The organism is Janibacter corallicola NBRC 107790, from assembly GCF_001570965.1.
In the GTDB taxonomy this organism is placed as follows: domain Bacteria; phylum Actinomycetota; class Actinomycetes; order Actinomycetales; family Dermatophilaceae; genus Janibacter; species Janibacter corallicola.
Window position 1 is genome coordinate 1 of the sequence record NZ_BCSR01000024.1, and the last position, 44,831, is coordinate 44,831.

43 protein-coding genes are annotated in these 44,831 nt (G+C 71.8%); 27 read left to right on the plus strand and 16 right to left on the minus strand.

Going from position 1 to position 44,831, the window contains the following annotated elements; all coding sequences use genetic code 11:
• Window positions 1-125: 125 nt before the first annotated feature.
• A complete protein-coding gene (locus tag JCO01S_RS09730) occupies window positions 126-497 on the minus strand; it encodes a HesB/IscA family protein (protein WP_068254558.1) in 372 nt (123 codons plus the stop codon).
• A 113-nt stretch (window positions 498-610) separates the two neighbouring features.
• The gene (locus tag JCO01S_RS09735) at window positions 611-1,768 is read right to left on the minus strand and encodes a glycerate kinase family protein (protein WP_369407290.1); all 1,158 of its coding nucleotides are present in this window, start codon (window positions 1,766-1,768) and stop codon (window positions 611-613) included.
• Between the two features lie 55 nt (window positions 1,769-1,823).
• On the opposite strand from JCO01S_RS09735, the gene nadA reads away from it, so the two are divergent.
• Window positions 1,824-3,011 (plus strand): quinolinate synthase NadA, encoded by a 1,188-nt coding sequence (gene nadA, locus JCO01S_RS09740; protein ID WP_068254566.1) that lies wholly within the window; start codon window positions 1,824-1,826, stop codon window positions 3,009-3,011.
• Window positions 3,012-3,119: 108 nt separating this feature from the next.
• Window positions 3,120-3,761: a maleylpyruvate isomerase family mycothiol-dependent enzyme gene (locus tag JCO01S_RS09745; RefSeq protein WP_068254569.1), complete on the plus strand. Its 642-nt coding sequence runs from the start codon at window positions 3,120-3,122 to the stop codon at window positions 3,759-3,761.
• A 76-nt stretch (window positions 3,762-3,837) separates the two neighbouring features.
• Here the strand turns inward: JCO01S_RS09745 and JCO01S_RS09750 are convergent, their stop codons facing one another.
• The 4 genes from JCO01S_RS09750 to JCO01S_RS09765 form a co-directional block, all read right to left on the minus strand.
• Window positions 3,838-4,875, minus strand: a complete 1,038-nt coding sequence (locus JCO01S_RS09750) for a glutathione S-transferase family protein (protein ID WP_068254572.1) — start codon at window positions 4,873-4,875, stop codon at window positions 3,838-3,840.
• Window positions 4,876-4,903: 28 nt separating this feature from the next.
• Entirely contained in the window at window positions 4,904-5,278 is a 375-nt protein-coding gene (locus tag JCO01S_RS09755) for a pyridoxamine 5'-phosphate oxidase family protein (RefSeq protein ID WP_068254575.1), read from the minus strand.
• A 23-nt stretch (window positions 5,279-5,301) separates the two neighbouring features.
• On the minus strand, window positions 5,302-5,799 hold the full coding sequence (locus JCO01S_RS09760; protein ID WP_068254577.1) for an O-acetyl-ADP-ribose deacetylase: 498 nt from the start codon (window positions 5,797-5,799) through the stop codon (window positions 5,302-5,304).
• Window positions 5,800-6,218: 419 nt separating this feature from the next.
• Window positions 6,219-7,583: a dipeptidase gene (locus tag JCO01S_RS09765; protein WP_068254580.1), complete on the minus strand. Its 1,365-nt coding sequence runs from the start codon at window positions 7,581-7,583 to the stop codon at window positions 6,219-6,221.
• A 65-nt stretch (window positions 7,584-7,648) separates the two neighbouring features.
• On the opposite strand from JCO01S_RS09765, the gene JCO01S_RS09770 reads away from it, so the two are divergent.
• Window positions 7,649-8,236: a DUF3043 domain-containing protein gene (locus JCO01S_RS09770; RefSeq protein ID WP_068254682.1), complete on the plus strand. Its 588-nt coding sequence runs from the start codon at window positions 7,649-7,651 to the stop codon at window positions 8,234-8,236.
• 61 nt (window positions 8,237-8,297) lie between these two features.
• Complete coding sequence (locus tag JCO01S_RS16250) at window positions 8,298-9,254, plus strand: peptidoglycan-binding protein (RefSeq protein ID WP_157074557.1); 957 nt, start codon at window positions 8,298-8,300, stop codon at window positions 9,252-9,254.
• Window positions 9,255-9,271: 17 nt separating this feature from the next.
• Here JCO01S_RS16250 and JCO01S_RS09780 read toward each other — a convergent pair whose 3' ends face one another.
• A complete protein-coding gene (locus tag JCO01S_RS09780; protein WP_068254586.1) occupies window positions 9,272-9,484 on the minus strand; it encodes a hypothetical protein in 213 nt (70 codons plus the stop codon).
• Window positions 9,484-10,587, minus strand: coding sequence for a glycine cleavage system aminomethyltransferase GcvT (gene gcvT, locus JCO01S_RS09785; RefSeq protein WP_068254589.1), 1,104 nt, complete (start codon window positions 10,585-10,587; stop codon window positions 9,484-9,486). Before gcvT ends, JCO01S_RS09780 begins: the two co-directional genes overlap by 1 nt.
• Window positions 10,588-10,667: 80 nt before the next feature.
• On the opposite strand from gcvT, the gene JCO01S_RS09790 reads away from it, so the two are divergent.
• The 4 genes from JCO01S_RS09790 to JCO01S_RS09805 all read left to right on the plus strand — a co-directional run bounded on the left by JCO01S_RS09790 (window position 10,668) and on the right by JCO01S_RS09805 (window position 16,557).
• Complete coding sequence (locus JCO01S_RS09790; protein ID WP_068254592.1) at window positions 10,668-12,155, plus strand: leucyl aminopeptidase; 1,488 nt, start codon at window positions 10,668-10,670, stop codon at window positions 12,153-12,155.
• 137 nt (window positions 12,156-12,292) lie between these two features.
• Window positions 12,293-13,693, plus strand: a complete 1,401-nt coding sequence (gene lpdA, locus JCO01S_RS09795; protein ID WP_068254593.1) for a dihydrolipoyl dehydrogenase — start codon at window positions 12,293-12,295, stop codon at window positions 13,691-13,693.
• 112 nt (window positions 13,694-13,805) lie between these two features.
• Entirely contained in the window at window positions 13,806-15,656 is a 1,851-nt protein-coding gene (gene sucB / locus JCO01S_RS09800) for a 2-oxoglutarate dehydrogenase, E2 component, dihydrolipoamide succinyltransferase (protein WP_068254595.1), read from the plus strand.
• 1 nt (window position 15,657) lies between these two features.
• On the plus strand, window positions 15,658-16,557 hold the full coding sequence (locus JCO01S_RS09805; RefSeq protein ID WP_068254598.1) for a TIGR01777 family oxidoreductase: 900 nt from the start codon (window positions 15,658-15,660) through the stop codon (window positions 16,555-16,557).
• Window positions 16,558-16,567: 10 nt separating this feature from the next.
• Here JCO01S_RS09805 and JCO01S_RS09810 read toward each other — a convergent pair whose 3' ends face one another.
• The gene (locus tag JCO01S_RS09810; RefSeq protein ID WP_169796931.1) at window positions 16,568-18,187 is read right to left on the minus strand and encodes a serine/threonine-protein kinase; all 1,620 of its coding nucleotides are present in this window, start codon (window positions 18,185-18,187) and stop codon (window positions 16,568-16,570) included.
• Window positions 18,188-18,250: 63 nt separating this feature from the next.
• Between JCO01S_RS09810 and lipB the strand changes: the two genes are divergently transcribed.
• Both lipB and JCO01S_RS09820 read left to right on the plus strand, forming a co-directional pair.
• On the plus strand, window positions 18,251-18,922 hold the full coding sequence (gene lipB / locus JCO01S_RS09815; protein ID WP_281189201.1) for a lipoyl(octanoyl) transferase LipB: 672 nt from the start codon (window positions 18,251-18,253) through the stop codon (window positions 18,920-18,922).
• Window positions 18,923-19,045: 123 nt separating this feature from the next.
• A complete protein-coding gene (locus JCO01S_RS09820; RefSeq protein ID WP_068254607.1) occupies window positions 19,046-21,163 on the plus strand; it encodes an acyltransferase family protein in 2,118 nt (705 codons plus the stop codon).
• A gap of 33 nt (window positions 21,164-21,196) precedes the next feature.
• Here the strand turns inward: JCO01S_RS09820 and JCO01S_RS09825 are convergent, their stop codons facing one another.
• On the minus strand, window positions 21,197-21,766 hold the full coding sequence (locus tag JCO01S_RS09825) for a DapH/DapD/GlmU-related protein (protein ID WP_068254609.1): 570 nt from the start codon (window positions 21,764-21,766) through the stop codon (window positions 21,197-21,199).
• Window positions 21,767-21,918: 152 nt separating this feature from the next.
• Between JCO01S_RS09825 and lipA the strand changes: the two genes are divergently transcribed.
• The 3 genes from lipA to JCO01S_RS09840 are packed head-to-tail and all read left to right on the plus strand — an operon-like array spanning window position 21,919 to window position 24,983.
• Window positions 21,919-22,953, plus strand: coding sequence for a lipoyl synthase (lipA, locus tag JCO01S_RS09830; protein ID WP_068254611.1), 1,035 nt, complete (start codon window positions 21,919-21,921; stop codon window positions 22,951-22,953).
• A gap of 36 nt (window positions 22,954-22,989) precedes the next feature.
• Window positions 22,990-23,721, plus strand: coding sequence for a DUF4191 domain-containing protein (locus JCO01S_RS09835; protein ID WP_068254613.1), 732 nt, complete (start codon window positions 22,990-22,992; stop codon window positions 23,719-23,721).
• On the plus strand, window positions 23,718-24,983 hold the full coding sequence (locus JCO01S_RS09840; protein WP_068254616.1) for a M18 family aminopeptidase: 1,266 nt from the start codon (window positions 23,718-23,720) through the stop codon (window positions 24,981-24,983). The genes JCO01S_RS09835 and JCO01S_RS09840 overlap by 4 nt, the downstream gene beginning before the upstream one ends.
• Before the next feature lie 15 nt (window positions 24,984-24,998).
• Here JCO01S_RS09840 and JCO01S_RS09845 read toward each other — a convergent pair whose 3' ends face one another.
• Window positions 24,999-25,403 (minus strand): RDD family protein, encoded by a 405-nt coding sequence (locus tag JCO01S_RS09845; protein WP_068254621.1) that lies wholly within the window; start codon window positions 25,401-25,403, stop codon window positions 24,999-25,001.
• A 153-nt stretch (window positions 25,404-25,556) separates the two neighbouring features.
• Here JCO01S_RS09845 and glnA point away from each other — a divergent pair, with 153 nt between their 5' ends.
• Window positions 25,557-26,981, plus strand: coding sequence for a type I glutamate--ammonia ligase (gene glnA / locus JCO01S_RS09850; protein ID WP_068254623.1), 1,425 nt, complete (start codon window positions 25,557-25,559; stop codon window positions 26,979-26,981).
• 31 nt (window positions 26,982-27,012) lie between these two features.
• Window positions 27,013-27,729, plus strand: coding sequence for a hypothetical protein (locus JCO01S_RS09855; protein WP_068254626.1), 717 nt, complete (start codon window positions 27,013-27,015; stop codon window positions 27,727-27,729).
• A 46-nt stretch (window positions 27,730-27,775) separates the two neighbouring features.
• On the opposite strand, the gene JCO01S_RS09860 is transcribed toward JCO01S_RS09855, so the two are convergent.
• Genes JCO01S_RS09860 through JCO01S_RS09870 form a run of 3 tightly spaced genes read right to left on the minus strand, consistent with a single transcriptional unit; the run spans window position 27,776 to window position 30,715 of the window.
• Window positions 27,776-29,179: an MFS transporter gene (locus JCO01S_RS09860; protein ID WP_068254629.1), complete on the minus strand. Its 1,404-nt coding sequence runs from the start codon at window positions 29,177-29,179 to the stop codon at window positions 27,776-27,778.
• A gap of 36 nt (window positions 29,180-29,215) precedes the next feature.
• Complete coding sequence (locus tag JCO01S_RS09865; RefSeq protein WP_068254631.1) at window positions 29,216-29,914, minus strand: hypothetical protein; 699 nt, start codon at window positions 29,912-29,914, stop codon at window positions 29,216-29,218.
• Window positions 29,915-30,715: an SGNH/GDSL hydrolase family protein gene (locus JCO01S_RS09870; protein WP_068254636.1), complete on the minus strand. Its 801-nt coding sequence runs from the start codon at window positions 30,713-30,715 to the stop codon at window positions 29,915-29,917. It abuts the gene before it with no gap.
• Between the two features lie 71 nt (window positions 30,716-30,786).
• On the opposite strand from JCO01S_RS09870, the gene JCO01S_RS09875 reads away from it, so the two are divergent.
• From JCO01S_RS09875 to JCO01S_RS09905, 7 genes are all read left to right on the plus strand, one after another.
• The gene (locus tag JCO01S_RS09875; protein WP_068254641.1) at window positions 30,787-31,356 is read left to right on the plus strand and encodes a TetR/AcrR family transcriptional regulator; all 570 of its coding nucleotides are present in this window, start codon (window positions 30,787-30,789) and stop codon (window positions 31,354-31,356) included.
• Window positions 31,353-31,691: a DMT family transporter gene (locus tag JCO01S_RS09880; protein ID WP_068254645.1), complete on the plus strand. Its 339-nt coding sequence runs from the start codon at window positions 31,353-31,355 to the stop codon at window positions 31,689-31,691. Before JCO01S_RS09875 ends, JCO01S_RS09880 begins: the two co-directional genes overlap by 4 nt.
• The gene (locus JCO01S_RS09885; RefSeq protein WP_068254648.1) at window positions 31,688-32,008 is read left to right on the plus strand and encodes a DMT family transporter; all 321 of its coding nucleotides are present in this window, start codon (window positions 31,688-31,690) and stop codon (window positions 32,006-32,008) included. Before JCO01S_RS09880 ends, JCO01S_RS09885 begins: the two co-directional genes overlap by 4 nt.
• An 8-nt stretch (window positions 32,009-32,016) precedes the next feature.
• Window positions 32,017-33,204, plus strand: coding sequence for an MFS transporter (locus JCO01S_RS09890; RefSeq protein ID WP_245634395.1), 1,188 nt, complete (start codon window positions 32,017-32,019; stop codon window positions 33,202-33,204).
• Between the two features lie 137 nt (window positions 33,205-33,341).
• Window positions 33,342-35,138 carry an SPFH domain-containing protein gene (locus JCO01S_RS09895; RefSeq protein WP_068254658.1) on the plus strand — a complete coding sequence of 599 codons (1,797 nt, stop codon included), beginning with the start codon at window positions 33,342-33,344 and terminating at the stop codon, window positions 35,136-35,138.
• Window positions 35,135-36,517 (plus strand): SPFH domain-containing protein, encoded by a 1,383-nt coding sequence (locus JCO01S_RS09900; RefSeq protein ID WP_218002255.1) that lies wholly within the window; start codon window positions 35,135-35,137, stop codon window positions 36,515-36,517. The genes JCO01S_RS09895 and JCO01S_RS09900 overlap by 4 nt, the downstream gene beginning before the upstream one ends.
• Window positions 36,518-36,675: 158 nt before the next feature.
• Window positions 36,676-37,053 (plus strand): nuclear transport factor 2 family protein, encoded by a 378-nt coding sequence (locus tag JCO01S_RS09905; protein WP_068254662.1) that lies wholly within the window; start codon window positions 36,676-36,678, stop codon window positions 37,051-37,053.
• Window positions 37,054-37,110: 57 nt separating this feature from the next.
• On the opposite strand, the gene JCO01S_RS09910 is transcribed toward JCO01S_RS09905, so the two are convergent.
• Window positions 37,111-37,965 carry a CoA transferase gene (locus JCO01S_RS09910; RefSeq protein WP_068254665.1) on the minus strand — a complete coding sequence of 285 codons (855 nt, stop codon included), beginning with the start codon at window positions 37,963-37,965 and terminating at the stop codon, window positions 37,111-37,113.
• A 153-nt stretch (window positions 37,966-38,118) separates the two neighbouring features.
• On the minus strand, window positions 38,119-39,510 hold the full coding sequence (locus JCO01S_RS09915; RefSeq protein ID WP_068254668.1) for an HNH endonuclease signature motif containing protein: 1,392 nt from the start codon (window positions 39,508-39,510) through the stop codon (window positions 38,119-38,121).
• A 91-nt stretch (window positions 39,511-39,601) separates the two neighbouring features.
• Between JCO01S_RS09915 and JCO01S_RS09920 the strand changes: the two genes are divergently transcribed.
• The 5 genes from JCO01S_RS09920 to JCO01S_RS09940 all read left to right on the plus strand — a co-directional run.
• The gene (locus JCO01S_RS09920) at window positions 39,602-40,285 is read left to right on the plus strand and encodes an IclR family transcriptional regulator (RefSeq protein ID WP_245634396.1); all 684 of its coding nucleotides are present in this window, start codon (window positions 39,602-39,604) and stop codon (window positions 40,283-40,285) included.
• Between the two features lie 95 nt (window positions 40,286-40,380).
• Window positions 40,381-42,744 (plus strand): cytochrome P450/oxidoreductase, encoded by a 2,364-nt coding sequence (locus JCO01S_RS09925; RefSeq protein WP_068254672.1) that lies wholly within the window; start codon window positions 40,381-40,383, stop codon window positions 42,742-42,744.
• Window positions 42,745-42,843: 99 nt separating this feature from the next.
• Entirely contained in the window at window positions 42,844-43,578 is a 735-nt protein-coding gene (locus tag JCO01S_RS09930; protein WP_068254673.1) for a dienelactone hydrolase family protein, read from the plus strand.
• Window positions 43,575-44,474, plus strand: a complete 900-nt coding sequence (locus JCO01S_RS09935) for an NAD(P)-dependent oxidoreductase (protein WP_068254678.1) — start codon at window positions 43,575-43,577, stop codon at window positions 44,472-44,474. Before JCO01S_RS09930 ends, JCO01S_RS09935 begins: the two co-directional genes overlap by 4 nt.
• The coding region (locus JCO01S_RS09940; RefSeq protein ID WP_174521070.1) for a glycerate kinase at window positions 44,461-44,831 on the plus strand (371 nt) is incomplete at its 3' end. The genes JCO01S_RS09935 and JCO01S_RS09940, both read left to right, overlap by 14 nt.

Sequence of the window (44,831 nt, forward strand, 5' to 3'; positions counted from 1 at the left end):
CCTGCCTCCCCCTTCGCCCGCCGCCCTTCGCGGCTCGTCGCAGTGCTCCTCGCACCCCAGGAGGCGGCGGACGCACGACGGCCCCCGCCCGGTGCCGGGCGGGGGCCGTCGTCACGGCGGTCGGCTCAGCCGAAGGAGTCGCCGCAGGCGCAGGAGCTGCCCGCGTTGGGGTTGTCGATGGTGAAGCCCTGCTTCTCGATGGTGTCGGCGAAGTCGATCGTCGCGCCGGAGAGGTACGGAGCGCTCATCCGGTCGACGACGACCGCGACGCCGTCGAAGTCGCGCACGAGGTCACCGTCGAGGGAGCGCTCGTCGAAGTACAGCTGGTAGATCAGCCCGGAGCAGCCGCCGGGCTGCACACCGATCCGCAGCCGGAGGTCGTCGCGACCCTCCTGCTCGAGGAGCGACTTGACCTTCGAGGAGGCGAAGTCGGTGAGGATGACGCCGTGGCTGTCGCTGGCGACGTCGGGGGTTGCCTGGGTGTCCTGGACGCTCATGCGAAGTCCTCGTACTCGGGGTCTGTGGCAGTGGCGGCTTCCGCCACATCAGGGGCAACTCGGGCGGGGCCCGGGTTGTTCCCTGCCCTCCACCATACGCCCGCACCTCCGCGTCATCGACGGGGTGACCACGTCGCGGCGACCCGTGCCGCGCGGTCCGCGAGCGTGCCCACCGGATCGGCCATCGCGGCCGTCGGGTCCCGGTGCCGGTCCACGACGGCATAAGTCCCGCTCAGCCCGAGCACCATGGCCTCCCTGCGGCTGATCGTCACCTGTCCGGCGAGGGCCACCGCGGGGGTGGCGTGCTCGGCGGCGAGCGCGGCGACACCGGCGACGACCTCGCCCTGCAGACTCCCCTGGTCGAGGGTGCCCTCACCGGTGATGACGACGTCCGCGGCCGCGGCCAGGCCGGACAGGTCCAGGGCCTCCATGACGACCTGGACGCCGCTGCGCCGGCTCGCCCCCAGCAGCAGGAGCCCGTACCCGGCGCCCCCCGCCGCCCCGGCGCCGGCCTCACGCTCCAGTCGGCGCGGCTCGGAGCCGAGCAGGTCCAGCGGCGCGGGCGCGACCCGCCGGACGACGTCGACGAAGTGGCCCAGCGACCCCTCGAGGAGCTGCGCCTGCTCGGCCGTGGCCCCCTTCTCCTGGGCGAAGACGGCGGAGGCCCCCTTGAGCCCGAGCAACGGGGAGGCGACGTCCGTCGCGGCGACGAGCTCCACCCCTGCGAACCGCTGGCGCACCTCCGCCAGTCCGGCGAGGTCCTCCTCGCGGGTGGCGATGAGGCCGCCTCCCCCACCGCCGAGGACGTCGCGGGGCCCGGCACCGAGGGCGGCGAGCATCCCCGCGCCCGCGTCGTTGGTGCCCGATCCCCCCAGCCCGACGACGATGCGTTCCACGCCCTCGGCCAGTGCGGCGGCGAGCAGCTCGCCCAGGCCCCACGACGAGGTCGTGCCCGGGTCGCGCTCGCCGGCGTCGAGCAGGTGCAGCCCGATCGCCTGGGCCGACTCCAGCCAGGCGGTGCGTCGGCCCCCGTCGTCTGTGATCAGCAGGGCCCCGGGCACCGGGGTGCCGCGCGGGCCGGTGGTGGTGACGACGACCGACTCGCCGACGACACCGGTGGTGAGCACGTCGAGGAAGCCGGGGCCGCCGTCCGAGAGCGGCGCGAGGCTGAGCAGGTCGTCCGGGGCGCTGCGGCGCCATCCGGTGGCCATGGCCTCCGCCGCCTGCGTGGCGGTGAGCGTCCCGCTGAAGCTGTCGGGGGCGATGAGCACGTGCACTCCTTGACTCTACCGAGGCCGCCGCCGGGCATGTGGCAACATCATCGACGTGAGTGCACCGACGACGTCCTCCCAGGCAGCCCCCCTCCCACTGCTCGCCCTCGGCGCCGGCACGGATCTGGAGTCCGAACGCGGTGTGGAGTGCTCCGGCGAGCTGCCGCCCCCTTCGGACCCCGACCTGGTGGCCCGGGCCCGCGCCGCCAAGGAGGCGCTCGGGGACTCCGTCTTCGTCCTCGGCCACCACTACCAGCGCAACGAGGTCATCGACTTCGCCGACACCACGGGTGACTCCTTCAAGCTGGCCAAGCAGGCCGCCGCCCGCCCCGACGCGAAGTACATCGTCTTCTGCGGCGTGCACTTCATGGCCGAGTCCGCGGACATCCTCACCAGCGACGAGCAGACCGTCGTGCTGCCCGACCTGGCCGCCGGCTGCTCGATGGCGGACATGGCCGCGCTGCACCAGGTGCAGGAGTGCTGGGACGAGCTGCTCGACGCCGGCGTCGCCGACTCGACGGTCCCGGTGACGTACATGAACTCCTCCGCGGCGATCAAGGCCTTCACCGGGCGCCACGGCGGCACGGTGTGCACGAGCTCGAATGCCGAGCGCGCGCTCACGTGGGCCTTCGACCAGGTCGGGGGCGTCGACGGCGGGGGCAAGGTGCTCTTCCTGCCCGACCAGCACCTGGGCCGCAACACCTGGGTGCGCGAGCTCGGGCGCGACCGCGAGGACTGCGTCGTGTGGAACCCGCACCGGCCGATGGGCGGGCTCACGCCGGAGCAGATCCGCGGGGCCCGGATGATCCTGTGGCAGGGGCACTGCTCGGTGCACGGCCGCTTCACCCCCGAGGCCGTGGAGGAGGCACGAAGGGAGATCCCCGGCGTGCGCGTGATCGTCCACCCGGAGTGCCGCAACGAGGTCGTCTCGCTGGCCGACGAGGTCGGTTCGACGGAGAAGATCATCAAGGCCGTCTCCGAGGCGCCGGCCGGGACCAGGTGGATCATCGGCACCGAGCTCAACCTCGTCCAGCGGCTGGCCCAGCAGCACCCGGACCAGCAGATCTCCTTCCTGGAGAAGAACGTCTGCTTCTGCTCGACGATGAACCGCATCGACCTGCCCCACCTCGTGTGGGCGCTGGAGTCGCTCGTCGAGGGGCGCGCGGTGAACGAGATCGTCGTCGACGAGACCGTGGCCGAGCAGGCGAGGACGGCGCTGGACCGGATGCTCGCCCTACCGTAGGAGCGGCGCCCACCCCCGTCCAGCTGAAGACGACCCGGTGGTTGAGGAGCAGAGGCCGCCCGCGGCCGAAGCCTCGAAACCACCCCCGCGCGCTGGCAGGGTGCCTCCATGGACGACACCCAGCTCTTCTCCCGGCAGGCCGAGAACCGACGGCTCTTCGCCGACACCGTCGACGCGCTCGGTGAGGACCACGCCGGCGACGCCACCCTCTGCGAGGGCTGGGACGTGCGCACCCTCACCGGCCACCTGCTCCAGCCGATGCTCGTGCCGTCGTGGCGCTTCCTGCTGACGGCCGCGAGGCAGCGGTCGATGGCACGGGCGTGCGACGTCTTCGCCGCACGTCTCGGCGATCGTCCGCTGGCCGAGACCACCGCCGAGCTCCGCCGCCTGGCCGACACGCCGTCGAAGCCCTGGTACATCGGCCCGTCCGGGCCCTTCGTCGACACCTGCATCCACCTGCGGGACCTCGCCGAGCCGCAGGGACTCGACGTCACCGTGCCGCTGGAGCACTGGCACGCGGCGCTCGAGATCATCGTCTCCCCGCGCGGGAGGGAGTCCTTCGTCCCGGACAAGGGCCTGCTCGAGGGCCTCCGGTGGGAGACCACGGACACCGACTGGAGCCATGGCGAAGGGGGCACCGTCACCGGCAGCGCCGAGGCCCTCGCCATGGTGATGTCCGGCCGACCGGCCTACCTCGACCGGCTCTCCGGCGACGGGGTCACGGCCGTGCGCGAGCGTCTGGGCGCCTGACTCCCCCTTCGTGGGTGGAGGCGGACACGTGGACGAATCGTCGGCGAGTCGCCTTCCACCCGATGCGCGGGGACGCTCAGGCCGAGCGGACCATCCCGGTCCCGTCGAGCAGCGGGTTGTGCTCGACCGGGACCCGCTCCCCTTCGCTCGGTGGCCCGGGCGGGGTGGCGTCGTCGAAGGGGGACCCGCCGAGGGCCTCGCGGCCGTGCGGCTCGAGCCAGTTCGACAGGTCCGGTCCGGCGGGGACGATGCCCGTGGGGTTCACGTCCCGGTGCACCTCGTAGTAGTGGCTCTTGATGTGGGCGAAGTCGGTCGTGTCACCGAAACCCGGCGTGGTGAAGAGGTCGCGCGCGTAGGCCCACAGCACCGGCATCTCGGACAGCTTGGACCGGTTGGCCTTGAAGTGCCCGTGGTAGACGGGGTCGAAGCGCGCGAGCGTGGTGAAGAGGCGCACGTCCGCCTCGGTGATGTGGTCGCCCATGAGGTAGCGACGGGTGGACAGGCGCTCCTCGAGCCAGTCCATGGCCGTCCACAGCCGGTCGTACGCGGCCTCGTACGCAGCCTGGTCACCGGAGAACCCGCAGCGGTACACGCCGTTGTTGACCTCGGTGTAGACCCGCTTGTTGACGGACTCCATCTCCTCGCGGAGGTGCTCGGGCCACAGGTCCGGGGCGCCCTCACGGTGGTGCTCGCGCCACTGCGTGGAGAGGTCGAAGGTGATCTGCGGGAAGTTGTTCGTCACGACCTGCCCGGACGGGACGTCGACGACCACGGGGACGGTGATCCCCTTCGGGTAGTCGGGGAATCGCTTGAGGTAGGCGTCCTTGATCCGAGGGATCTGCAGCACCGGGTCGAGGTGTCCCTCGTCGAGGTCGAAGGTCCAGCTGTCGGAGTCGTGCGTCGGGCCGGTGATCCCCATCGAGATGACGTCCTCGAGGCCGAGGAGACGGCGCACGATGATCGCGCGGTTGGCCCAGGGACAGGCGCGGGAGACGACGAGGCGGTAGCGCCCCGGCTCGACCGGCCACTCCCCCGACCCGTCCGAGGTGATGCGGTCCTCGATGTAGGCCGTGTCGCGGGTGAATTCCTTCTCGACGTAGCTGCCCTGTGCCATGCCCCAACTATAGTTGAAGCCTAAACTTTTATCCAGCGTCGAGCTCGATGGGCAGGCAGTCCGAGTCGCAGCCGGTCACGCCGCTGCCGTCCCCGTGGGGGCGGTGCCGCACCGCCCGCGTCGGCGTCAGCCGGAGGGCTCCCCCGTCGACCTGCGCCTCGCCGTCGACGATGAGGGAGTACCCGTGGACGTCCTCCGGCGGCCACAGCAGGGAGACGCGGGGACGCTCCTGCGCGTTGGTGCGGCTGCGGTTGCCGAGCTCCTTCACGTGCAGGACGTCGCCGACCGGTCGCGGCTGGACCGCGACGGCGTGCGGCCGCCCGTCGGCCGTGACCGTCATCAGGTACGCGAAGGAGTACTCCGCGACGACCCGGGCCAGCTCCTCGTTCACGACGTCACCCATGCCCCAAGGATAGGCGGGCCGGGTCAGGCCAGCCAGTGCTCGATGGCGGCGTGCGTGGCCTCGTCGAGGGCCACGAGCCGGGCCTCCCGGACGCGGACCGGCGCGGCCCGGATCGTCTCGACGGCTGCGGCGATGGCGTCCTCCTTGGGCCACCCGTAGACCCCGGCGCTGATGAGCGGGAAGGCGAGGGAGTCCGCGCCGAGCTCGTCCGCGACCTCGAGGGAGCGGCGGTAGCAGGAGACGAGCAGGGAGCGGTCGGTCTGCCCCGCCCGGTGGTTCGGGCCGACCGTGTGGATGACCCAGCGCGAAGGGAGCTCCCCCGCCGTCGTCCACCCGGCGTCCCCCGTGGCCAGTCCGTGCGGGAAGCGGGCGATGCAGTCCTCGAGCACCGCCGGTCCCGCGGCCCGGTGGATGGCGCCGTCGACTCCCCCGCCCCCGCGCATGGCGGTGTTGGCGGCGTTGACGATCGCATCGACCTGCTGGGTCGTGATGTCGCCGTGGACGGCGGTGAGCGTGACCATCGGTCCAGTCTCCCCCCTGCTCGCAAGGAGTGCAGGTCAGACGCCACAACGACGTTCCGGGACAGCCGGAAGCGCGAACCGCCGAACTGCAGTCCTTCTGCCCGTTCGACGACCAGGGGGACGCCTCCTCGCGTGGGGCTCAGCGGGGGTCGACGGGGTCTCGACCTCCAGCAGGTCCTCGCGCGGATCGCACAGCAGAGCCATGTCGAAGCGACCGACCTCCATCGCCAGAGCCAGCTCGTCCGGATGCACACCGGGGAAGTCGGGGTCCAGGGCGGACCGACCAGGGCGACGTCCTCGTCGCCCTCGGTGCTCGCACCGCCAGCAGGAGCTGCCCCCTTCTCCGCCACGGTTGGTTCGAGGTATGTCCGGGCGGATAGACGAGCACGATTACCTCGAACCGCCGGGATGGTGCTCGGTCAGGGGCGCATCGCACCGAGCCGCGCGAGCAGCAGCGCCTCGGCGGTGCAGACCTTCTCGAACTCCCCCAGGTGCAGCGACTCGTTCGCCCCGTGCGCCCGCGTGTCCGGGTCCTCCACGCCGGTGACGAGGATCGCCGCGTCCGGGAACTTCTCCGCGAAGGCCTGGACGAAGGGGATCGACCCGCCGATCCCGACGTCGACCGGGTCGTTGCCCCACGCGTCGGCGAAGGCGGCCCGGGCCTGGTCGTAGGTCGGCCCCTGCGCGTCGGCGGCGAAGCCCCAGCCCTGCTCGTCGAGCTCGACCTCGACGGTCGCGCCCCAGGGGGCGTAGGACTGCAGGTGCCGCTGCAGCGCCTGCCAGGCCTCCTCGGGGTCCTGGGTCGGGTTGAGCCGCAGGTTGATCTTCGCCCGGGCGCTCGCGGCGAGGACGTTGCCGGCCTCGCCGACGGCGGGTGCGTCGATGCCGATGACGACCGCGGCGGGCTTGGTCCACAGTCGCGAGGGGATCGAGCCGGTGCCGATGAGCTCGGTGCTGCTCAGCAGACCGGACTCCTCACGCAGCCGGGCCTCGTCGTAGTCGACGTCGGGGGCGTCGGTGTGCACGAGCCCCTCGATCGCGACATCGCCCTGGTCGTCGTGCAGCGTCGCCATGAGCCGGCACAGCGTGGTGATCGCGTCCGGGCAGGCGCCACCGAACATCCCCGAGTGCACCCCGTGGTCGAGGGTCCGCACGGTGACGACACCCCGGAGGGACCCGCGCAGCGTCGTCGTCAGCGCCGGGGTGCCGATCGCCCAGTTGAGGGAGTCGGCGAGCACTATCGCGTCCGAGGCCAGCTTGTCGCCGTGCCGCTCCAGGATCCGCGGGAGGGACTCGCTCGCGATCTCCTCCTCGCCCTCGACGAAGATCGTCACCCCCACCGGCAGCTCGCCCGAGTGCGCCCGGAGCGCGGCGATGTGGGCCATGACCCCGGCCTTGTCGTCGGCCGCGCCCCGTCCGTAGAGGCGACCGTCGCGCTCGGTGGGCTCGAAGGGGTCGCTGTCCCAGTCCGCCCGGTCACCGGGAGGTTGCACGTCGTGGTGGGCGTAGAGGAGGACGGTCGGGGCCCCCTTCGGGCCGTCGGCGTGGCCGATCACGGCGGGGCGTCCCCCTTCGCTCACGATCTCGACGTCGAGGCCCTCCGCGCGCAACAGCTCTGCGGTGCGCTCGGCGGAGGCCTGCACATTGGCCTGGTCGAAGGAGTCGAGGCTGACGCTCGGGATCCGGGTGAGGTCCTCGAGGTCGGCGCGCACCTGCGGCATCAGCTCGCGCACGCGGGCTCGCACGGTCTCGATCTGGTCTGCGGTGAGAGTGGTGTCGGTCACGCGCCGACGGTACCGCGGGCCGGGCGGGGACCGGCGGCGAAGGGGGTGCGCCTAGAGTGCTCATCGTGTTCGGACGCAAGAAGAGTGACGAGACCGCCGCCACGGCCGGGGACCACCCCCACCGCGAAGGAGCCAAGAACCGGCCCACCCCGAAGCGGAAGGACCAGGAGGCGGCCCGCAAGCGTCCACTCGTGCAGACCGGTGGCGGGAAGGGCGGCAAGTCCGCCAAGGCCGCCGACAAGGCCGCCCGCCGGGAGCAGGCCCGCAAGATGCGCGAGGCGATGGTCACCGGCGACGAGAAGAACCTGCCTCCCCGCGACAAGGGGCCGGTGCGTCGCTACGTGCGCGATGCCACCGACGTGCGTTTCAGCCTCGGCGAGATGCTGCTGCCGCTGATGCTCGCGGTCCTCGTGCTCAGCCTCTTCGCCGGGCGGTGGGCCACCTTCGTCTTCCTCGGCGTCTACGTGCTGATCATCGTCGCGATCATCGACAGCGTCCTGCTGTGGAAGCGCACCAAGAAGCAGCTCCTCGCCCGCTTCGGCGAGGACACGAACACCCAGGGCCTGGCGATGTACCAGGTGATGCGCACCTTCCAGATGCGGCGCACCCGGATGCCCAAGCCGATGGTCGACCGCGGGGACAGCCTGCGCTGACGACAGGGGACGCCTCCTCGTCCACATGCGAAGGGGGCCCGCCTCCCCTACGGTCGTGGGCGTGCAGACGTTCTCCCGCATCGCATCCACGTCCATCGCGGTCGCTGCCACCGCCTTCGCCGCAGCCGCCCCCGCCGGTGCCGCCACGGCCGCCCCGAGCGCCCCCGCGGCCGCACCCACGAGTGGTTCCGCAGCCTGCCAGGCCGTCGCCGACGGACGCGTGCACGGCCTCGAGGGCACACCGCAGCGGGTCACCCTCGCCCTCGCGGACGACGACGGCAGCTCCCACGCGACGCTGACCGAGTGCGTGCGCTCGGGGGACGGCTACGCGGTGGACTTCACCGTCGACGCCCGGATCGGCAGCGAGGGCTTCGCTCCCGAGGGAGCCAAGCGTGAGGGCGACGGCCGCAGTCCCTCCGGCGTCTACTCCTTCGGCACCGGTTTCGGCGCCGGGGACCCGGGCTCGAGCACCGGGTACCGCGAGATCACCGACCGCTCCTGCTGGGTCGATGAGCCGGGCAGCACGTACAACACGTGGCAGGAGACGGATGACTGCCGCGGCGAGCAGCTCGCGGACTACGTCGACCAGGACTACGCGCAGGGCATCGTCATCAACTACAACACCGCCGACCCGGTCGCCGGGATGGGTTCGGCGATCTTCCTGCACGCCTCGGGCGACGGCGCGACCGCGGGCTGCGTCTCGATCCCGGAGGCGCGGGTGAGCGAGAAGATGCGCTCCACCCACGCAGGCGACCGGATCGTCATGGGCGTGGCCGAGGACATGATCGGCGAGGGCTCCGGCTCCGACTCGGGCTCCGACGCGATCACGCACACGCTCTCCCCCGGCAGCCCGCACCACGCCGAGGTGAGGACGCTGCAGCGTGAGCTCGGGGTCGACGTCGACGGGATCTACGGGACGGTCACCGAGGGGGCGGTCAGGGACGTGCAGCGCTCCGAGGGCCTCGTGGTCGACGGCATCGCCGGCCCGAAGACCCTGGGTGCGCTCGGCCTGGCCTGAAGCCCGGGCTGCGCGACCTACCCCGCCGAGAGGGGCATCGGGCCGTAGACGACGGTCTCCTCGCGCAGCAGGGTCGCCTGGGCGACGCCCTCGTCGGCGAGGTCCTCCCACGTCTCGGCGAACCACGCCTCCGCGTCTGCCTGCGTCGGGAAGTCCGCCGAGCGGCCGGCATCACCGGGCAGCGGTGTGCCGGAGGCGTCCTCGAGTCGCCAGTGGTGGTTGTCGCTCATCAGGCCTGCACCTCCACGAACGGCGGCTTGGTCACTCTCGCGGGCAGCTCCCGCTTCCGGACCTCGATGACGACCTCGTCCTCCCAGGTGACGGCGCGGTCGACGAGGACCAGCGCGATCCCCTGCTTGAGGGTGGGGCTGAAGGTCCCCGAGGTGACGACACCGACCTCCTTGCCGTCGGTGTCCTTCACCGGGCAGCCGGGACGCGGGATGCCCCGGCCGGTGACGAGCGCGCCGCGCATGAGCCGCGAGGACTTCGCGACCCGCTGCGCGACGAGCGCATCCTTGCCCCAGAAGCTCTCCTTCTCCCAGCCGACGGCCCACGCGGAGCGGGCCATGACCGGGGTGATGTCGGGGCCGAGCTCGTGGCCGTGCAGCGGGTAACCCATCTCCGTGCGAAGGGTGTCCCGCGCACCGAGACCACAGGGCAGGCCCTCGAAGGGGGCCATCGCCTCCGTGAGCGCGTCCCACAGCGCCTCCCCGGCCGCGCTCGGCGCCACGAGCTCGTAGCCCTTCTCCCCCGTGTACCCGGTCCGGCAGACGCTGACGTCGTGCTCCTGCCAGCGGGTGTCCTCGAAGGACATGAAGTCGTGGCCCACCGGCAGCCCGAGCGCGGTGAGCACCTCCTCGGACTTCGGCCCCTGGACGGCGAGGACGACGAAGTCCTCCTGCAGGTCACGCACCTGCACCGCCTCGGGCGCCGCGTCGCGCAGCATGCCGACGACCCGCTCGTTGTTCGCCGCATTGGGCATGAGGAAGACGTCGTCGACGTCGCGCAGGTACTGGATGAGGTCGTCGACGACGCCGCCGTCCTCGGCGCAGCACATCGTGTACTGCGCCTGGCCGGGACCGATGCGCCCCAGGTCGTTGGTCAGGCAGGAGTTGACCAGCTCCGCGGCCCCGGTGCCGGTGACCGTGGCCTTGCCGAGGTGGCTGACGTCGAAGAGCCCCACCCGCTCGCGCACGGCCGTGTGCTCGGCGACGACGCCCCCGCCGGGGTACTCGATGGGCATGCTCCAGCCGCCGAAGTCGGCCATCTTCGCGCCGAGGGAGACATGGCGTTCGTGCAGCGGTGAGGTACGCAGGGAGTCGCTGTCTGTCATGCCCCCAGACGCTACCGTCTCGCCATTCGGGCTAGCCTCCTGCGTGGAGACCGACATACCCACACCGAAAGGTTCTGCTCGTGGCATCTCTGACCCTCGGCTCGAAGTCGCCCTCGACCTACACCGGACACACCCTCGTCCTGGGTGTCGGCGGCACCGGCGAGAACCCGGCCGTCCTGGCCTCCGACGACCTGCCGAGGGCGCTGGCCAAGCAGCTGGACTCGGTCGTGTCCGCAGTCTCCCCCAGCACGAAGGTCGGCGAGACCGCCGTCCTGGCCGCCGTCCCGGGCGCCAAGGCCGACACCCTCGTGCTCGTCGGGCTCGGCGAGGAGCCGGGGACCGACGCCCTTCGCCGCGCCGCCGGTGCCGGGGTGCGGGCCGCCGGCAAGGGGCCGGTCGCGCTGGCACTGCCCCACGGAGACGCCGCCGGGCTCACCGCGATCGCCGAGGGAGCGCTCGGTGGTGACTACACCTTCACGACGCACAAGTCCGCGCAGGAGACCGACGGGGACCGCGAGATCACCGTCTTCACCCCGCTGGGCCGCAAGGAGGACCCGAAGGGGGCCCTGGCCCGCGCCGAGATCGTCGCCCGTGGCGTGCGCTGGGCCCGCGACCTGGTCAACACCGCCCCCAACCTGCTCTACCCGCAGACCTTCACCGAGCAGGTCCAGCAGGTGGCCACGGCCTCCCCCGGCAAGCTGGGCGTCGAGGTGCTCGACGAGGAGGCGCTGGCCGACGGCGGCTTCGGCGGCATCGTCGGCGTCGGCCAGGGCAGCTCCCGCCCGCCGCGGATCGTCACCCTCTCCTACACCCCGAAGTCGAAGAAGGCCAAGCACGTCGCCCTCATCGGCAAGGGCATCACCTTCGACAGCGGCGGGGTGTGCATCAAGCCCTCCGCGAGCATGGCGACGATGAAGTCCGACATGGCCGGCGCCGCGGCGGTCGCCGCCACCGTCGTCGCGGCCGCCGAGCTCGAGCTGCCCGTCGCGGTCACCGGCTACCTCTGCCTCGCGGAGAACATGCCGGGCGGCAACGCGCAGCGTCCCGGCGACGTCGTCACCATGCGCAACGGCACCACCGTGGAGATCATCGACACCGACGCCGAGGGCCGGATGGTCCTCGCCGACGGACTGAGCCTGGCCGCGGAGTCCGGCCCGGACCAGATGTTCGACGTCGCCACCCTCACCGGTGCCTGCGTCGTGGCCCTCGGCCCGGACGTCTTCGGGGTCATGGCCAACGACGACGACGTGCGCTCCGCGATCACCGATGCCGCCGAGCGCGCCGACGAGCCGAGCTGGCCGCTGCCGCTGCCGACCGGCCTGCGCGCGCAGCTGGACTCCCCCGTCGCCGACATCGCCCACAAGGGCGGTCGCATGGGCGGCGCCCTGACGGCCGGGCTCTTCCTGCAGGAGTTCACGAAGGGGGCCGACGGCGAGCAGATCCCGTGGGCGCACCTGGACATCGCCGGGCCGTCCTTCAACGAGAGCGGCGCGAAGGACCACCTGCCCAAGGGCGGCACCGGCGTCGCCGTGGGCACGCTGCTGGAGCACATCGCCACGCTGGCCTGACGACCGGCCACACCACGAAGGGCACCGGCGCGCTCACTGCGTGCCGGTGCCCTTCGTGCTGCGGGTCGGACGGGCACGACCCGCGTACGCTGGGCTCGCCCGTGACCCCGGACACATTTCGACAAAGGAGCATCCCCGTGGCCGACCCCACGAACTCGACCTCGTCCCCCTTCGACCTCGTCGTCCTCGGTGCCGGCAGCGGCGGATACGCCTGCGCGCTGCGCGCCGCCCAGCTCGACCTGAAGGTCGCCCTGGTCGAGGAGGACAAGATCGGCGGCACCTGCCTGCACCGCGGGTGCATCCCGACCAAGGCGCTGCTGCACGCGGCGGAGGTCGCCGACCACGCGCGCGCCGGCGCCTCCCACGGGGTGCTCACCACCTTCGAGGGGATCGACACCGAGGCGCTGCACGCCCGCAAGGACAGGATCGTCGGGCAGCTGCACAAGGGCCTGACCGGGCTCATCGGCCAGGCGGGCATCGAGGTCGTCACCGGCCGCGGTCGGCTCGTCGACGCCGGGACCGTCGCGGTCGAGACCGCCGAGGGCACCCGCACCGTCACCGGACGCACCGTCGTGCTGGCCACCGGCTCCTACGCCCGGACCATCCCCGGGGTCGAGCTCGGCCCGCGGGTGATGACGAGCGACCAGGCGATGGACCTCACGGAGATTCCCGAGCGGGTCGCCGTGCTCGGCGGCGGTGTCATCGGCGTGGAGTTCGCCTCGCTGCTGCGCAGCTTCGGTGCCGAGGTGACGGTGATCGAGGCGCTGGAGCGGATCGTCGCGGCCGAGGAGCCCTCGATCTCCAAGCACCTCACCCGCGAGTTCAAGAAGCGCGGCATCACGTCCAGGACCGGCACCAAGGTCTCCTCCGTCGAGGCCGACGAGACCCGCGCCGTGGTCCACCTCGAGGGCGGAGAGGACCTCGAGGTCGACCTCGTCCTCGTCGCCGTCGGCCGCGGTCCGCGCACGGACGGCGTCGGCTTCGAGGAAGCCGGCGTGACCCTCGAGCGCGGCTTCGTGCCGACGGACGAGCGACTGCGGACGAATGTCGACGGGGTGCGTGCCGTCGGTGACATCGTCCCGGGCCTGCAGCTGGCCCACCGCGGCTTCGCGCACGGGATCTTCGTCGCCGAGGACGTCGCCGGGCTGGACCCGCAGCCGGTGCAGGACGTCACCATCCCCCGGGTCACGTACTGCGACCCGGAGATCGCCTCGGTCGGGCTGACCGCGGAGGCGGCGAAGGGGGCCGGCCACGACGTCGACACCGTGACCTACCCCCTGGGCGGCAACGGCCGCAGCCTGATCCGCGGCACGACCGGATCCGTGCTGCTCGTCCGGGAGAAGGACGGGCCGGTGCTCGGCGTGCACATGGTCGGCCTCGGTGTCAGCGAGCTGATCAGCGAGGCCCAGCTCGCTGTGGGCTGGGAGGCCCACCCCGAGGACATCGCACCGCTCGTGCACGCGCACCCCTCGCAGGGCGAGGCATTCGGCGAGGCCGCGATGCTCGCTGCGGGCCGACCGTTGCACGCACACGCGTGACGGGGAAGGCGACACGGAAGTGGCCCGAAGCAACGGCGGGCCCGTCGACACGGGTGGGGCCACTCATGAGAGTCTGTGACGTATCGCATCTCGATAGAAGGAGCAGAGGCGCATGTCTGAGCGGGTGACCATGCCGGCACTCGGTGAGTCGGTGACCGAGGGCACGGTGACGCAGTGGCTCAAGAACGTCGGTGACACGGTCGAGGTCGACGAGCCTCTGCTGGAGGTCTCGACGGACAAGGTCGACACCGAGATCCCGTCCCCCGTCGCGGGGACCCTCCAGGAGATCCTCGCGGACGAGGACGAGACTGTCGAGGTCGGCGCCGATCTCGCGGTCATCGGGGACGGCGATGCTCCGGCCGCCTCCGATGACGACGGACAGTCCGCGCCCGCCGAGGCCGAGCAGGCCGACCAGGAGGAGGAAGAGCAGCCGGCCCAGGAGGAGACCGCCGAGGCCGAGCAGCCAGCCCAGGAGGAGACCGAGGAGTCCTCCTCCTCCGGTGACGACTCCGGTGGTGGCTCTGCCGGCGACGGCACCACCGTGAGCATGCCGGCGCTCGGTGAGTCGGTCACCGAGGGCACGATCACGCAGTGGCTGAAGGCCGAGGGCGACCAGGTCGAGGTCGACGAGCCGCTGCTCGAGGTCTCCACCGACAAGGTCGACACCGAGATCCCCTCCCCCGTCGCCGGGACCCTGACCTCGATCCTCGTCCAGGAGGACGAGACCGTCGAGGTCGGAGCCGACCTGGCAGTCGTCGGCGGCTCCGGCAGTGGCAGCGGCAGCGCCCCCGCGCCCAAGGAGGAGCCGAAGGAAGAGCCGAAGGAGGAGGCCCCCAAGGAGGAGCCCAAGCAGGAGGCTCCCAAGGAGGAGCCGAAGCAGGAGGCAGCCTCGGCGCCCGAGCCGACGAAGGCCCCCGAAGCACCCAAGGCTCCCGAACCGACGAAGGCCCCCGAGCCGACCACGGCCCCGGAGGCTCCGGCCGCACCCTCGGGCTCGACGGGCTCCGGCGCGGCCGCCGCGGGCTACGTCACCCCGCTCGTGCGGAAGCTGGCCAAGGACAACGACATCGACCTGTCCACGGTGGAGGGCACCGGTATCGGTGGCCGCATCCGCAAGCAGGACGTGCTCGACGCGGCCAAGGCGAAGAACCAGCCGCAGCAGGCCACGCCCGCCGCGCCCGCCGCTGCCGCCCCGGCAGCCTCCGCACCGGCGCCGTCCGGCGTGCCCGCCGGCCTGGAGTCCAACGTGCCGAAGTCCAAGCGCGGCACCCGGGAGAAGATGTCCCGGCTGCGCAAGGTCATCGCCACCCGGATGGTCGAGTCGCTGCAGGTCAGCGCCCAGCTGACGACGGTGGTCGAGGTCGACATGACCCGGGTCGCCCGCGTCCGCGACCAGGCGAAGGCCGAGTTCCAGGCCCGCGAGGGCACGAAGCTGTCCTTCCTGCCCTTCATCGCGCTCGCGACGGCCGAGGCGCTCAAGGAGCACCCGGGCGTCAACGCCAGCGTCGAGGGCGAGGAGATCGTCTACCACGCGGAGGAGAACCTCTCCATCGCCGTGGACACCGAGGGCGGCCTCATCACCCCGGTCGTGAAGAACGCCGGTGACCTCAACGTCGCCGGGCTCGCCCGGGCGATCGCGGACGTCGCCGAGCGCACCAGGACGAAGAAGATCACCCCGGACGACCTCTCGGGTGGCACCTTCACGATCACGAACACCGGCAGCCGCGGGGCGCTCTTCGACACCCCGATCCTGAACCAGCCGCAGGTCGGGATGCTCGGCACCGGCGCCATCGTGCGCCGCCCGGTCGTGGTCAACTCCGAGGACGGGGGCGAGACCCTGGCCATCCGGTCGATGATGTACCTCGCGATGTCCTACGACCACCGGGTCGTCGACGGCGCCGACGCCGCCCGCTTCCTCGGCACGGTCAAGGCCCGCCTCGAGGAGGGCAACTTCGAGGCCTGACATGCCCACCACCCGACAGCGCGTCGCCATCGCCGGTTCCTCCGGCCTGATCGGCGGCGCGCTGTCGTCGTCGCTGCGCGAAGGCGGCCACGACGTGGTCCACCTCGTGCGAAGGGAGCCGGCAGCCGGCCACGAGCGCCGCTGGGACCCGTCGCGGGGCCGCCTGGAGCCGGCGGTGCTGGCCGACGTCGACACCGTCGTGCACCTCGGGGGCGCCGGGATCGGTGACCGGCGGTGGACACCGGGGTACAAGCGCCTGCTGCGCCACTCCCGCATCGAGAGCACCGACCTGCTCGCGAGGACCATCGCGGGCGGCGCCGGCCCGACGCGCCTCGTCACCGCCTCGGCGGTCGGCTACTACGGCGACCGGGGAGACGAGGTCCTCACCGAGGCCTCGACCGGCGCCGATGACTTCCTCGGCCGGCTCGTGCGCGACTGGGAGGCCGCCGCCGACCCCGCCCGCGACGCGGGCGTGTCCGTCGCGCACGCCCGCACCGGCATCGTGCTCTCGCGCAAGGGGGGAGCGCTCACCCCGATGCTGCGCGTCGGACGACTGGGCCTCGGTGGGCCCCTGGGATCAGGACGACAGTGGATGCCGTGGATCACGCTCGCCGACGTCGTCGCCGCGTACACGAGACTCGTCGATGACCCGGCGGTCACCGGACCGGTCAACCTCACGACACCGCATCCCGTACGGCAGCGCGCGCTGGCCCGCGCCATCGGGCACCGCCTGCACCGCCCCGCCGTGCTGCCCGCGCCGCGACTGGCGATCCGGCTCGCCCTCGGCGAGTTCGCCGGCTCGGCGCTGGCCTCCCAGCGGGTACTCCCCCAGCGCCTGCAGGAGGTCGGTTTCACCCACCGGCACGCCACGCTCGACGAGGCACTCACCCACCTGCTGTAGGACATCGCGGTCAGGACACCGCGCGGACCGCACGCACCCGCCAGCGCCCGTCGTGCCAGGCGAGGACGAGGTCGACCCGCCGGCCGCGTCGGGCCCGGTGACGCTCGCGCCTCCCGTCCTCGTCGCGCAGCTCCCAGGCGGACTCGTCCACGACCGCGCGCAGCACGGCCGCGTCCGCGGACCGGTCGTGGAGCCGCGCGGACCGGACCTGCAGGTCGCCCCCGCGGAAGCGGTCCCCTCCCGTCCGCATCTCCCGCAGCAACACGGCATCGTCCTTCGCCGCGGGCGAGCCGGGCACGCTCAGCCGCTCGAGCAGGCGGGTGTCGAGATCGAGCATCATCTCTTCGCGCAGCTCGGTCAGGGCCGAGGCCACCTCCTTCGGAGCGTCCGCCACGGCTGCGTGCCGCCCCAGCACCGCGCCGGACCGATCCCCCGCCCCGCCGGTCCCGACGACGTCCTCGGCCGCCTCCGCCGCGACGTCCGAGGAGTCCCCCTCGGCGGAGGCCAGCTGCTGCCAGGAAACCGCGAGCGCGACGACCACGACCAGCCCGACGAGGGCCAGCCAACCGCGGGCGGCGGCGCCCGGGCCGATCGCCCCGAAGCGTCCGGCCCCGTGGCGAGCCGGACCCGACCTGCCACGCCCCTGCCGTCGCCCGACGGTGAGACGCGCCCACCACCGGCGCCACCACCGCACCCGGACCGGCTCCTCCTCGCTGATCCGGGCGACCAGCTCCCGCTGCCACGAGGGCAGGGCGCCGCCCCCTTCGCCCTCACCGAGGCGCAGCCTGCGTGTCAGGCTGCCTGCCACCTCCCCCGACGGACCCATCCGCAGGGGCTGGGGGTCGGTGACGTCGAAGACGGCCCGCGCCACGTCCTCGGCCTCGGGCCGCTGGTCCGGGTCGCCCACGAGGCACCGCTGGACCAGCCCCACCAGCTCCTCGGTCGCTGCACCGGCGTCCTCGACGAGGTCCGCGAGGGCGGGCCGTTCGGCGACGTGTCCCGGCGGGGCGCCGGCGAGGCACTGCCAGGCGAGGGCCCCGAGGGAGTAGACATCGGCCGCGCGGGTCGGGGGGCGACCCTCGAGCACCTCCGGCGCCACGAAGCCCTCCGTACCGTGCACCTCGTCGGGCGCCTCCCCCACGAGCCGGGCGTAGCCCAGGTCCGAGAGGCAGGGGCGTCCGTTCGACTCCAGCAGCACGTTGCCGGGACTGACGTCGCCGTGGACGATGCCCAGCGCGTGCAGCCCGGCGAGGGCCCGGGCGATCGGGGCGATGACCGTGACGGTCTCCCCCGCCGAGAGGTGCCCCCGCTCGGCCACGACGCCGGCGAGGCTGCCCCCTTCGCACAGCTGGAGGACCAGGGCCGTCGCCGGGCCACCCGCGGTCTCCTCGAGGCCGGGCACCTCCTCGAGGGTGAGCGCCTCGTGGAGGGTGAGGACGTGCTCGGCGGCGGCGTGCTGCAGCAGCGAGTACTCGCGCACCGCCTCCTCGTCGGCCCGACCGGGCAGCAGCTTGACGGCCACGAGCTCCTCGTCACCGGCCCGCTGCGCGCGCCACACGGTGGCGGTGCCACCGCGGCCGATGCACCGGGTGAGGCGGTAGCCGGGCACCTCGGGAGGGATCTCGTCCATGCCCATCCACGATGGCCCAGTCGCCGCGGAGGTGCTCCTGGTTGTCCACAGGCGCGGCGTAGGGTGCATCACATGCGTTTCGAGGAGCTCGGCTTCGCCCCGGACACCGTCGACTACCTGACGGCCTGGGAGTACCAGAAGAAGGTCCATGCGGCCGTCGTCGCCGGTGAGCTGGAGGACACCACCCTCCTGCTCGAGCACACCGCGGTCTACACGGCGGGCAAGCGGACCGAGCCCCACGAGCGGCCCTTCGACGGCACCCCGGTCGTCGACGTCGACCGCGGCGGGAAGATCACCTGGCACGGACCGGGCCAGCTGGTCGGCTACCCGATCGCGCACCTGCCCGGCCGGCGAGACGTCATCGCCCACGTGCGGCGCCTCGAGGAGATGATGATCCGGGTCGCGGCGGACGTCGGCGTCACCGCCACCCGCGTGCCCGGCCGCTCCGGCATCTGGGTCCCCGGCACCGACGGGGCCCGGGACCGCAAGCTCGGCCAGATCGGCATCCGGGTCAGCCGTGACGTCGCGATGCACGGCTTCAGCCTCAACGTGGACTGCGACCTCTCCTGGACACAGGCCATCGTCCCCTGCGGCATCCCCGACGCGGACGTCTCGACCCTCGCCCTGGAGACCGGACGGCCCATCACCGTCACCGACGTCCTCCCGGCCGCCAGGGCCCACCTGCTCGAGGTGATGACCGAGGACCTGCCCCTGACGAAGGGTGCCCCGGCCTGACCCGAGGCCCGGCCGTGGCCCCCGACACCCCGGCCCCACGCGCATTCGCCGCGAAGATCACGCTCCGGTAACGTTCGGACCCTCGACGGTCATGACACACACGACGGAAGACCTCGCCCTCTGATGACGACCAGCGCAGCACCCACCGCGGCCCCGAAGGCCCCCTCGAAGCAGGAGGCCCGATCGGGAGGGCTCCGCAAGGACATCCAGGGGCTCCGGGCGGTGGCCGTCACCCTCGTGGTGGTCTACCACCTCTGGCCGGACGCACTGACCGGCGGATACATCGGCGTCGACGTCTTCCTCGTCATCTCCGGGTACCTGATCACCTCCCACCTGCTCAAGAGGCCCCCGCGCTCCGGCCGGGAGCTCGGCACGTTCTGGGGGCGTCGGATCCGCCGGCTCCTCCCCGCGGCCTTCACCGTCCTGGCCACGACCGCCGTCGCCCTCCGGCTCGTGGCGCCGAGCACCATGTGGGCGGAGATGTCGCAACAGATCATCGCCGCGACGCTCTACGTGCAGAACTGGGCGCTGGCCCTCAGCTCGGTCAGCTACATGGAGGGTTCCGGGACCAGCCCGGTCCAGCACTTCTGGTCGCTCTCGGTCGAGGAGCAGTTCTACCTCTTCTGGCCGCTGCTCGTCTTCGGCGTCGCCTGGTTCGTCGCCCGCCGCTCCGGCCGAACTGCCGAGGGGTCGGCCGACCTGGCCACCGTGCGCCTGACGCGCACGATGATCCTCCTGGTCGTCCTGCTCTCCCTCGCCGCCTCGGTCTGGGCGACCACCTACGAGCCCGCGGCCGCCTACTTCGTCACCCCGGTGCGGATGTGGGAACTCGCCCTCGGTGGTCTCGTGGCCACCTTCGCCCCACTCGCCCAGAAGCGGGCCGACGGCCCGCTGGGGGTGGGCCTCGCGTGGGTCGGGATGGCGGGCATCCTCACGGCGGCCTGGTGGTTCACCTCCGCGACCCCCTTCCCCGGCTACGCCGCACTGCTGCCCGTCGTCGGCGCCGCCCTGGTCATCCTGGCCGCATCGAACAGCTCCTTCTCCCCGACCGTCCTGCTGCGCAACCGGCCGGTGCAGTGGCTCGGTGACGTCTCCTACTCCGTCTACCTGTGGCACTGGCCGATGATCGCGCTGCTGCCCTTCGTCAGCCACGGGAGCCTGGGCATCATCGACAAGAGCGCCATCATCGTGGCGACCCTCGTCCTCGCCGGCCTCTCCAAGGTCTACATCGAGGACCGCTTCCGCTCCCCCAAGCCGGGCACCCCCCTTCGCCGCAGCTACCAGCTCGCCGGGATCGGCATGGTCCTCGTCGTGCTGCTGGCCGCCATGCAGTGGTCCGAGGCCGAGCTGCGCAAGGAGTCGGCCAAGAAGGAGCTGGCGGCCGTGGAGGAGGCCACGACCCCCTGCCTCGGCGCCGCCACCCTCGTCAAGGACGACTGCAAGGAGGGGGACGCCGGCGGGAAGATCGTGCCCAAGCCGGAGCTGGCCCGGCAGGACAAGGCGGACATCGACGAGGAGAAGTGCTTCCCGGAGGGACGGTACGACCAGCGGCTGAGCTGCTCCTTCGGCTCCGGGGACACCAGGATCGCCCTCGTCGGCAACTCCCACGCCCGCCACTGGCTCCCGGCGCTGCGCAAGCTCGCCGAAAAGCGGGACTGGACGATCGACACCTACATCATCTCCACGTGCACCGCGTCCGACGCCGAGACGGCCTTCAACACCAGCAAGAAGACCAAGGACTGCCACGCGTGGGGTCAGTGGGCCCAGGAGCAGACGAAGGGGGACAAGTACGACCTGGTCATCACCTCCGAGCGTCAGTCCAAGCCCGTCAAGGGCCACTCCCTGGCGGACAGCGGCCCCGCGGCCACCAAGGGCTACGAGAGCTACCTGCAGCGCTGGGCAGACGCCGGCACCAACGTGCTCGCGATCAAGGACCCCGCCTACCCCGGCATCGACGTCCCCAAGTGCGTGGCCGAGAACCCGGACGACCCCGACGCCTGCTCCGGGTCGCGCAAGGACTGGCGGATCCAGAAGGACCCGCTCATCGAAGCCGCGAAGAAGGTCGACGACAAGAACATCGCGACCGTCAGCTACGACGACCTCGTCTGCGACACCAACCAGTGCCGCGGCGTCAACGGCGGCGTGCTCACCTACTACGACGCGTCCCACCTGACCGCCACGTACGTCAAGACGATGGCCCCGTACATGGCCAAGCCGATTGAGAAGGCCCTCCAGAGCTGACCCCGAGTGGGGACACCGCCGGGACGGTGCCGGTCAGTCAGTGACGGACCGGACCACCCGGGCGGGCGAGCCGACCACCACGGCTCCCTCCGGAACGTCCTCGATCACCACCGACCCCGCGGCGACCACGGCGTCCTCGCCGATGGTCACGCCCTTGAGCACGGTGACGTTGGCCCCGATCCACACGTTGCGCCCGATGGTGATCGGGGCCGGGTGCATGTCGGCCCGGCGCACCGGGTTGATGTCGTGGTCGAGCGTGGCCAGGACGGTGTTGTGGCCGATGAGGGTGTCGTCGCCGATCCTGATGCCGCCCTGGTCCTGGAAGCGGCAACCGGAGTTGATGAAGACGTGCTGGCCGAGCCTGATGTTCCTGCCGAAGTCGGCGGTGAAGGGCGGGAAGAGCGTCACCGTCTCGTGAACCGCCCGGCCGGTCAGTCTGGCGAGGAGCTCACGCACCTTGTGCGGCTCGTGGTACCCGCCGTTGAGCTCGGCGGTGACGCGCATCGCGTCCTGGCTGGCTCGGTGCATGACCGCGTGCAGCGGCGAACCGCCGGGGATGGTCCGGCCGGCCTCCAGCTCGGTGATCAGGTCCTGCAGGTCCATGGGTGCTCCTCCGGTCGCGGTGGCCTCCCATCCTCCCACCCCGTCGGGCCACCTCCGCCCTGATGGTGGCCGCCGGGACATCGAGGCCGGGGCGTACGCTGGAGGGTGAGCCCGGCCACCCTCCGGGCTGCCCCGGACCCAGGAGAGCTGCGTTGACCGTCGCACCCGAAGGACGTCGTCTGCTGCGCGTCGAGGCGCGCAACGCCGAGACCCCCATCGAGCGCAAACCGGAATGGATCCGGACCACGGCGAAGATGGGCCCGGAGTACAACGCGATGAAGGGCCGCGTGAGCGGCTCCGGCCTGCACACCGTGTGCCAGGAGGCCGGCTGCCCCAACATCTTCGAGTGCTGGGAGGACCGCGAGGCGACCTTCCTCATCGGGGGTGACGTGTGCACCCGCCGCTGCGACTTCTGCGACATCGCCACCGGCCGCCCGACCGTGCTCGACATGGACGAGCCGCGGCGCGTCGCCGAGTCCGTCCAGGAGATGGGGCTGCGCTACTCGACGGTGACCGGTGTCGCGCGCGACGACCAGCCCGACGGGGCCGCCCGGCTCTATGCCGAGACGATCCGCGCGATCCACCGACTCAACCCGAACACCGGCGTGGAGATCCTCCCGCCCGACTTCGGGGCCAAGCCCGAGCTCGTCCAGCAGGTCTTCGACGCCGAGCCGGAGGTCTTCGCCCACAACCTGGAGACCGTGCCGCGGATCTTCAAGCAGATCCGCCCGGCCTTCACCTACGACAAGTCCCTCAAGGTCCTGTCCATGGCCCGCGAGGCCGGCCTGGTGACCAAGTCCAACCTCATCCTCGGGATGGGCGAGGAGGAGCACGAGGTCGAGCAGGCGATCCGCGACCTCGTCGACGCCGGCTGCGACATCCTCACCGTCACCCAGTACCTGCGCCCCTCGAAGCTGCACCACCCCATCGACCGGTGGGTCAAGCCCGAGGAGTTCGTGCACTGGAAGAAGGTCGGCGAGGAGATCGGCCTCAAGGGGGTCATGGCCGGGCCGCTCGTGCGCTCCAGCTACCGCGCCGGCCGGCTCTACGCGACGGCCATGCGCAAGTGGGGCCGCCCGATCCCCGAGAACCTCTCCCACCTGAACGAGGCCATCGACGAGCCCGCCCGCCAGGAGGCCACCTCGCTGCTGGCCCGGGCGCGGCCCGCCACCGGCACCGACGGCTGATCGTCGGCCGCCAGAGACCATCTAGGATCTTCCCTCATGGCCACCCCCGACAAGAACACCAAGACCAAATCGAAGAAGAAGCGCACCAACCCCTTCAAGCGGGTCCTCGAGGTCTACCGCCAGGTCAAGCAGATCGACCCGCTCGTGGGCCGCTGGATGCTGCTCGCCTTCGTCGTGGTGCTCGCCGTCGGGGCGATCATCGGCCTGATCTTCGGTCACGTCCTCTACAGCCTCCTCGTGGCGATCCCGGCCGGCCTGCTGGCCGCCACCGTCGTGATGTCGCGAAGGGGGGAACGCGCCGCCTTCGCGCAGATGGAGGGCCAGCGCGGCGCGACGCTCGGTGGCCTGTCCTCCCTTCGCCGCGGGTGGTACTACGACCAGGAGCCCATCGCGGCCGACGCGACGAAGCCGAGCGAGCTGCAGACCTCCGCGGTCCTCTTCCGCGCGGTCGGGCGCCCCGGCGTCGTCCTCTTCGGTGAGGGCCCCACGGCCCGGGCCCACCGGCTCATGGCCAAGGAGAAGAAGCGGCTGAACAAGGTCGTGCCCGGAGTGCCGGTGCACACGTACATCGTCGGCAGCGGTGAGGGCGAGCTCGCGCCGCGCAAGATCCGGATGACGCTGACCCGGCTGCGTCCCGAGCTGAGCAAGCAGGAGATGTCGGTCGTCAACAAGCGGCTGAAGTCCCTCCCCGGCATGCGCCAGAGCGTGCCCGCCGGCGTGGACCCGACGAAGGTGCGCATGGACCGCAAGGCCATGCGGGGCAAGTGATCGCCCACGCCGAGGACCTCGCCGACTTCGTCGAGGCCTCCCCCTCCAGCCACCACGCCGCCGCCGAGATCGCCCGCCGCCTGCGGGAGGTCGGCTTCACCGAGCTGTCCGAGACCGCGGACTGGCCGAGCACGCCGGGGCGCTACCTCGTCGTGCGCGACGGCGCGGTCATCGCCTGGGTGCTGCCCTCCGCCGCCACCGCGACGACGCCGGTGCGCATCTTCGGGGCGCACTCCGACTCCCCCGGCTTCAAGCTCAAGCCGCAGCCGACCACCGGCAGCCACGGTTGGCTGCAGGCCGGCGTCGAGGTCTACGGCGGGCCCCTGCTGAACTCCTGGCTGGACCGCGAGCTGCGCCTCGCCGGCCGGCTCGTCCTCGAGGACGGCACCGAGGTGCTCGCCGACTCCGGTCCGCTGCTGCGGCTGCCGCTGCTCGCGATCCACCTGGACCGCTCGGCCAACGAGAACTTCTCCCTGGACAAGCAGAGCCAGACCCAGCCGGTCTGGGGCATCGGGACCCCCGAGTCCGCCGACCTGCTCGGCGAGCTCGCCGGCGCCGCGGGCGTCGACGCCTCCCGGATCCGCGGCTACGACCTCGTCACCGCGGACTCCGCCCGCGGCACCGTCTTCGGACGCGAGGACGCCTTCTTCGCGGCCGGACGACTGGACGACCTGGCCAGCGCGCACGCCGGCACCCTCGCCCTCGCCGCGGTCGGTGAGGACGTCGCGGCCGACCACATCCCGGTGCTCGCCGTCTTCGACCACGAGGAGGTCGGCTCGGCGACCCGTTCCGGCGCAGCCGGCCCCTTCCTCGAGGACGTGCTCGAGCGCATCGGGCTGGCCCTCGGCGCCGACCGGGGCGAGCGGATGCGGGCGCACGCCGTCTCCTGGTGCGTCTCCAGCGACGTCGGCCACTCGGTGCACCCGAACTACGCCGGCCGGCACGACCCGCAGGTGCAGCCGGTGCTCGGCTCGGGGCCGATCCTGAAGATCAACGCCAACCAGCGCTACGCGACCGACGGTGTCGGCGCCGCCGCGTGGCACGGCTGGTGCGACGCGGCCGGGGTGACCAGCCAGGAGTTCGTCTCGAACAACACTGTGCCGTGCGGCTCGACGATCGGCCCGATCACCGCAACGCGGCTGGGCGTGCGCACCATCGACGTCGGGATCCCGATCCTCTCGATGCACTCGGCGAGGGAGCTCGCCGGCACGAGCGACCTGCTCGACCTGCGGCGGGTGGCGGAGGCCTTCCTGCGCGGCTGAGCCCGGCCGCGGCTGCTACCGCACCCGGATGATCGTCGTCCCGGCGAGCACGTCGTGCAGGCCACGACCGTCCGCGCCGACGACGAGCGGCGGGATGACGAGGCACAGCAGCACCGCCCGCACCAGGGCGCGCCCGGGCGTGACCCACTCCCCCTGCAGCGGCACCACCCGCAGCCGGAGCAGCCGGTGGCCCAGGCCGGCGCCGCCCAGGCTGACCCCGATGACCTGCTCGAGCAGCAGGATGCCGAGCGGGGCGAAGGAGTGGGCCGCCGGCCCCAGGTCCACGACCGCGGCCAGCAGTCCGTAGGCGATCGCCACGCAGGCGATCCAGTCGATGAGCAGGGCGAGGAGGCGGGGGCCGAAGGGGGCGACGTGTCCCCCTTCGCCGGTGGCCGGGGTGGACTGGCGCTGGCTGGTCACCTCCCAGACCCTATGTGCTCATCGGTGACCGGCGGACACCGCCGCCGGCCGCGCTCGGTAGAGTTCCCCCCGGTGCAGGTGATCGACGTCTCCGGAAGCACCGCAACCGTACGCGGCGGGTCCGGCCCGTCGCCCCCACCCCAGGAGGATGGTTTGTTCAGCTCCCCTGAAGAGGTCATGGACTTCATCAAGGCCGAGGACGTCAAGTTCATCGACATCCGTTTCTGCGACCTTCCCGGCATCATGCAGCACTTCAACATCCCGGCGGAGACGGTGGATGCGGACTTCTTCGTCGACGGCCAGATGTTCGACGGCTCCTCCATCCGGGGCTTCCAAGCCATCCACGAGTCCGACATGAAGCTCATCCCGGACATCGGTACCGCCTACCTGGACCCCTTCCGCGACGAGAAGACGCTCATCCTCAACTTCTCCATCGTCGACCCCTTCACCGGTGAGCAGTACAGCCGTGACCCGCGCAACGTCGCCGCGAAGGCCGAGGCCTACCTGCGGACGACGGGGATCGCCGACACCGCCTTCTTCGGCGCCGAGGCCGAGTTCTACGTCTTCGACGACGTGCGCTACGCCTCCACCCCCCAGGGCAGCTTCTACGCCCTGGACTCCGTCGAGGCGGCGTGGAACACCGGCCGCAAGGAGGAGGGCGGCAACCAGGCGTACAAGACCGCCTTCAAGGGCGGGTACTTCCCCGTCCCGCCGGTGGACCACTTCGCGGACCTGCGCGACAGGATCTGCCTGAACATGGACACGGTCGGGCTCAAGGTCGAGCGCAGCCACCACGAGGTGGGCACGGCGGGCCAGCAGGAGATCAACTACACCTTCAACACGCTGCAGAAGTCCGGCGACGACATCATGAAGTTCAAGTACGTCGTCAAGAACACCGCCTGGGCCGACGGGCGCACCGCGACCTTCATGCCGAAGCCGATCTTCGGCGACAACGGCTCCGGCATGCACACCCACCAGAGCCTGTGGAAGGACGGTGAGCCGCTCTTCTACGACGAGCAGGGCTACGGCGGGCTCTCCGACATCGCGCGCTGGTACATCGGCGGCCTGCTCAAGCACGCCCCGGCGCTGCTGGCCTTCACCAACCCGACCGCGAACAGCTACCACCGGCTCGTGCCGGGCTTCGAGGCCCCGATCAACCTCGTCTACTCCGCCCGGAACCGCTCGGCCTGCATCCGCATCCCGATCGCGGGCAACTCCCCCAAGGCCAAGCGCGTGGAGTTCCGCATCCCGGACCCCTCGAGCAACCCCTACCTGTGCTTCGCCGCGCAGCTGATGGCCGGCCTGGACGGGATCAAGAACCGCATCGAGCCCCCGGAGCCGGTCGACAAGGACCTCTACGAGCTGCCGCCGGAGGAGCACCAGGAGATCGAGCAGGTCCCCACGACGCTTCCGGAGGTGCTCGAGGCGCTCGAGGCCGACCACGAGTTCCTCCTCGAGGGCGATGTCTTCACCGCCGACCTCATCGAGACCTGGATCTCCTGGAAGCGGGAGAACGAGGTCGCTCCGCTGCAGGTGCGCCCGCACCCCTACGAGTTCGAGATGTACTTCGACATCTGATCGAGCGCTCCTCCGGCGGAGCCCTATACCCATGACCCTGCCTCCCGAGGAGCGCCACGCGCTCGACCGCGCCCACGTCCCCTGGAGCCGGGGGCTGTGGGCGCTGGTCGTCACCGCCGTCGTCGTGCTGCTGGTGCTCGCCGTCCTGGCAGCGGTCAGACCCGGCTACGTCGAGCACGCGCTGGGCCAGAGCACCGAACGCACCGCCACGGTGACCGGGGTCGAGGAGGCACCCGTCTGCTCTCGTTCCGATCGGGACGTCTACACGGTGGAGTGGGGTGAGGATGGGGCGCGGCGCTCCGGTCAGGTCGGCTTCTGCGGCGACCCGTGGGAGGTCGGCGAGCAGGTGGAGATCTGGTCCACGAGCGGTGCCCCGCAGACGAGCTCGCCAACGGCACTCCGGGTGTCGATTGGCGCTCTCCTCGCCATCCTCGTCGCCGCGCTGGCGCTGATCCTGCGGGGCCGGTCCCGGGTCCGGCGGTCCACGCGCGCCGCGATCGACGGCAGCTGGCGGCCGCTCGTCCTGCCGACGGTGGGCGTCCCCGGGAGCCGCGGAGCCCGGATCGGCGCCCCGGGGCAGGTGCGCAGCCGTGCTCGGGACTGGACGCGGATCCTGCACGCCCGGCCCGGATCCGGTGGCGCGGCGCAGGGCAGGCTCTTCGTGGACGAGGTGCGGCGTGGCAGGCCGCGCGGGCTGTCCCTGCACACGACCACCGGCGGAGCCCGGGTCTGGCGCTGGCACGGCTGACGGGAGGATCGGGCCCGGTCGGGGCCCCGGCTCCCTTCGTCACCTGCTACGGGCCGACCACCTCGTTCCGCCGCTCTCCCCGGTGGAAGACCGCGTGCGCGAGCAGGGCCACCATGACCGCGACGCACACCAGGGCCCCGAGTGCGAAGGCCTGGGTGATGCCGACGTCGTCGGAGTGGCCCGAGGGCAGGGTGTGCGCCGCGAGCAGGGCACCCGAGAGGGCGGTGCCGAAGGAACTGCCCACCGTGCGGAGGACCTGGTTGAAGCTCACCGAGCTGCCGACCTCATCGGTAGCGACGTTGCGCGCGATGAGGGCGGGCATCGCGGCGTAGGCCGCGCCCATCCCCAGGCCGAGCACGAGCATGCCCACGAGCAGCAGGGACAGGTGGGTGTGAGTGACCCAGAGCATGATGGAGGCGACCGCGATCATCGCCGATCCGATCGGCAGCAGCGTCGCCAGCGAGATCCGGCCGCCGAGGAGCCGCACCACTCGGTTGGCGGTGAGGCTGCCGACCGACAGCGGGAACATCACGAAGCCGGCCCACCGCACCGGCAGCGCCATCCCGTAGCCCGTCTCCCCCGGCGCTTGGGCGACCAGGCTGCCCACCGACAGCGCGATGTACATCGCGGCACCGAGCCCGATGGCCGTGCCGTTGGCCAGCAGCACGTCCGAGGAGCCCAGCACGCGCAGGTTGATCAGCGGGTGGCCGGACCGCAGCTCGACCCGGACCCAGGCGGCGAAGAAGACGAGCGAGGCCGCCGCCACCGCCAGCGTCGGGAGCGATGTCCAGCCCCAGACGGGCCCCTCGCTGATCGCCAGCAGCAGTGCGCCCAACCCGAGCCCGAGCAGCGCGGCACCGCCGAAGTCGAAGGAATGACGGGGCGCCGACTCGTCGGGTCCATCCGGGATCACCAGGATCGTGACGACGATCGCGCTGAGCACGAAGAAGGACGCGAACCAGAATGCCCACCGATAGCTGGCCTCACCGGTGATCAGCCCGGTCAGCGGGTAGCCGATGCCGATCCCGGAGGCCACCGTGACCGAGAGCGAAGAGATCGTCGGCTGCACCCGGGAGGGCTCGACGTACCGGCGGGCCATAGCGATGGTCACCGGGACGATGCCGTAGGTCAGCCCCTGCAGCGCGCGCCCGAGCAGGAAGAGCGCGAAGCTCGAGGTCACCGAGGCCAGGACCGAGCCGGTCAGGATGACGAGCAGCGAGACGATGAGCAGGCGCTTCTTGTGGGGGCCGTCGCTCAGGCGCCCCATGACCGGGGTCGCGACGGCCCCGACGAGCAGGTTGATCGTCAGCATCCACTGGGCGGTGCCGACACTCGTGTCGAAGGCATCCGCGATCGACGGGACGAGCAACATCCCGAGCGAGCTGACGACGGCGGTGCACAGCGCCGCGTAGACGAGGGCGGGCACGAGGCGGGGGTCGTGCTCACGCATCGTGCTCCTCCCGAGCTGACGAGGCCGACAGCCGCCCTACTCCGAGTCCGCGAGCCCGCGCAGCAGGCCGGTCACGACCAGGGCGGCCAACCCGGCGACGGCGGCCAGGCCCCAGACGACGAAGCGGTCGGCACTCGGTGGGCTGTCGAAGACGTCCACGGAGGCGAACATGAAGAGGAACAGCGCGCCGATGAAGAGCACCGCCCCGAGCAGGCCGAAGACGGTCATGGTCTTGAGGCCACCACCCATGAAGAGCACCGCCTTGATGCCGAACACCATGCCCAGGACGATCGCGGTGAACCACGATGCCGCCGCCACGAGCAGGAGGAAGAGCAGGCCGATGCTGGCCAGGTCGGTCGTGAGCTCGGCGGCCACCGTCCCGGGTGCCACGGTGTCGTGGAGCAGGAACGGCCAGGTCATCATGAAGAGCACCTGGATGACGGCGCCCCCCAGGATCCCCACCAGCAGCAGGGGGACGAGACCCTCACGCCTGAAGCCGAGATCACCCCGGTCCTTCTTGAACTGCTGGATGGGGAAGAGCAGGCATCCCAACATCGCGACGAGCCCCGCCCACGTGGCGTCCGCTTCGATGGGGTTGTCCTTGTACCTGGGCTTCTCCTCCAGGAGTCCGGCCGCCGCCAGACCGATGAGGATGGTCCCGAAGAGGGCGATCGCGGCGGTGATGGACAGGATCCGCCGGAGGTCGTGCCCCCAGCTCGCGGCGTCGGTGGTCACTCATACCTCCTGGGTCTGCTCGTGAGCGGTCAGGCGCACCAGCTGGGGGTACTTCGCGGTGCGCCCGTCGCCGGTGGACCGGCCCCGCAGCCGGCGATAGGTCCACGGCCAGACGTAGCGGTAGAGCCACGTGATCTGGGTGCCCAGGGTCCGCCGCGGCGGCGGGCCCGGCGGCAGAGCAGCCCACTCGTCCTCCGCCGGCACCCCGAAGAGCTCGGCCGCGGCCACCGAGAGCCGGATGTGTCCCAGCTCGGAGAGGTGGAGGCGGTCCTCGGCCCAGGCACGCCGGTCCTCGAAGACCGTGCAGGTCGTCTCCGTCGGCGGGATCATCCCGTGCTCCCTCGAGAGGTACCGGTAGAGCTCGTTGAGCTCCAGGCGCCGCCGGTGCAGGAAGCGTCCCGCCGGGGTCACCCCGCGTATGTCGGGGATCGGGACGACGGCGACGTCCACCCCCTTCGCGGTGAAGGGGGTGACGATCTCCACGAGCCGACGCCGGAGCAGGTCCATGTCCAGCTCCGGGCGGAGGATGTCGTTCATACCGACGGTGAGGGTGAGCAGGTCCGGCTCGAGCTCGAGCGCCGGCCGGACCTGCCGCTCGAGCACCTCGACGCTGCGGTACCCCCGGACCGCGAAGTTGGCGTAGTCGACGGCGCCGTGGTGATCCGCGAGGCGTCGTGCGAGCCGGTCGGCCCAGCCCCGTGGGGTCCCGTCGGGCCAGTCGAGGTCTCCGACACCCTCGGTCAGGCTGTCGCCGATGGCGACGTACCGCAGCACGTGCTCCCCGGTGTCTGTCGATTTCACGAGAAGACTGTACGTCGACCCGAGTACGGCACCGGAGGATCATTACTTGGCCAACCGGTATAGTTAGGTCGATGAGCACCGACCACGGGCACCGGCCCTCCTCCCGCGAGAGCATCCTCGCGGCCACCGCCGAGCACCTGCGCGGGGGCGGGACGATCTCGCTGGACTCCGCGGCCCGGGCGGCTGGGGTGACCAAGCCGGGGCTGATGTACCACTTCGGCACCAAGGAGGAGCTGATGTCGGCCCTCCTGGACCACCTGATGAGCCGCTACGAGGTCGACCTGCGCCGCCGTCTCGCGGGTACCGACGAGGAGGCCGACGTCGCCTCGGTCGACGTCCGTACCCGGCTGCGGGCCTACGTCGACTGGGTGTGCGAGACCTCCTACGACGTCACCGACCTCGTGATCTTCACCGACCCTCGGCTGCGCGAGTCACTCACCCGCCGCTGGAGCGAGCGGCTCGAGCCCTGGCTGGCCATCCCCACCGGGACCCCCGAGGAGGAGCACGCCCGGCTGCTCGCCGCCCGCCTCATGGCCGACGGACTGTGGTTAGACGAGGCCAGCGGTGTCCTGCCCCTCCCCCGCGCCAAGAAGCGCGCCGTCGGCGACGTCGCCCTCGATCTCATCGGGGCGGCCCGATGAACTGGCTCCTGCTCGCCGTCGCGATCGCCTCCGAGGTCAGCGCCTCGCTCTCCCTCCAGGCCGCGGTCGAGCAGCCGGCCTGGTACGCGGTCGTCGCCGCCGGATACCTCGCCTCCTTCGCGCTGCTGTCCCTCGTCCTGCGCCGCGGCATGCCCCTCGGTGTCGCCTACGGCATCTGGTCGGCCCTCGGCGTCGCCAACACCGCTGTCCTCGCGACGCTGCTCTTCGGCGAGGCGATGACGGTATGGAAGGCCGCCGGCATCGCCCTGGTCATCCTCGGCGTGCTCACCGTCGAGCTCGGGTCGCGCGGCAGCCACCGGAGCGAGACCGCATGAGCTGGCTCCTCCTCATCGGCGCCGTCTCGTGCGAGGTCGCCGGCACCCTCTCGCTGCGCATGGCCGCCCTCGGCGACAAGCGCTGGTACGCGGCGGTCACCGCCGGTTACCTCGCCGCCTTGGGGCTGCTCGCCGCCACCCTGACCACCGGGATGGGCATCGGGATCGCCTACGGCATCTGGGCCGCGCTCGGCGTGGCCCTCACCGCCCTGGCCTCCCGTGCCCTGTTCCGGGAGGCGCTGACGCCCACGATGCTCGTGGGGATCGCCCTGATCATCCTCGGAGTCCTCGCGATCGAGCTCGGGGCGGCACACTGATGACCACCATGGACCCCGCCCCCCAGCCCACCGGATCGGTGTGGACCAGACCCGGCATGCCCCTGCTGCTCACCGCGACCTTCCTGGGCTTCGCGGGCTTCGCCGTCCTGATGCCGGTCGCCCCGTTGTGGGCGGTCCGCGGCGGCGCGGGCGAAGGGGGTGCCGGCCTGGTCAACGGCGCCCTCCTGCTCTTCACCGTGCTCACCCAGATGTTCGTGCCGGGGGCGCTGCGCCGGTTCGGGTGGGGACCCGTCCTGGGCGCGGCGATGGTCCTGCTCGGCGCGCCCGCGCTCGCCATGGCCGCCATCGACGACCTCTGGGCGATCCTCGCGCTCTCGGCGGTGCGGGGCATCGGCTTCGGCATCCTCACCGTCACCGGCAGCGCCGCCGTCGCCGAGCTCGTCGAACCCGCCCGACTCGGGGCCGCCGTCGGCGCCTACGGCTTCGCGATCGCCGGGCCGCAGATCGTGCTGCTCCCCTTCGGTCCATGGGTGGCCGAGACCCTCGGGTACCTGCCGGTCTTCCTCATCGCCGGGGCACCGCTGCTCGGCATCGTGCCCGCCGTCCGGCTCGGCCGGCTCATGGCCTCCCGGCCGGCGGAGGAACCCTCCGAGGAGCGCGGCGCCACCGACACCGGCCGCGCCGCGCTGACCCTGCTGCGCCCGATGGCCCTGCTGCTCGGGGTGACGCTCGCCGGCGGGGCGGTGCTCACCTTCGCCCCGCAGATGATCGACACCGCCTGGGTCGCCGTCGCGGCGCTGGCGCTCATGGAGCTCATCGCCGCGATCGTGCGGTGGTACATCGGCGGGGTCTCGGACCGCTACGGCGCCGAGCGCTTCCTCACCCCACTCGTCATCGTCACGGTCTTGAGCATGGTCGCCCTCGGCTGGGCGCTCGAGGCGCGCTCGCTGCCCGTGCTCCTGCTCGCCTGCGCGCTGCTCGGCGTCTCCTACGGCGGCCTGCAGAACCTCACGCTCGTGCTCGCCTTCGCCTCCGTCGCCCGCCGCCACACCGGACTGGCCAGCTCGGTGTGGAACATCGGCTTCGACCTCGGCTCCGGCCTCGGCTCGGTACTCGTCGGCATGATCGCGGCGGGCACCGGCTTCCCGGGGGCCATGCTCGTCACGGCTGGCGCGGCGCTGCTCACGCTGCCGTTGGCGCTGCGCCGGCCCGGCCCACGGCTGCAGCCCTCCTGAGCGGACCTCCGCCGGCCCCGTGAATGGGCAATGGTGCTCCCCCTTCGCCATGGGTGGCTGTGAAACACTTCACGGGACATCAGGCAGACACTCAGTCGGAGGGGAAGAGTGGTTTGAGCACGCGCACACAACAGTTCATGAATGCCGCGCGGCAGGTCGCCGGCGGGACCGGCGTCGGTGAGGCGCTCGGCGACGCGGCACAACAGGCGATGGGCGGCGAAGGGGGTGCCCCCGGTTTCGACCTGAACGAGCGGGACTTCCCCTCGGCCGGAGGCGAATCCGGCTCACCCGGCACGCAGATCAATGCCGACCACGTCCCGCTCGACGAGGCCGCGGAGCGACTCAGCCGCAGCCACTACGACATGGGCGCCAGCGGCCCGGTCCACGTGATCACCCCGATGGTCATGCCCAAGGGCCGCAAGCTGCGGGCGATGCTCCCGGTGATCCTGCTGGTCATCATCGGCATCGCGGGCTCGCTGCTGCTGCTGCCCTTCGACGGGATGACGCTCGGGGTCTTCGGGCCGCACTTCTGGGTGCTCGTCGTGCTCCTCGCCGCCTTCATGTGGTGGCGGCAGGGCATGGTCATGGTCCCCGAGGGGTGCACCGCGCTCATCAGCCGCTTCGGGAAGGTCGAGGCCGAGGTCGGTCCCGGCCGGGTGACGCTGCTCAACCCGTGGAAGCGGGTCTCCTACATCGTCAACACGACCCGGGAGTACCCCTTCAACGCGCCGATCCGTTCGGCCCCGACCAAGTCCGGCGTCCAGGCCTCGGTGGACCTCTTCCTCCAGTTCCGGATCGTCAACGCGCGCGAGTTCGTCTTCGTCCTCGGTGCCGTGCAGGGCTTCCAGGACAAGCTGAACAACGCGATCTCCGAGACCACGCGCAGCCTCATCTACGAGCAGGAGGCCTCCGGCATCTACGACCTCGTCGGCGAGAGCACCGTGGGGCTGCTGGAGCAGCTCAACGCGCAGTTCGCCCCGGCGGTCGAGCTGACGACGGCCAACATCACCCACGCCGAGCCCTCCGCGCAGGAGTACCGGATGGACCTGGCCGCCCCGGAGATGATCCGGGTGGCCAAGGAGGCCTACACCTACGACTACGAGCTGAGCCTGAAGAAGGAGCAGAACGAGGGTGACCTGAACAAGGACCTCGCCTCCCTCAACGAGAACCTCTCCGCCATCCAGGCCGACGTCGCCCGGTACCAGGCGCAGATGGACACCGCGCTGGAGCGGGAGACCAACCGGGCCGACGCCCTGGCGCGGCAGCGCTTCGTCGAGTCCGAGTCCACCGCCAACGCCAATGCGGCACTGCTCGAGGCCCAGGCGCTGGACATCCGCGCGCTGAGCGCGGCGAAGGCACCGGAGATCCTCGACTACCGCTACCAGCAGGACATGCTGGAGAAGATGGAGTCCCTCGCGGACTCGCTGCCGCAGATCGTGCGTGTCGGGCAGGAGTCCGACGGGGTGGACTACCTGGGCATCGCCCGCGAGCTGGTCGGCGGTCAGGAGCGCAAGCTCTTCACCGAGGCGGACATGGACGCCATCCGGGCCCGCGAGTCCGACATCGCCGACCGGGTCGCCACCCGCGAAGGGGAGATCGGCGACCTGCTCGAAGCGCCCGAGGAGACCGACGTCGAGATCGTGCCGGCCTCCGAGACCACCGGCGACGCCGAGGGTCAGGAGCGCCTGGACCAGATCCGCCAGTCCGTCACCGACGAGAGCGTGGCCGCCCAGCTGGAGGAGGTCAGCTCCACCGGCGACGATGAGGCGCAGGTCGACGAGGAGCAGGTCGACGAGGAGCAGGACGAGGTGACGGCGGCCTTCCCGCCGCCGCCCGGCGAGGCGCCGCCGGCGCCACGACACGCACCACCGCCGCCCCCTTCGCCGGAGGCACCGCAGACCGAGGAGACCCACGGGGAGGGTGAGCAGGCATGAGCGAGCAGGTGATGGAGCAGGCAACGCGCGCGGTGCGTGGCAGCGGGATGAGCTCGATCAAGGAGGTCGTCTCCGGGTGGGGCGACGTCGCCCGGCTGCTGCGCGGGGGTCACGACGGCGCACTCGTGCCGGTCGTCATCCCGAAGGACAAGCGCGGCATGCGCTGGACCTCGCTGATCTGGTTCGGGCTGTGGGCCCTGCTCAGCGGCTTCTTCCTCTTCATCGGTGACCACGGTGCCCTCGGGGGTCTGTCGATCCTCGTCGCCGTGCTCGCCTTCCTCCTCGCGGCGCTGTGGTGGTGGCGCTCCTCGATCGTCGAGATCGAGGAGGGCACCGTCGGGGTGCTCACGAAGTTCGGCGCCATCAGCGGACCGGGCCTCTCCCCCGGGCGTCACTACCTGTGGCACCCGTGGGCGCGCGTGGCCTACGTCGTCGACGTGACGACCGAGATCCCGTACACGGCACCGGTCCTCTCCTCGCCGACGCACGAGAACGTGCCGCTGAAGTCGATCGAGTTCTTCCTGCGCTTCCGCATCGTCGACGCGACCCGCTTCGTGCAGACGATCGGCGCGGGCAACTTCGACCTCGTGCTGTCCAACACGGTCCAGGACGCGATCCGGCAGCGCAGCCGGCAGGTGCACACCGAGAAGGCCTACGACCTGCGCGGCAGCGACGTCAAGGACATGCAGGAGCTGCTCAACCGTCAGCTGACCCGCTACGGCGTGCAGATCATGGGCTGCAACATCCCCGACGTGCAGCTGCCGGACCAGTACCGCGAGCACCTGGCCACCCGGGAGCGGGTCGCCAAGGAGCTGACCGCCTACGAGAAGGAGTGGGAGCTGACCCGCAAGCGGCGCATCGACACCCTCCTCATGGAGATCGAGCGCTCCAAGAAGGTCCGCGGCGCGAAGGTCGTCGAGGTCCAGGCCGCGCTGAACAAGGCGCGCGAGGACGTGGCCCAGATGCTCGAGGAGCGCGAGACCGAGGCGCAGAAGGTCCGCTACGAGATCGAGACCCGGGCCCGGACCAACCTCGTCGCCGCGCAGGGTGAGGCCAAGGCCCAGCAGCAGCTGGCCACCGCCTACCGCGACAACCGCGCGGTGCTGGAGTACGAGCTGGCCCGTCGGCGCCTCGACGTGGGTGCCAACCTCGCCGAGAACGCCCCGCGCCCGGTCATCGTGCACACCGACGCCGGGTCCGGCGAGACCTCCGCGCTCTCCACGCTGCTCATGGCGCAGCTGCTGCCCCAGCTCGGCACCTCCGGGGCGAAGGGGGCGTCCCACACCCCCAAGCAGGTCACGAGCACGGCCAGCGGCGATGACGTCGCGGCCGAGGCCGCCCGGGCGCTGCGGGAGCAGATGGGGCAGGGCGAGGAGTAGGCAGGACTCCGGAGCCGGGACTCCGGAGAGCAGTCGGCGGCGCCCCTCGGTGATCGGGGGGCGCCGCTGTCGTCGGCTCTGGCCGCGGTACGCGAGCGCGCTCGGACGCGCTGGGCTACCTCTACCCGACGACTCCAGCGCAGGAATATGTTGGTCCCATGTTCCGTGAGGCAGTTGAGAACCAGGACATGGACGCCGTCGACGCGCTGCTCGCACACGACGTCGTCTTCCGCAGCCCCGTCGCGCACACCCCCTACCCGGGCAAGGCGATCACCAGCGCGATCCTGCGCGCTGTCGTGGAGGTTTTCGAGGACTTCCACTACGTGCGGCAGCTGCGCGACGGGTCCGAGGAGGCCTACGTCTTCGAGGCCAAGGTCGACGGCCTCGACATCACCGGGTGCGATTTCCTCACGCTGGACGACGAGGGCAAGGTCGTCGAATTCATGGTGATGACCCGCCCGCTCAAGGCCACCCAGGCCCTCGCCGCCCGGATGGGCGAGCGGTTCGAGGCGATCAGCCAGGCTGCCGCCGGGTGAGCTCGGGCTCCTCCACCGCAGCGGCACTCCCCCTTCGCCCTGAGGGCGGCCCCCCGGTCAGCCGGCGTCGCCGGTGACCGCGACGAGCGGGACGTCGTGCTCGGTGGCCCAGATCTCCCAGTCGGCGGCGCTGCGCTCGGCGAAGACCTGCGCCAGCCGCTCGTGGGTGCACTCCTCCTGAGCCAGGCCGAGGGCCTCGAGCAGGCCCGTGGTGAAGTGCGGCTCCAGCGCGGCCAGGGCCACCCGCCCCTCCAGCGCCTCGTAGATCGCGTACACGGGCAGCGCACCACCGAGCAACCGGCCGGGACCGGTGAGGCCGTGACGGACCGGGCCGGACATCGTCTCGGCGAGGTCCGAGAGGGGCACCTCCCGACGGACCCCCTCCCCGAGCCGGGCCCGGGCGACGAGCGCGGCCGCGGCCTCCGCCGCCGCACGCTCGGCCCCGCTGAGATCCACGACGAGGGTCGAGGGCATCCGCCCGTCGGCAAGCATGCCCGCGCCCGCCTGGTACGTCAGGTCGTGACCGGCGGTCTCGGCCCGGTCCCCCGGGTAGCCGACGATGTCGACCTGACAGACCTGCGGGTGCCGCGAGTGCACACTCGCCCAGTCCAACCCCAGCCGCTCCAGGGCCGACGGGCGCGAGGAGGTGACGAAGACGTCCGCACGCGCCAGCACCTCGTCGACCTCGCCGCGTCCGGTCTCGTCCTTGAGGTTGACGTAGCGCAGTTCCTGACCGGCGTGCAGCTCCTCGAAGTACGCCGCCTCGAACTGCTGCATCGGGTCCCCCGACGGCGGCAGCACCGTGGTCACCGATGCCCCCAGGGCCGCGAGACGGGCCACGGCGGCGGGCCCCGGCAGGTTGATGGCGATCGAGACGACGTGGATGCCCTCGAGGGGCTGCTGGGAGGTCATGCTGCTCGCTTTCGTCGAAAGGGCCTGCCCGGGTGGCGACTGCTCGCCCTCACGATAGGCAGAACCAGGGCGCACTGCGCCCGCGCCCCGCCAGGGGCGGACCGGGGCATGCCGCGGTGCCCGGCCGGAGTGGCCGGGCCCGGGGCGGGGTCGCTACAGATGCCAGGTGACGCCGCTGCCCGTGACCGTCGCCGTCGCGTCGAGCCGGTGCACCTTGGTGTGGTGCTGCTGGCAGAGCAGTGCCGCGTTGTCGATGTCGGTCCCGCCGCCGCGGGACCACCAGTCGACGTGGTGGGCGTCGCACCACTGCGGCGGCATGGTGCACCCCGGATAGGTGCAGCCGGCATCACGCAGCCACACCGCTCGACGCTGGCCGGGGGTGAAGAACCGTACCGAGCGACCCATCTCGAGGATCTCGCCCTCTTCCCCGAGCACGACGGGGAGGATGCCCGCCTCGCAGGCCATCCGCCGGACCACCGAGGGCGCCAGGACCTGCCCGGTCATGGTCACGCCCGCACCGTGGACCCCGTCCGCCCGGAGACCACCGCCGTGGACGCCACCGGTCAGCGCCGGATGGTGGCGCCGCAGCTCCTCGAAGCCATCCGACCCGCTCCCGAAGCCGGCGAGCCACTCCAGCCCGCCGAGCAGCGCCCACAGCGGGATGGTCACGTGCACCTGCGCCTTCTGCGACGTGGTGACCTCACCCGGGGAGGCGACGCCTCGCCCGACGATGTCCACGAGGGCATCGGCCCGACGCTGCGCCGCGGACCTGAGGTCCGGCTCCCCGTCCTCGCCCTTGACGGGCTCGCTCAGGGCGGCCAGGGCCGAGTCGAGCACCGCGGCGCCCTCCGGATCGAGCAGGAGCCGGTAGCGGCTCATGCCCGCGGGCCCCTCGCTCTTGTACAGCGTCCGTCCCCGGCGGGCCCGCTCCTCGTCCTTCTCCAGGTCCTTCTCCGGCTTCAGCAGTCGGCTCGTGCGGCTGATCGCGACCGCCAGCTCGCGCTCGCTCATCCCGTGCACCCGCTCGCTCGCCCGCTCGTCAGGGCCGGCGGGCAGGACCGTGTCGCGGGCCCCCTCGAGCAGCGTCGAGAGCATCCCCGCAAGCATGTCCGGATCCGCCACCCGGGAGACGTCGGACTCGAAGCGGATCAGCTGGTCCGCCTTGCCGAGGGACAGGTCACCACCGGTGAAGGCCTCGGTCACGTCGGCGACCCGGCTCTCCCCCTTCGCCACCCGCAACGCGGAGGAGACGTGCCGTCGCGGCGGCTCCGGAGCGTCCTGGCCCTCGCACCGGTTCACCCAGTCCTGCGGTGACCACGACTGCTCCGCCGGGATCCCCCGCTGCACCCCCTCACGCACGAGCGCCACCTCGGCCACGTCCGCGAGCTGGCGCAGCGCCCCGATGGTGCTCAGCCCGAGCTCCACCTCGTCGTCGGCCAGCCGCCAGGCGTCCTCGCCACTCCCACCGAAGACCATGCAGCGCAGCGCATCCCGCAACCCCGGGAGGACCCCGGTGTCGCGGTACTCGATCGGCTGCGTTGCCATGGATCAAGACTCCCACCGACCCCCGACAACGCTCCCGGGGACGGCCGACCTGCGTAGACTCCGGTCGACCCGATTCGAAGGAGACCTCGCGGTGCCCACCGACATCCTCCAGACACTCGACCGCGGCCTGGAGGCCGTCGAGCTGATCTCGAAGCGCACCGCAGGCATCTCCCCCGCCGACCTCGCCGAGGAGCTGGGGGTGCACCGGGCGGGCGCCTACCGCATCCTCGCGACGCTGGAGCACCGCCGCCTGGCGACGAAGGGGGCGGACGGCCGGTATCGCCTCGGCAGCGGCGCCGTGGTGATCGGCGAGCGCTTCATGAACCAGTTCCGGGCCGCCGCCCAACCCGTCATCCAGGACCTGGCCGACCGCACCTCGTGCACGGCCTTCGTCGCCATCGCCGACCGGGACGAGGCCGTCGCCCTGGCCGTGGCCGAGCCGGCCGACCGGGCGAGCATCGGGATCCGTTACCAGGTCGGCGCCCGCCATCCGCTGCGGCACGGCGCGGACGGCATCGCCATCCTCGCGACCCGTCCGGAGCTGGCCGACGACCCGGAGCCGGTGCGGCGGGCCCGTCGGGACGGCCATGCCATCTCCGACGGACAGGTCCAGCCCGGGGCCGCCGGCATCGCCATCGGCTCCGACCCCGCGGAGCTGGGCGACGTCGAGGCCTCCGTCGGGGTCATCCGCCTCGGTCACGCGGAGGACCTGGACGTGCCCCGGCTCCTCCCCCTCGTGCGCACGGCGCAGGAGAGCCTGCTCCTGACGTACTGAGCCCCGGCCACCCTTGACCGGGAGCACGACCACATCTAGATTTGTGCGCTAAACGCACATTGATCCTCTTTCAGCGCACAAGGGAGTGCCTCTCGATGACGAGCACCATCGACTCCGGCAGGGTCTCCCCGACGGGCTGCCCGGTCTCCGGGGCGGCCGCCGACTTCGACCCCTTCAGCGACGGGTACCAGCAGGACCCACCCGCCTATGTCGAGTGGTCCCGGGAGTCCGAGCCCGTCTTCTACAGCCCCCGGCTCGACTACTGGGTGGTCACCCGCTACGAGGACATCAAGGCGATCTTCCGGGACAACGAGACCTTCTCCCCCGCCGTCGCCCTGGAGAAGATCACCCCCACCAGTGCCGAGGCCGAGCAGGTCCTCGCCTCCTACGACTACGGCATGAACCGCACCCTCGTGAACGAGGACGAGCCGACGCACATGACCCGTCGCCGGGCGCTCATGGAGCCCTTCTCCAGCGAGCACCTGGCTCCCCACGAGCCGATGGTCCGCCGCCTCGTGCGCGACTACGTGGACGCCTTCGTCGACGACGGCCACGCGGACCTCGTGGACCAGATGTTCTGGGAGATCCCGCTGACCTTCGCCCTGGAGTTCCTCGGCGTCCCGGACGAGGACAAGCCGATGCTGCGGCGCTACTCGGTGGCCCACACCGTCAACACGTGGGGGCGGCCGGCACCCGAGGAGCAGGTCTCCGTCGCCCACGCGGTCGGCAACTTCTGGCAGTACGCCGGCGGCGTCCTGGAGCGGATGCGCCAGGACCCCGAGGCCCCCGGGTGGATGCAGTACGGCATCCGCAAGCAGCGCGAGCTCCCGGAGGTCGTCACCGACTCCTACCTGCACTCGATGATGATGGCGGGCATCGTCGCGGCCCACGAGACCACCGCCAACGGCATCGCCAACGCCGTGAAGCTGCTGCTGCAGCACCGGGAGGTCTGGGAGGCGATCTGCGCCGACCCGAGCCTCATCCCCAACGCGGTCGAGGAGTGCCTGCGCCACAACGGGTCCCAGGCAGCCTGGCGCCGCGTGACGACGAAGGACACCGAGGTCGGCGGTGTGGCCATCCCCAAGGACGCCCGCATCCTCATGGTCTCCTCCTCCGGCAACCACGACCGGCGACGCTTCGAGGACCCCGAGCTGGTCGACGTCCGTCGCGACGACGCCGTGGAGCACCTGACCTTCGGCTACGGCGCGCACCAGTGCCTCGGGAAGAACATGGCGCGCATGGAGATCCAGATCATGCTCGAGGAGCTGACCGCCCGGCTGCCCCACATGCGGCTGGCCGAGCAGGACTTCGACTACGTGCCCAACACCTCCTTCCGCGGCCCCAAGCACCTGCTCGTCGAGTGGGACCCCACCGCGAACCCGGAGCGGCAGGACGCCTCGGTGCTGACGCCGCGACTCGAGGTCAACGTCGGTGAGCCCACCGAGACCCACACGAGTCGCCCCATGCGCGTGGTCGCGGTCGAGGACGCCGCCGAAGGCGTCCGGCACATCACCCTGGCCAGCGACGACGGCAATCCCTTGCCGGCCTTCACCCCCGGCGCGCACATCGACCTCGAGTGCGGCGACACCGGCATCACGCGCCAGTACTCCCTCTGCGGTCCCGTGCCGGCTCCGGTACAGCCGGCAGGGTGCCCGGTACCCCACACCCCCCGACCGGAGACCTACGAGATCGCCGTGCTGGCGGAGCCGGAGTCCCGCGGCGGCTCGACGTGGGTGCACTCCGACCTGCACGAAGGGGGCGTGGTCACCGTCCGCGGTCCCCGCAACCACTTCCGCCTGCCGGACTCCCCGGAGCGGCTGGTCCTCGTCGCCGGCGGGATCGGCATCACCCCCATCCGGGCCATGGCCACCTGGGCCGCCCGCGAGGATGTCCCCTACGAGCTGCACTACCTCGGCAGGCAGCCTTCGACGATGGCCTTCCTCGAGGAGCTGCGCGCCGAGCACGGTGAGCGCCTCCACGTGCACTGCAGCCGGGAGGGCAACCGCGCCGACCTGACCGCCCTCATGGCCGAGAACGACGCCGACGCCCGCGCCGGCCGGGTGCACGCGTACGCCTGCGGACCGCAACGGATGATCGACGAGCTCGCCAAGCAGGGCGAGGACTGGCCGGAGGGCGCCCTGTTCTTCGAGCACTTCGCCTCCCAGCTGGGCGCGCTCGACCCGGAGCAGGAGCACGAGTTCACGGTGCTGCTCTCCGACTCCGACCGGGAGCTGACGGTGCCGCGCGATCGCACGGTGCTGGACTCCCTTCGCGAGGCCGGTCTCACGATCCCCTCCAACTGCCAGGAGGGGCTGTGCGGCACCTGCGAGGTCCCTGTCCTGGATGGCGACGTCGACCACCGCGACGTCGTGCTCACCGGGGCGGAGCGCCGGGAGGGCACCCGCATGATGACCTGCTGCTCCCGGGCAGCCGGAGAGCGGCTCGTCCTCGGACTGTAGCGTCCAGCGCCCACGGGTGCCGTGTCGCCCGGCACAGCACGCGCAACGGCACGGACGGACACGACCTACCTGGGGTGCCCCGGCTGGCAGGATGAGGACATGACGGACCCCACGCCCGATCGCGAAGTCAGGATCACCGTCGAGGACGCCGATCTGCCGGCCCAGCTGTTCCTCCCACCCGGCGGCAGCGGACCCGGCGTCCTCCTGCTGCAGGAGATCTTCGGGGTGACCGGCTACATCCGCTCCCGCGCAAGGGATCTGGCCCACCTCGGGTACGTCGTCCTCGTGCCGCAGACCTACTGGCGCCAGGGCAGTCCCGTGATCGACGAAGGGGAGGGCGGTCTCGAGCAGGCGATGGGCACCGCGAACTCCCTGGACTGGGAGCGCACCGTCGCCGACACCGTGGCCGCGGCCCGCGCGCTGCGCGGGCTGTCGGAGACGACCGGCCGCACGGGAGTCATGGGCTTCTGCTTCGGCGGCGGCCTCGCCTGGGCGACCACGGCGAGGCTCTCCGACGAGGGGGACCCGCCGGCCGCGCTCCTGGCCTACTACGGCTCGCAGATCCCCACTCTGATCGACCTCGCCGACCACATCGACTGCCCGCAGCTGCACCACTGGGGCTCGGCGGACCAGTTCATCCCCGCCGAGGGGGTCGACGCCGTCGAGCGAGCGGTCACGTCGGCCACGGACAGCACCTTCTGCCGCCACGACGGCGCCGGGCACGCCTTCGACAACCCCTCCCCGACCTTCCACCACCCGCAGTCCTCGGCCCGGGCGTGGGAGACGACGACGAAGTGGCTGGGTGAGCACCTGGGAGCAGCGGTCGCGCGATGACCGCGATCACCTTCATCGGCCTGGGCGTCATGGGCTCCCCCATGGCGCTGAACTTGCACGCCGCCGGGTACGAGGTCCGGGCACACACCCGCACGGCCACCAAGGCCGAACCACTCCGGGCGGCCGGGGGCACCATCTGCGGATCGGTGGCGGCGGCCGTCGCGGGCACGTCGATCGTCTGCCTGTGCCTGCCGGACACCCCTGACGTCGAGGAGGTCCTCCGCGGCGAGGACGGGGTGCTCGGGTCCGCGGAGCCGGGCACGCTCGTCATCGACTTCTCCACGATCCGTCCTGATGCCACGCGCGAACTCGCGCAGGAGGCACGCGAGCGGGGGCTGCGGTTGATCGATGCACCCGTCTCCGGCGGCCAGGCCGGTGCCGAGGCGGGCACGTTGTCGGTGATGGTCGGCGGCGAGAGCTCGGACGTGGCCGCCGCCCGCAAGGTCCTCGAGGCCGTCGGCCGGACCGTGGTGCACGTGGGCCCGTCCGGCGCCGGCCAGGCCGTCAAGGCCGCGAACCAGCTCGTCGTCGCGGGCAACATCCAGGTTCTCGCCGAGGCCGTCGTGATGCTCTGTCAGCAGGGGCTCGACCTCGGCCCGGCGCTCGACGCCCTCGCCGGAGGGCTCGCCGGGTCGGCGGTGCTCACCCAGAAACGGGCCAACCTCGTCGAGCACCGTTTCGAACCCGGCTTCCGGATCGACCTGCACGACAAGGACCTTCGCATCGTCACCGACACCCTCCACGAGTCCGGCACCACCGCCCCGGTCGCCTCGCTGCTCGCCACGCTCGTGTCCCAGGCGGTCGCCGACGGGGACGGCGACCTCGACCACTCCGCCCTGCTGCGCGGCGTCGAGCGGCTGAACTCCCTGGACAAGAGCCCGGATGCCGACCGATGACGAAGGGGGCCTTCCCCGCCCCACCGTCCTGCTCGCCCCCGACAAGTTCCGCGGATCCCTGACGGGACCCGAGGTGGTGGCGGCCGCGAGGGCCGGCGCCGAGACCATCGGCTGGGAGGTCATCGGCCAGCCGATGGCCGACGGCGGCGAGGGGATGCTCGACGCCTTCGGCGGTGCCAACCGCACGAGCGAGGTCACCGGGCCGGCCGGCAACCCGGTCCGGGCGCAGTGGCGCCTCGCCGACGGTGTCGCGGTCATCGAGAGCGCCCGCGCCTCGGGCCTGGAGCTGGCGGGGGGCGGCGAGGCGAATGACCCGATGGCGGCGACGAGCCGGGGCACCGGCGAGCTCGTCGCCGA

Bases quoted from the DNA above. Each gene is read 5' to 3' on its own strand.
- JCO01S_RS09935 (WP_068254678.1), top strand. From the start codon at position 43,575: ATGACCGCGATCACCTTCATCGGCCTGGGCGTCATGGGCTCCCCCATG.
- JCO01S_RS09820 (WP_068254607.1), top strand. From the start codon at position 19,046: ATGACGACCAGCGCAGCACCCACCGCGGCCCCGAAGGCCCCCTCGAAG.
- JCO01S_RS09755 (WP_068254575.1), bottom strand. From the start codon at position 5,278: ATGGGTGACGTCGTGAACGAGGAGCTGGCCCGGGTCGTCGCGGAGTAC.
- JCO01S_RS09825 (WP_068254609.1), bottom strand. From the start codon at position 21,766: ATGGACCTGCAGGACCTGATCACCGAGCTGGAGGCCGGCCGGACCATC.
- JCO01S_RS09895 (WP_068254658.1), top strand. From the start codon at position 33,342: ATGAATGCCGCGCGGCAGGTCGCCGGCGGGACCGGCGTCGGTGAGGCG.
- JCO01S_RS09925 (WP_068254672.1), top strand. From the start codon at position 40,381: ATGACGAGCACCATCGACTCCGGCAGGGTCTCCCCGACGGGCTGCCCG.
- JCO01S_RS09810 (WP_169796931.1), bottom strand. From the start codon at position 18,187: ATGGACGAGATCCCTCCCGAGGTGCCCGGCTACCGCCTCACCCGGTGC.
- JCO01S_RS09880 (WP_068254645.1), top strand. From the start codon at position 31,353: ATGAACTGGCTCCTGCTCGCCGTCGCGATCGCCTCCGAGGTCAGCGCC.
- JCO01S_RS09885 (WP_068254648.1), top strand. From the start codon at position 31,688: ATGAGCTGGCTCCTCCTCATCGGCGCCGTCTCGTGCGAGGTCGCCGGC.
- JCO01S_RS09900 (WP_218002255.1), top strand. From the start codon at position 35,135: ATGAGCGAGCAGGTGATGGAGCAGGCAACGCGCGCGGTGCGTGGCAGC.
- JCO01S_RS09855 (WP_068254626.1), top strand. From the start codon at position 27,013: ATGACCCTGCCTCCCGAGGAGCGCCACGCGCTCGACCGCGCCCACGTC.
- JCO01S_RS09890 (WP_245634395.1), top strand. From the start codon at position 32,017: ATGGACCCCGCCCCCCAGCCCACCGGATCGGTGTGGACCAGACCCGGC.
- JCO01S_RS09915 (WP_068254668.1), bottom strand. From the start codon at position 39,510: ATGGCAACGCAGCCGATCGAGTACCGCGACACCGGGGTCCTCCCGGGG.
- JCO01S_RS09780 (WP_068254586.1), bottom strand. From the start codon at position 9,484: ATGAGCGACAACCACCACTGGCGACTCGAGGACGCCTCCGGCACACCG.
- JCO01S_RS09730 (WP_068254558.1), bottom strand. From the start codon at position 497: ATGAGCGTCCAGGACACCCAGGCAACCCCCGACGTCGCCAGCGACAGC.
- JCO01S_RS09750 (WP_068254572.1), bottom strand. From the start codon at position 4,875: ATGGCACAGGGCAGCTACGTCGAGAAGGAATTCACCCGCGACACGGCC.
- JCO01S_RS09760 (WP_068254577.1), bottom strand. From the start codon at position 5,799: ATGGTCACGCTCACCGCCGTCCACGGCGACATCACGACCCAGCAGGTC.
- JCO01S_RS09745 (WP_068254569.1), top strand. From the start codon at position 3,120: ATGGACGACACCCAGCTCTTCTCCCGGCAGGCCGAGAACCGACGGCTC.
- gcvT (WP_068254589.1), bottom strand. From the start codon at position 10,587: ATGACAGACAGCGACTCCCTGCGTACCTCACCGCTGCACGAACGCCAT.
- JCO01S_RS09910 (WP_068254665.1), bottom strand. From the start codon at position 37,965: ATGACCTCCCAGCAGCCCCTCGAGGGCATCCACGTCGTCTCGATCGCC.
- JCO01S_RS09875 (WP_068254641.1), top strand. From the start codon at position 30,787: ATGAGCACCGACCACGGGCACCGGCCCTCCTCCCGCGAGAGCATCCTC.
- JCO01S_RS09930 (WP_068254673.1), top strand. From the start codon at position 42,844: ATGACGGACCCCACGCCCGATCGCGAAGTCAGGATCACCGTCGAGGAC.
- JCO01S_RS09905 (WP_068254662.1), top strand. From the start codon at position 36,676: ATGTTCCGTGAGGCAGTTGAGAACCAGGACATGGACGCCGTCGACGCG.
- JCO01S_RS09835 (WP_068254613.1), top strand. From the start codon at position 22,990: ATGGCCACCCCCGACAAGAACACCAAGACCAAATCGAAGAAGAAGCGC.
- sucB (WP_068254595.1), top strand. From the start codon at position 13,806: ATGTCTGAGCGGGTGACCATGCCGGCACTCGGTGAGTCGGTGACCGAG.
- JCO01S_RS09860 (WP_068254629.1), bottom strand. From the start codon at position 29,179: ATGCGTGAGCACGACCCCCGCCTCGTGCCCGCCCTCGTCTACGCGGCG.
- JCO01S_RS09805 (WP_068254598.1), top strand. From the start codon at position 15,658: ATGCCCACCACCCGACAGCGCGTCGCCATCGCCGGTTCCTCCGGCCTG.